The sequence below is a fragment of the Streptomyces sp. NPDC050145 genome (genome assembly GCF_044460245.1).
GTDB lineage: Bacteria > Actinomycetota > Actinomycetes > Streptomycetales > Streptomycetaceae > Streptomyces.
Genome location: NZ_JBITJS010000016.1, coordinates 171,414 through 215,157 on the forward strand (window position 1 = coordinate 171,414; position 43,744 = coordinate 215,157).

Genomic DNA, 43,744 nt, shown 5'->3' on the forward strand with positions numbered 1-43,744 from the left:
AGCCACGACGGAGCCGCAGCCGCCCGATCGCAGAACCCCGCAGATGCTACTGCGAGGCCCGCGCCGCCGCCCAATGGCAGGCAACCTGGGTCGCGGCGCCGCCGGAGAGCACCGGCAGATCCTCGGACCGGCACGCCTCGGCGACCCCCGCCTCCTCGGCGGAGCCACGCGCCAGGACCTGGCACCGCACATGGAACCGGCACCCCCCGGGCACCCGCGACGGATCCGGCGGCTCCCCGGTGAGGACCACCGGATCACCGGGCGCCTCCGGGAGCACCGACAACAGGGCCTGTGTGTACGGATGCTGAGGAGCCGTCAGGACGTCCTCCACCGGCCCCGTCTCCACGATCCGGCCCAGATACATCACGGCGACCCGGTCCGCGATGTTCCAGGCCAGCCCCAGATCGTGCGTGACGACCAGCGCCGAGAGCCCGAGTTCGTCGCGGAGCCGGAGCAGCAGGGCCAGGATCTCGCCCCGTACGGACGCGTCCAGCGAAGCCACCGGCTCGTCCGCCACGATGAGTTCGGGTTCGAGGACGAGCGCGCCCGCGATGACGACGCGCTGGCGCTGGCCGCCGGACAGCTCGTGCGGGTAGCGCAGGAAGAACCGCTCCGGAGGCCGCAGCCCCGCCCGGGACAGCGCGTCCGACACCGCCGCCCGCTCGTCCCCCGCGTACCCGCGGATCCGCAGGCCCTCGGCGACCGCGTCGTACACCGTGTGCCGAGGATTGAGCGAGCCGCTCGGGTCCTGGAGGACCAGCTGCACCCGCTTGCGGTACGCCTTCAGCGCGCGGGACGCGTAGTCGAGCGGCTTCCCGGCGAAGGTGACTGCCCCGGCCGTCGGCTTCTCCAGGCCCAGCAGCGTGCGCGCGAGGCTCGTCTTGCCGCAGCCGGACTCGCCGACCAGGGCGACGATCTCGCCGGGGGCGATGTCCAGGTCGACCCCGTCCACGGCCCGCGCCGGCGGCGCCCCACGGCGCCCCGGGAACGTCAGCCGCAGCTGCTCCGCGCTCAGCAGGGGCCGCGTGCCCGCCATGACCTGGTCCTTCATGCCGTGGTGCTCCTTGCCTCGACCGACTCGCCCGAACCGGAACCCGAACCGGCACCGGCTTCCGTCGGGGTGCCGACATGTACACACGCCGCCCGCCGGCCGGACCCCGCCTCCCGCAACTCCTGGTCCCGCGTCGCGCACACCTCCAGCGCCACCGGGCAGCGCGGGTGGAACGTGCAGCCGGGCGGCAGCGCCGACGGGTCCGGCGGGTCGCCGGGCAGCCCCCGCGGCGCGAACCGGGACGCCGGGTCGCCGATCGTCGGGAACGCCGCCGACAGGGCCTTGCCGTAGGGGTGCACCGCGTTCTCGTACACCTGGTCCGCCGGGCCCTCCTCGACGACGCGGCCCGCGTACATCACGGCGAGCCGGTCGCAGGTGTCGGAGAGGACCGCGAGGTCGTGGCTGATCATGACGAGGCCCAGGTCCTGCTCGGCGACCAACTGCTCGATCAGGCGCAGGATCTGGGCCTGGATCATCACGTCCAGAGCGGTCGTCGGCTCGTCGGCGATGATCAGTGCCGGGTCGCAGGCGAGCGCCATGGCGATCATCACGCGCTGGCGCTGACCGCCGGACAGCTCGTGCGGGTAGGCGTCGGCGCGCGTCGCCGGGAGCCCCACGTGTTCGAGCAGCTCGGCGACCTTCTTCCGGGCGCCCGCCTGCGTCGCCTTCTTGTGCAGCAGGATCGGCTCGGCGATCTGGTCGCCGATGCGGTGCACGGCGTTCAGCGAGTGCATCGCGCCCTGGAACACGATCGAGGCGCCCGCCCAGCGCACGGCGCGGACCTGGCCCCACTTCATGGCGAGGACGTCCTCGCCGTCGAGCAGGATCTCGCCCGACACCTTCGTGCCCGCCGGCAGCAGCCGCAGCAGCGCGAGCGCGAGCGTCGACTTCCCGCAGCCGGACTCGCCCGCGATGCCGAGCTTCTGGCCGGCCTCCACGGACAGGCTCACCCCGCGCACGGCCTGGGCGCCGCCCGCGTACGTCACCGCGAGGTCCTTCACCTGAAGCAGTGTCATGACCGCACCCCCAGCTTCGGGTTGAGGACGGACTCGACCGCGCGGCCGCACAGCGTGAAGGACAGCGCGACGACGGCGATGGCGATACCGGGCGGGGCCAGGTACCACCAGTCGCCCGCACTGACCGCACCGGCCTCGCGGGCGTCCTGCAGCATGCCGCCCCAGGACGTGACCGTCGGGTCGGACAGGCCGAGGAACGCGAGGGTCGCCTCGGTGAGGATCGCCGAGGAGATGATCATCGTGGTCTGGGCGAGGACGAGCGGCATCACGTTCGGCAGCACGTGCCGGGTCATGACGTGCCCGTGACCGCCGCCCAGCGCCCGGGCCCGCTCGATGTACGGACGGGACTCCACCGCCAGCGTCTGCGCGCGCACGAGCCGGGCCGTGGTCGGCCAGGTCGTCACGCCGATCGCGATGATCACCGTCCACATCGAGCGGTCCATCACCGTCGCCAGCGCGATCGCGAGGACCAGCGTCGGCATCACCAGGAACCAGTCGGTGATCCGCATCAGGACCGTCGCGTACCAGCCGCGGAAGTGCCCGGCGACGATCCCGATGAGGGTGCCGATCGCCACGCACAGGAACGCCGCGAGCAGGCCCACGGTCAGCGAGACCCGCGCCCCGTACACCAGGAGCGCGAGCACACTGCGGCCGAACTGGTCGGTGCCGAGCGGGAACTCACCGCTCGGGCCCTCCAGCGGGCCGCCCGGCGCGTTCGTCACGCTCTGCGCGTCCGCGCCGACCAGTGCGGGCGCGAACACGGCGATCAGCGCGATCAGCACCAGCAGCCCCAGGCCCCACAGGCCGCCCTTGTGGGAGCGGTACGAGCGCCAGAAGCGGGCCAGCGACTGACGCTTGCGGGCGCGCGCGAGCGAGCGCGCGCTCGTGGTCTTCTGCACGCCTTCGGCGGGCGCGGTCTCGGTCGTCATCGGCCCACCCTCGGGTCGAGCAGCGGATAGAGGATGTCGGCCAGCGTGTTCGCGAGGATCACCGCGGTGGCGAAGACGAAGAACAGGCCCTGGACCAGCGGGAGATCGGGCACCGACAGGGCCGAGTAGAACAGCCCGCCCAGGCCCGGCCAGGAGAACACCGTCTCGACCAGGATCTGCCCGGCGACCACGTGCCCCAGGTTCACGAACATCAGCGTGAACGTCGGCAGCAGCGCGTTCGGCACGGCGTGCCTGCGGCGCACCATGTCGTCGCGCAGCCCCTTGGCGCGTGCCGTCGTCAGATAGTCGCTGCCCATCTCGTCCAGCAGCGAGGAGCGCATCACGAGCAGCGTCTGCGCGTAGCCGACCGCGACCAGCGTGATCACCGGGAGGACCAGATGGTGCGCGACGTCGACGACGTACGCGAAGCCGCTCTCGCCGCCCGATTCGAGGCCGCCCGTCGGGAACAGGCCGGGGATCGGCCCGATGCCGACGGAGAAGACGATGATGAGGAGCAGGCCCAGCCAGAACGCCGGGACCGAGTAGAGGGTCAGCGCGAACGCCGTGTTGAAGCGGTCGCTGCGCGAGCCGTTGCGCCACGCCGTGCGCGTGCCCAGCCAGATGCCGAGCGCCGAGTACAGGACGTACGCCGTGCCTGTCAGCAGCAGCGTCGCCGGCAGCGCAGCGGTGATCTTGTCGATGACCGGGACGTGGTACTGGAACGAGGTGCCGAAGTCGCCGGTGAGCGCGTCTCCGATGTACGAGGTGAACTGCTTCCACATCGGCTGGTCGAGGCCGAACTGGTGGCGCAGGTTCTCCAGTTGCTCCGCCGAGACCTTGCGGCCGCCGGTCATCTGCTTGACCGGGTCGCTCGGGATGAGGCGGAAGAGGAAGAAGCTGGTGACGAGGACGGCGAAGAGGGAGACGGCGGCGCCGAGGACCTTCGTCGCCGCGTACCGCAGATACGCCTTGGTGTCGCGGGCCCGCGGGCCGCGGGCGGCCGACGACGCCCCCACCGGTGCGGTGGGGTCGTCGCCGGGGCCGCCCGCGCCCTGCACGAGCGCCGGAGTGCTGTCAGCTGTCATGGTTCATGCGAACTCTCGTTGGTCGTGCGGGCGTCGGCCGCGCGGGGTTGCGGGTTGCGGGGCCCCGGGCGGTACTACTCCCGATCGTCCGCCGTGGACCGGCGCCGCATCGCGAAGAACACGCCGCCGCCGATGACGAGGAGCGCGGCGATCACGATCCCGATCACGACCCCGGTCGAGCTCGACGAACCCGAGTCCGAGCTGTCGGAGGCGGTCGCCGGCTCCGCCGACCACCAGCTCCAGTACCCGTCCTGGCCGTAGATGTTGCCCGCGGCCGTCGGCATCGTCGTGATCGACTTGATCTGGTCCGTGCGGTACGCCTCCACCGCGTTCGGGTACGCCATGACGTTCATGTACCCGGAGTCGTACAGCCAGGACTGCATGTTCTTGACGACGTCCGCGCGCTTCGCCGTGTCGTACTCGGCGAGCTGCTGCCCGTACAGGCCGTCGAACTTCTTGTCGCAGATGAAGTTGTCGGTGGCCGCGCTCTCCTTGGCCTTCTCGGGGAGCGCCGCACACGTGTGGATGCCGAGCACGAAGTCCGGGTCCGGGTTCACCGACCAGCCGTCGAAGGCGAGGTCGTACTCACCCGCGTACCAGGGCACGGACACGTCGTCGAGGCAGTCGACCTTCAGACCGACGCCGAGCTTGCCCCACCACTCCTTCAGGTACTTGCCGACCGCCTTGTCGTTCGGGTCGGTGGCGTGGCACAGGATGCGGAAGTCCAGCGGCTTGCCGTCCTTGCCGACCCGCTTGCCGTCCTTGAGCGGATAGCCCGCGTCGTCGAGCAGCTTGCCCGCGGCCTCGGGGTCGTAGGACAGCTTCTGACTGTCCGAGGGCTGCCAGAAGTAGTCGTCGAAGCGCGGCGGGATGTAGCCCGCGCCCTGCACGGCGTGGCCCTGGAAGACCTTGTCGACGATCGTCTTGGTGTCGACGGAGCGGAACAGCGCCTGGCGGACCTTCTGGTCGAGCAGCGCCTTGTTGCCGTCGCCGAACTTCTTGCCGTCCTTGGTGCGCGCGCCCGGGTTCACGGCGATCGCGTAGAAGCGGCGGCCGGGCCCCTCGTTCACCTTGATGTTCTTCTCGCCCTTGAGCGAGGCCGCCTGAGCGGGCGTCAGAGCGGGGGAGCCGGCGACGAAGGAGACCTCGCCCTTGCGCAGCGCGGCAACCGCGGCGTCCTGGTCCTTGTACGTCTTGAAGACGATCTCGTCGAACTGGGGCGTCTTCGACTTCCGCCAGAAGTCCTTGTTGACCTTCAGCTTCACGTACTGGTCCGTCTTGTAGTCCGTGAGGACGAACGGGCCGTTGCCGACGATCGGGAACTTCTGGTCGTTGTTGAACTTCGAGTAGTCCTTGACGTCCTTCCACACGTGCTCCGGCACGATCGGGACGTCGAGCGAGGTCATCGTCGCCTGCGGCTTCTTCAGCTCGATGACCAGCTGCGTGTCACTGGGGGCCGTGACCTTCTTGAAGTTGGTGACGAACGAGCCGTTGGCGGTGGCCGCCGCGTCGTCCGTCATCATCTTGTTGAAGGTGAACGCCGCGTCCTTGGCGGTGGCCTGCTCGCCGTCCGACCACTTCGAGTCGTCGCGGATCGTGTACGTCCACGTCAGCTTGTCCGGCGAGGACTCCCACTTGGTGGCGAAGCCCGGGACGACGTGGTTGTCCTTCGGGTCGTAGTTGGTGAGGTACTCGTACATCAGCCGGTGGACGCTGGTGCTCACCAGACGCGTCGCCAGGAACGGGCTGAGCGAGTCGACGCTCTGCGCGAGCGCCACCGTGAGGGTCTTCTTGCCGCCGTCCGCCTTCGCCTGCGCCTCCTGCGGCGCGGGGTTGAGCGGCGTGGCGAGGCCGGCCGTCAGGGTGAACGCCGCGGCACCGGCTGCCAGGAGCACCCGCACACCGCGCCGGGAGGGGCGGGCGATCGTTCTGTCGTGGTGGTCGTGCCGGACTTGCTGAGCCTGTTTGTTCATCGGTCGGTGACCTCGCGCATCGCTCGCACAGCAGGGACTTTCCAGATCGAATGAAGTGTGTGTACCAGCGGCTGTCGAGAAACGTCAACGGCAGGTGAACCCCATGTGGCCTGCGGAAATAACGAGTTGACCAGCATTTTTGGCACATTGGTCGAGACCTCTGATGCGATGCAGGCCAGGGCGTGGCGGTCACTTTCGGCCTCGGCTCCGTCCGGGCACGCGAAAGGCCCGCACCGGCGGGCGGTGCGGGCCTTCTGACGCGTTGTCACTGCTGAGGCGGCTGCGGCTGCTGCCATCCCGGGGGCGGGCCGGGCTGTCCGGACTGAGCCTGCTGCGGGGGCGGCGGGGCACCCCAACCGGGCTGCGGACCGGGCTGTCCCGGCTGTCCCGGCTGCCCGGGTTGCCCCGGATGGGCCATCGGGCCGGGCTGACCCGGCTGGGCCGGATATCCCGGCTGGCCCGGCGGCGGAGCCTGCGGAGGCACACCGCCCTGCTGCGGGTACGGGGCCTGCGGCGGCTGCTGACCGGGGTACGGCTGCTGACCCGGGTAGGGCTGCTGCTGACCCGGCATCGGCGGCGCCATCGTGGGCGGCTGCTGGCCGTCGGCCTGCGTCCACAGGCCCTGGTTCTGCTGGGCCCGTACGAAGTCCTCGGCGACCATCGCCGACAGGTTGAAGTACGCCTCGCGGACCTTGGGCCGCATCATGTCGAGGTCGACCTCGGCGCCGGCCGCCAGATGCTCGTCGAACGGGACGACGACCACACCGCGGCAGCGCGTCTCGAAGTGGCTGACGATGTCCTCCACCTTGATCATCTTGGCGGTCTCGCGGACCCCCGAGACGACCGTGATCGAGCGGGACACCAGGTCCGCGTACCCGTGCGCCGACAGCCAGTCGAGCGTCGTACTGGCGCTGCTCGCACCGTCCACCGACGGGGTCGAGATGATGATGAGCTGGTCGGCGAGGTCGAGCACGCCGCGCATCGCGGAGTACAGCAGGCCGGTGCCCGAGTCGGTCAGGATGATCGGGTACTGCTTGCCCAGCACGTCGATCGCGCGCCGGTAGTCCTCGTCGTTGAACGTCGTCGAGACCGCCGGGTCCACGTCGTTGGCGATGATCTCCAGGCCCGACGGGGCCTGCGAGGTGAACCGCCGGATGTCCATGTACGACTGCAGGTGCGGAATCGCCTGGACCAGGTCACGGATCGTCGCGCCGGTCTCGCGCCGCACGCGGCGGCCGAGGGTGCCCGCGTCCGGGTTGGCGTCGATCGCGAGGATCTTGTCCTGGCGCTCCGTGGCGAGCGTCGAGCCGAGCGCGGTGGTCGTCGTCGTCTTGCCGACGCCGCCCTTGAGGCTGATGACCGCGATCCGGTAGCAGGAGAGCACCGGAGTGCGGATCAGGTCCAGCTTCCGCTGCCGCTCGGCCTCCTCCTTCTTGCCGCCCAGCTTGAAGCGCGAGTTGCCGCCGCCGGGGCGGGTGCTCTTCGCCTTCTGCCGCTTGTTGTTGAGCAGCCGGTCGGCGGACAGCTCGACCGCCGCCGTGTAACCGAGCGGGGCGCCGCCGACGTTCGTGGGCTGACGCTGGTCGTGCTGCACGGGCTGCGGCCAGGCGGCACCCGTGCGGGGGTCCGTGCCGGCGGGGGGCTGCGGCTGGCCGGGCTGGCCGGGCTGACCCTGCTGGCCCGGCTGCGGCTGGCCCGGGTAGGGCTGGGCCGGCGGCTGCGGCTGGGCGGCCTGCGGGGGTACGGGCGCCTGCGGCGGCACGGGGCCCTGCGGCTGGGGGAAGCCGTAGCCCGCGCCCTGCTGCTGCGGCGGGACCGGTGCGCCCTGCTGCTGCGGGGGCAGGGGCTGGCCGGGCTGCGGGTGAGGCTGCTGCTGGGGGAAGCCGTAACCGCCCTGCGGGGCAGGGGGGTTGGGCATGCCGGGCTGGGGCTGCGCGGGCGACTGGGGCTGCGCCTGCGCCTGGGGCTGCGGCGGGGCCGGGGGCTGGGGGAAGCCGTAACCACCCTGCGGGGCGGGGTAGTTGGCGTCCGGCAGCGGGGCGGACGCCGGGGGCTGCCCCTGAGCGGGCGCCGGCGGCTGCGGGAAGCCGTAGCCACCCTGCGGCTGGGCCGGCGGCTGGGGCTGGGCCGGAGCCGTGGGGGCCGGGGGCTGCTGGGCCGGCCAGCCCTGGGGCGCGGCCGGCGGCTGCGGAGTCTGCGGGGGCTGAGGTGCCTGAGGTGCCTGCGGGGCCTGTGCCGGGTCGGCCCACTGCTGGGCCGGGGCCGGGGCCGGGGCGCTCGGCTCGGCCGGCTGGAACGTGGGCGGCAGCGGAGGCACGCCACCTTCCGGAGCGGGCGGCGGAGTCCAGGCGGCGGGAGCGGGCTGCTCGGCGGCGTCGCCGTCCGCCTGGGCGGGGGCCGCTTCCGGGGCGGCGGGCGCGGGGGCGACCTCGGGCGTCTCGGGTGCCTCGGGCTGCTCGGGAGCGGCCGCCGTCACGTCGCCGGACGCGGAGTCGCCGGGCTCCGTGTCGTCGCCCGCGGTGGCCTCGCCGACGACGGAGCTGCCGGCAGCGGCGGCGAGCGGGAAGTCCCCGTCGTCGGAGGAGCCGGAGGAGTCGGAGGAGCTGGAGGAGTCAGGGGAGTCGGAGAGGGACGCGTCGGGCCCATCGGACTCGGACACGGACACGGACACGGACTCGGACTCGGACACGGGCTCAGCCTCGGGCGCCACCGAACCGACGGCCCCCTCCGCACCCCCGAAGGAGCCGGAGCCGGAGCCGGCGCCGAAGTCGGATGCACCGGTACCCGGCGAACCGGCCGGATCAGCCGCACCGCCCATGCCGTCGACCCGGTGCACATCGGCCCACGAGCGCGGCGACTCGGCGGCGGCCGCCCCCTCGGACGCGCCCTCGGACGCACCGGCGGCAGGCGCGGCGGCCGCACCGGCGCCGGACCTGTCCTCGCCGAGCGCGGCCAGCTCCTCGAACTCCCTCTTCAGCGCGGCGGCGGAGAAGCGCATCGTGGCGCCGCTCTCCAGATCCCCGTTCCCCGTGCCGGACTCGGCGGCCTCCGGGGCCAGGGGCGCGGGGGCCGGGGGCGGGGTCGGAGCGGGTGCCGGGGGCGGCACCGGCGCCGCGGGCGCGACGGGCTCGGGCGTGCCCGCACCCGACGCGTTCTGCGTGTACCAGGCCGGAGGGGCGTAGTCGATGGTGAACTCGCCCGTCATCTCGACACTGGACTCCGCGTCGGACTGATCATCGACGGGCGAATCCCAGCCCCCGCGGTAATCGTCCCGATCGCTGTTCACAATGCCTCCTGGTGTGGTCGAGCACCCTCGTGTTCGTGCATAGGGGAGACCGATGTTTCTCGCCGATCCGCCGGGTTCACCCCTGGGTCCCAGCCCCCTGACGTACCCGCACCCCGCACAAGGGCGTACGCGGACGTCCGGTCCCAGCCTAATCACGAATGGCGGGTGCACGGCAGGCCCGCCCCACCCGTCGGGGCCGTGCGCCCGGTCACGTGACGGCCGCGCCCCGCGGGAACGCCCGCGCAGGCGCGGCAAATCGCCACGAACGGGACGGACTCAGTCCATCCGGCGTGCGGTTCCCAACAATCCGGTCTCGGCGTCGGTCGCCTGCGTCATCACGTACTGCCGGTCCCGGTCCGTGCACCACAGCGTCACCCCGTCGGCGAGCGTCGGCAGCGACTCGTACTCGCCGCGCGGCAGCCCCATCACCCGGCCGATCTCCGACGCCTCGTCCGGCGACACCCGCTGCACGCCCACGAGCCGCGCCTGCCGCATGAGACGCGGCGCGACCGGGCTCAGGTACGGCAGCAGCGTCAGGACGGACTGCCAGGGCGCCGAGGCGACCCGGCCGCGCGGCGGACGCATGCCGCAGTCGCGGATCACCAGCACGGGCCCGCCGGCCGACGCGCCCTGCGGAGGGACCCGGCCCACCTCGTGCACGGTCATGCCGGACTGGCCGCCGCCGACCGCCTGGACGAGCTGCGCCCAGTGCGCGGCGCGGCCCGTCTCCACGGCCACCCGCGCGCCGGTCGCGGCGGCCCGCAGCGCGAGCACCTGCGCCGTCCACAGACCGCCGATGAGCACGATGTCGTACGGCGTCGGGCGGTTGATGCCCATGACGGCCGGCTGGCCCTCGGCGTCCACGCCGACGACCACGCCGTCGTCGCCGATGGGCAGCGACAGGGTGTCGAGGTGCTCCGGCGGCAGCGAGTGCCGCTGGTGGCGCGGACCGAGCAGACCGAAGCCGGTGCGCAGTCGCTCGCCGAGGTCGGAGGTGTGGCTGGTCAGGGCCATCAGCGGGCACCTCCGAGCGGCAGAGTGGCGAGAACGCCGGGCAGTTGCTCGCGGTCCAGACGGACCAGGCTGGCGCGCACGCTGCGCGCGGCCACCTCCAAGTCCCGGCGCGCGGTGGTCAGTTCGCTGTCGCTGCGGCCGGTGATCCGCAGATGCCCGGTGAGGGTCACGTCCTGCTGGTCGCCGGGGGCGAGCGTCAGGCTGAACGTCGTCGCCAGCGCGGGCACCGTGGTCAGCTGGGCCACGAGCTGGGGCAACGTCGTGCCCCCGCCGCCCAGTTGGGGCCAGCGGCGGACCCAGTACGTCGTGTGCCGGCGGTTGTCGCACCGCCAGCTGCGGCCGGACTCCTCGGTGCGGCGCTGCGGGGCCTCGCTCCGGCCGGCCTGCGCGGTCACCATCGGGTTGGCGCACGCGGACGTGGCGACCGCGGCGACCAGCTCCTCCTCGGTGAGCACCCCGGCCCGGAACCCGGCACCCGTGAGCCGGCTCGACAGGTGCTCCGCCACGCGCGCGAGAGCCTTCTGCGCGCCGACCACGCCGCCCCCGCGGGCCGCGACGGCCTCCGGGCACAGCTCGGGGTCGAGCTTCAGCGCGATCCAGGTGATGCGCACCGCCGGCGAACCCGTCTGGGCCTGCAGCGGCGCGTAGTTGCTCACCGCGACCGACTGCTGCGGCAGGTGCAGCGCGGGCGCCGGCTGGGTGTGCAGCACGATCTGCGCCGACTCCAGACGGATGCCGTCGACCTCCAGCGCGTCCCGCACCAGGGCGACCGGCAGCGGGCGCCGGCTGCGCTCGGCGCGCAGCGCGGTGGCGTCCGACTCGACCTGGAGCACCGCGGTCAGGAAGCCGCCGTCGCCGACCATGCCGACGGGGCGCTGGTCCCGGTCGTCGCCCCGGTTGTAGCTGTACGTGCGCAGGCTCGGGTCGCACTCCACGGCGGGTGCGAGGCCCGGCTCGGTGCCCGGCGGCACCGGCTCGCCCGCCGCGCGCCGCTTACGGGCGCGCAGGGCGAGGATCGTGCCCAGCCAGTCCGGCAGGGAGCGCCCCCGGCGGCGTACGAGCGCCAGCAGCAGGAGCAGGGCGGCGACCGCGCCCGTCGCGATCAGCGCGACCGTGCCGATCACCCAGCCGCACACGACCAGCGCGGCGGCCAGCTCGATCATCACGAGCCGCTGCATGCCGAACGAGCCGCCGCGGCCGGAACGCGACTTCAGATGAGGGGAGACGGCGCCTCGGTACGGAGCTCCGCCGGACCGCCCACCCCGTGCCGGAATGTGTGGTGCCTGTGAAGGAGTGGGGGACCCCTGTGGGGAACCCTGCCGAGAACGGTCACCCGATCGTGACCTCGATTGCGACCGCGATCGAGCCCGCGTTGCGGAAGCCATCACTCCAAACCCCCCGAACTCTCCCGAAATCCCATGCGCAAAGGCCCCCCGAAGGTTCCACAGTCCGTGCCAGAAGGCCTCAGCACCCTACCCGTGCCACACGCGCACCGGCGCAACAGGCATAGTAGGGGCCGGGTCTGACCGCCGCGGCACGTACCGCAGGCGTTCACGTCGACCGAAGACGGGGAAGGCCGGGGGAACTCGCCCCCACGGCTCCGCACGGGGAGAGAGCGGACACAGATGGCATCACGGCGGGACGAACTCAACGCCTACACCTTCGCGAAGCGGCGCACGCTCGCGTCCTTCCTGCAGCCCTCTCCGACGGGCTCCGAGGAAGGCGCCCCGCGCCCGCTGCGCGCGGTGCTGCCCGGCACCATCGTCGGTGTCGTGGTCCTCGCGGTCTTCGGCGGCATCGGGATGTTCAGCCCCGCGGCCCCCAAGGGGTGGGACGCCACCCAGAAGAACGTGATCGTGGCGAGCGACTCGACGACGCGCTACGTGGTCCTCAAGACCGACGGCCAGAAGCAGCTGCACCCCGTCCTGAACACGGCGTCGGCGAAGCTGCTGCTCAAGGACTACACGGACGACGTCGTGACCGTCGACGAGAAGGTCCTCGACAGCGGCAAGCCCCCGCACGGCGCCACGCTCGGCATCCCGTACGCCCCCGACCGTCTGCCCTCCAGCTCCGAGGCCGAGGCCGGCAAGCGATGGATGGTGTGCGAGCGCCCCAGCGACGGCGGCCGCGCCATCCAGAAGGCGGCGTTCGTCCTCGCGAAGAAGGAGTGGGGCAAGTCGGAGGGCCGCGACAAGCTCTCCGGCGGCCAGCTGATGTACGTGACCGACGCGGTCACCAAGTCGCAGTACGTCGTCGACGCCCGCGGCACCTCGTACAAGATCGCCGACCCGGCGCAGGAGGGCCTGCTCAAGGCGCTCGACACCCAGCAGCGCGCCCCGCAGCGCGTCTCCGCCGAGTGGCTGCGCACGACGCACCAGGGCTCGCCGATCGCCATCCCGACCGTCCCGGGCGCCGTCGGCCAGACCGCGAACGCCGTCGCCGGCAGTGGCAACGCCCAGTACGACAAGATCGGCACGGTCCTCAAGGCCCTGGACGGCACGCGGATGCAGTACTACGTGGTGCTGCAGGGCAAGGTGGCCAGCATCTCCGAGTTCACCGCCCAACTCCTGCTCAACAGCGATGACTTGATCGACGCCAACACGACGGGCAAGGCCGTGCAGGTGAACCCGGCCGCTGTCGCCGGCAGCGTGCCCTTCGAGGGTGAGGGCGCCAAGTGGCCCACGCAGGGCGCCAAGACGGTCAACGACGGCGCGAGCGCCACGAGCGGCCGCAACACGGTGTGCAACACGCTGCGTTCGGTCAAGGGCGGCAACACCAGCCTGTCGACCTGGGCCGGCACGGACTTCCCCGCCGACCTGCCCACCGGCTCCTCCAGCGCGTACGTCACGCCCGGCTCCGGCCAGATCTTCCGCCAGTTCCAGGGCACCGAGACCAAGGCGGGCGGCGTCTTCCTGGTCACCGACACCGGGCTGCGCTACGCCCTCCAGTCGAACGCGGACAGCGCGACCGACGACAAGGGCATCGGCACGACAGAGAAGCAGCGCAAGGCGGAGCAGCAGGAGGCGGAGATCGCGCGCAAGCTCCTCGGGTACGACAACGTGGACCCGGCCCCGATCCCCTCCACCTGGTCGTCCTTCCTGCCCACCGGACCGCGCCTGTCGCAGGCGGCCGCGCGGCAGCCGCAGGGCTCGTAGCGGACCGGCGGACGAGAGCAGGAGGGGAAGCCCGAATCATGGCGATCACCAGCAACTGGGCCCGTCGCACCGCGCGGCCGGCCGCCGTGTCCGCGGCCACCGCGCTGACCGCGTCGATGGCCGTGCTCGCCCTGCCGGCGGCCCCGGCCGCGGCGGACAGCGGGCAGTGCACGTTCGGCGGCAAGAAGTACGCGGGCCGGCCGTGGGCGCTGCAGCGCGTCAACCTCGACGACCTGTGGCAGAGCGCCACCGGCAAGGGGGTGCGCGTCGCGGTCATCGACACGGGTGTGGACGTCAAGAACCCGCAGCTGAAGAGCGCTGTCGAGGAGTCCGCGGGAGGAAACTACCTGCCGCCGAAGGACGACAAGGGCAAGAAGATCGAGGGCCGCGGCAACGCGAAGGGCACGACCGACACCGTCGGTCACGGCACGCGCGTCGCCGGCATCATCGCGGCGCGCAAGGCGAGCGGCACGGGCTTCGTGGGCCTCGCCCCGGAAGCGACGATCATCCCGATCAAGCAGAACGACGCGGAGGGCCACGGCAACTCCGACGACCTGGCGCTGGCGATCAACCACGCGATCCGTCAGCGCGCCGACGTCATCAACATCTCCCAGGACACGGAGAAGGCCCTGGCCCCCGGCTCCAAGCTGGAGACCGCGGTCAACGCCGCCCTGCAGAAGAACATCGTGGTCGTCGCCTCCGCGGGCAACGACGGCCTCGGCGGCAACGTCAAGAAGACCTACCCGGCCTCGTACAAGGGCGTCCTCGCCGTCGCCGCCTCGGACCGCAACAACGAGCGCGCGGCCTTCTCGCAGTCGAACGACGACGTCGGCGTGGCCGCGCCGGGCGTCGACATGATCTCCACGGTCCCGCTGGGCGGCCACTGCTCCGACAACGGAACGAGTTTCTCGGCGCCGTACGTCGCCGGGGTCGCGGCCCTGATCAAGCAGCACCACAAGGACTGGACGGCCCAGGAGGTCGTCGCGCAGATCGAGCAGACCGCGGAGCGTTCCATCAACGGCCGTGACCGGCTGGTCGGTTGGGGAGTCGTCGACCCGGTCCGCGCGGTCACCGAGATCGCGGACCCGAAGAACCCGATCCAGGCCCCGCACGCGGACCCGGACGCCATCGAGGCGAAGCCGCCGGAGATGCTCCCGGTCCCCCTCACGGAGACCGCGGACGAGCGCAACGCGCGCCTGGCCACGTACGTCCTGGTCGGCGGTCTGATCGCGGTGGCGGGCCTGGGCGGCACGGCGGTGGCGGTACGGGACGCGCGGCGCCGCAGGGCACGGACGAGCGGGACGGGTACGGGTACCGGTACGGGAACGGGTACCAGCACGGGCTGAGCCCGGCCGCTCACATCTGGGCGAGGTACCCCGGCAGGCCGCACGCGAGAACGCCGGTGAGGAACACGGCGGCGGCTAGCCTCAGCCGCCCGCGCCGGCTCAGTTCCACAGCGGCGAGACACACGAGGCAGGCGGCGCCCGCGAGCGCCGCCTCCAGCCCGTCGCCCTTTCGCGCCTGCTGCACGGCGGCGGCGAGCATCCCTACGGCCATGAGGGCCCCCATGAACAGGTAGCCCTGGCGGCGCCGCTCCTGCTCGGAGCCGTCATCGGAGCCGTCAGGGGAGGGCCTGCCGTCGCTTCGGCGGAACTCCACCGTCCTCAGAGCCGGCCGGCCACGGCGACGGCCACCAGACCGGCGAGGCAGACGCCGAGCGCGGTCGCGAGCGGCGGCCAGCGACGGTCCCGGCGCGCGCGGACGAGCAGCCACGCGGTGACCGCGACGACGACGAGCACCGCGACGGACGCCACGACGACCGGCGTGGGGTACCCGGACCCGACACCCGCCACGGTCAGACCGACGACCAGCAGCGCGCGGACGGCGACCAGCACGGCGATCGTGGCGGTCAGCAGAAACGTGATGCGCCAATTGCGATCGTCAACCTGAGCCAGCGATTCCGTCGACCCGGGCGCGGCCGGATCGCCCGGCAGTCGCGTGCCGGCCCGGCTGAAACCCTTGTTCCCGTGCTTGTCGTTCATCACGACCGGCACCCTACCCAGTCCCCGCGGGGCCGTGTAGGGCCCCGCAAGATCACATAACGGAACGGCCACACCGGCCGTGCCCCAACCCGGCCGAAAACACCCCACAGCGCCCGGCTCGAAAAGCTCTGCGCGCAAGTCTGTGAAGCTTATGTGCTCGCTCACTTCCGCAAACTGGGGATTCCCCAGGGGCTGGGGTAGCGTGCCTCCCCACATGGCGGCACCCCGGTGGGGGACGAGGATGAGGTGCACATGAACCTGAAGGTCACACCTTCGGATCTCGAGGGCTACGCGCGCCAGCTCGGCCGCGCGGCGGAGGACGCGGTGGCGTTCAAGAACCACTGCAACCAGCACACCACCGTCGGTGTCTCGAACGAGGGCCTCATCAACCTCGTCCTGACGACGCACACGGCCACCGTCCAGCAGGTGAACTCGGCCTTCAACAAGCTGCAGAGCATCCTCAAGGCGGCCGACGGCGAGCTGGGCAGGTCCGCGAAGTACTACATCAAGACGGACCGGGCGGTCGCCGCGAAGGCCGACGCCACGTACCCGCTGGTGAAGCGCCCCAAGTAGTCCGGGCCCACGGGCAAGCCGTAGCGAAAGCCGTAGAGAAAACCGAGGGGGGAAGCTCTCCATGTCTGATTTCACGGACGTCAAGGAACCGACGTCGCTGCTGCACGCACCGAAGGCGCCGGAGGAGTTCTCCCAGGGCCCGATCCTCGACACCTTCAACGACTGCGCCGACCTCATGAGCCCCACGTACTGGGTGACCGAGGCGTACAACGCGGTGTTCGGCTACAACCCGCTGGACGAGGTCGTGCAGTGGTTCGCGGGCGACTGGGAGTCGTTCGCCAAGTGCGGTGACGTCTGGGACCAGTTCGGCAAGGCCGTCGCCGCGGTCTCCGACAACGTCGAGGCGGGCAACAAGACGCTCGACATCACCTGGGACGGCCGGGCCGGCGACGCCGCCTACAAGTACTTCTTCGAACTCGCGGGCAAACTCGACGAGGTCAAGGACCAGTTCGACAAGCTCAAGACCGAGTACGACCACCTGTCGCACGCCGCGTACTCCACCGCGGAGGCCATCAAGGGCTTTCTCGGCGGCATCATCGACGGCCTGCTCATCACGGCGATCGAGATCTCGGCGGGCACGCTGCTGTCGTGGACGGGCATCGGCGCGGCGGTCGGCTACGGCCTCGCCGCCCTCGAGGTCGCCAACATGCTGCGCCTGTGGGCCAAGGCCACGGAGGCCTTCGGCAACGCGCAGGCCATCGTCAACGGAGCCGTCGGCATCATCGAGACGATCGCCGCCACCCTCTACGGCTCCCTCTCCACCTTCCCGGAGGTCGGCACGTACGACCACCCGGACCCCTCGATCTGACGCACGTTCCCCAGGAGTAACACCGTGGCCACAGACGACCGCGAGGAGCGCCGGATCGGCGACGCGGACCTCATGGACATCACCCGCGGCGACCAGGCCCGAGCCCGCTCGCTGCGCAAGTCCCTGCAGAAGCTCTCCGAGGGCCTGGCCCCCGGCGACCCCCTGCGCGAAATGGCCCGCGAGGTCCTCAGCGGCCGCATCGGCCTGCGCGAAGCCGCGCGCGTCCCCGCCTACTCCGAAGCCCTCGGCGAACGCACGGCCCAGGGCTTCCGCGACTACGAACGCCTCTCCCCCCAGGAACGCCGCGAACAGGAGGCGGCGGCGCGGGCGTATCTGGCGGAGCAGAAGGCAGAGATCGCGGAGGAGCGGCGGAATCGCGGGCGCTGAGCCCCGTCGCGGCGCCCCTCAGGCGGCGCCGAGCAGCCGGCTCAGCCCGATGAGCGTGCCCGTACAGGCGAAGCACAGCGCGAAGGCGCACACCAGGTGGCGCCAGCGCCGGGTGCGGCGGGCGAGCACGAGGAGCCGCGCGACGGCCCCCGCGAACGCGAAGGCGAGCGCGGACGAGCCCAGCATCCACGTGACGCCCCCGCCGGGACGGACGGCGACCAGGAGAACGAGCTCGACGGCCCCGAGAAGCCCGATCACGACGCCGAGCGCGGCCGTGAGGTGGAAGAGCCGGGGCCAGACGTAGGCGGAGGTGTCCTCGAAGGACTCCTCGACGTCGCGCGGCTGGGCCATCGCGCCCTTGTTGAACTCCCGCAGAGCCCTTCTGCTGATCATGTTGGCGACCTTAACCACGGCGTCGCGTCGGCGCGGCTCCCCATTCCCTCGTTCGGGGGATGATCTTGCCCGGACTCACCCCAACTGGCCTGAAGAGAAAGCTCACTTCAGTCATCAGTCCGTATCCGTGGCACGGCACCGACGCCCTCATGATGACCTCCTTGCCCGCCATGGAGGGAGATCTGACGATGACCTTGAAAGTGGTCCCGGGGGACCTGAAGGGCTACGCGAAGCAGGTGGGGCGTGCGGCGGACGACGCCCACGAGTTCCGCAGGCACTGCGACCGCTACACCGGTGTCGACCTGGAGGAGACGGGCCTGATCGGTCTGGTCGCGGCCTCGCACCACACCACCGTCCCCCAGGTCGAAGCCGCCCTCACCCGGATCCGGCAGGTACTGGACGCGGCGAGCGTCGAACTGACCCGCAGCGCCCGCTACTACGAGGCGACAGACCGACGGGTCGCGTCGCGCCTGGATGCCGCGTATCCGGTGGTCGAGCGTCCAGCGGCGACGTGCAGTTGAGCACGGCGGGAGAGAACAGAGGAATCAACACATGGCCGAGTTTCCCGACGTCGTGGCCGCGACGTCCTTCCTGCACCCGCCGAGCGGCAAGGCCGAGTACTCCCTGGGCCCCGCCCTGGACCTGGCGAACGAATGCCTCGACCTCGCCAGTCCGAGTTACTGGGTGACCGAGGCCTGCAACCTGGTGTTCGGCTTCAACCCGCTCGACGAGGCGATGAAATGGCTCGCCGGGGACTGGGAGGCCTACTCGCGGTGCGGCCAGGTCTGGGGGCAGGTCGGCAAGGCCACAGGGGCGATTTCCGAGAACATCACCGCGGGCAACACGACGCTGGACCGCACCTGGGACGGCCATGCCGCCGATGCCGCCTTCACCTACTTCCATGACCTGTCGACCAGGCTGGACGCGATCGAGACGGAGTTCGACACGCTCCGGGGTGCCTACGAGAAGGCCGCCGAAGCCGCGTACTTCGCGGCCAAGGCGGTGAAGGACTGTCTCTCGGCGCTCTCCGACGAGCTGCTGATCCTCTCCCTGGAGATGGCCGCAGGAGCCGCACTCTCTGTGACCGGCGTGGGCGCCGTGATCGGGTACGGCCTGGCAGGCCTCCAGATCGCGTCCCTGCTCAAGCAGTGGGCGAGGGCGACGGAGGTCCTGGGCAAGGCCCAGGGGATCGTGCTGGCCGCGGCAGCCGTCCTGGATACATCCGCTGCGGCCATCGCCAAGATCACGACCGAGTTCGTTCAGGTCAACGCATACGACCACCCGGCCCCCGGCGTCTGACCGCCAGCCGATCACGAGGAGGACCCCATGCCGGAGGACGTGCACATCGGCGACCCGGATCTCATGACCGTCACCGCGGGCGACCGCGCCAGAGCCCGCGCCCTGCGGAAATCCCTTCAGCGCCTGGCCGATGAACGAGAGGCCGACGATCCGCTGCGTGAGATGGCCCGGGAGGTTCTCGGCGGAAGAGTCGGCCTGCGGGAAGCCGCACGCATCCCTGCCTACGCGGAGGCGCTCGGGGAGCGCGTGGCGTGTGGCTTCCGTGAGTACGAGCGCCGCGCGTCCGGTGAACGCTCCGCCCAGGAGGCCGCGGCCCGGAGATTTCTGGACGATCAGCAGGACGAGATCGACCGCGAGCGGGAGGGGTGCGGGTGTTAGGGGCGCCGGGTCGGGACCGCGAGGAGGCGAGGCCAGCGGGTGCGTGCGGCGGTGCGCATGCGGCCGCAGAGTTCGGCCACTTGCTTCAACTCATCCTGCGTCGAGGCGTATTCGGCCACCACCCCGAGGCGGTGGGTCAGCCGCTGGCGCGCCGTCACGGTCCCCCAGTCCCAGTCCTCGTCCAACACCCGAGCCAACTGGTCGCTCACCCCCCGCTCCGCCCGCTGCACGAGCGCGTCCCCCCGCAACACCCACCCCGCACACGCGTCGACCAACGCCCCCTCGACGTCCTCGGCCGGTTCGCTCCCGGTGGCGTCGCGCCAGGCCGCCAGATACGCCGCCTCCGCCCGCGCCAGCAGCGCATCCGACGCCCGCGTCACGCACCAGCACGTCGGAAACCCGATCCGCAGATAGGCAAGTTCCATCAACCCGCTTCCCAGCGAGGCCTGTTCGAAGTCGATGAACCGGACGCCCTCGGTCGTGTGCAGGTCGTTGCCGGGGCAGGGGTCGCCGTGAAGGAGGGCGGTCCCCGGCGCACGGTCGAGCCGCTCGACGAGAGCGCGGAGCTCACCGGCGACCTCGTCCCCGGCCGGGACCTCGAGCGCCTCGGCCAGGCGCAGAAAGGCGGCGATGTCGGACTCCCTGGGGGCCGACCAGCGCGGGAGGGGACCGTCCGCGTCCGAGGGGCGGGCGGTGGCATGAAGCTCGGCCAGGGACTCCGCGTACCCGACGATCCAGTCCTCGGCGGGCGGCCGATGCTCAAGATGCTCCAGCACGACAAGCAACTGCTCGGCCTCCACACCCAACACCCTCGGCACAACCGGGACTTGAGCCCGCCCGGCAATCCGCAGCGCGGCCACCTCGCGCGCGTACCGGTCCGCCGCCTCCGCCCCGGCGACGAGCTGCTTGACCACGACCGGCACCCCCGACCCGAGCTCGACCCGCCACACCCGTGACCGCGGACTGCTCTCCAGCACCACACTCCCCACGGGCGCCCCCAGTTTTGCCCGCAGCGCTTCACTGATCGGCGGCAGGTCAGGCGTCACGGTGCCTCCAGGGCATAGGAACGGCGCCCGTCAGCGCCGGCCCGCAGCGTACGCACAGACCCCCACCCCGCCCGAGCGAATTAGGCCGGTGTTTGCACCTGCCGCGTGTGAACGGACCGCCTCGATTGCATTTGTGGACGCTTCGTGAAGAGTCCGGGGCGAGTTCTGTCGCGTGTCTGAATTCATACGTACGAGACCGGCCACATTCACACCGGTACGCCGCCAGGGTTCAAGCCGCCCACACGTGAAAGGCCCCGGATCTGCGCACCTGCCCGGACCCGGCGGTGATGCACGCGAGCGGAGTTGTCCGAATTGGCCCGGAAAGTAGGCGGTCTTGATGCCGTCTCGTGACGGAGTTATCGCAGAAGCTCGGTTGGAGTGGATGTGCCGGGTGACTACAGTGGTCAAGGCGTTGTATGGCGTGACCAACTTTGCCATCGCGCGGTGAGGCAGTCCGGGTGGACGGCCCGTCTCGACTGGAGACGGACCTACGGGGAAACGGGGAGGAAGACGTCGTGCTTCCAGCAGACATGGTGGGAGGGCCCTCGGCGACGAGGGCGGCGAACCTTGAGGTCACGAGCGAAGCGCTGACGACGTTCCAGAAGCGCGTCAACACGGTGCTCAGTGACCTGGATGAGTCCGCCGGAAACCCGAACAAGGTGGGCGCGCAGACGATCAACAAGTCGTCGCTGCACAACGAGGGCGCGCTCGCATTCCCCGAGGCCGAGAACCTGTTCACGCAGTACCACGCGGTGCACAGCGAACTTGTCACGCTCTCCAAGACGCTCAACCTGCAGATCGAGGCGATCGGTATCGCCGTGCAGGGCGCTCACCGGGGCTTCGACAACCTGGAAGAGGACCAGCGGCGGCGCTTCTGGGCGATCCAGACCGAGGTCGACCAGCTCCAGCGGACCCAGGAAGAGCAGCGAGAGGGCACGAAGCGCACCAACGACGCGACGAAGGGCGGTGGGTTCTGACCATGACGGACCACAAGCACGACGCAGACCGCGAGCGGGTCTCTCAGCAGAACACCTTCACCGACTTCGCCCACGACGTCGAGGACAACAACAAGGGCGGCCACTGGATCAACGGGATCTTCCGCTCCGTCATCGACGTGACGCCCGTCGGGCAGGCGCTCGACGGCCGGAAGTCCAACTTCGAGCGCTCCGACATCACGCTGAACCAGATGCTCGACATGGTCGACGCGACCAACCCGGAGGACCTCGAGACCTCCGGATCGGCACTGTGGGACGCACGCGACGCGATCAAGAAGGCCGCATCCGAGCTCGACGGCCACATCACCAAGGTCCACTGGGTCGGTGAGTCCGGCGACAGCTTCCGCAAGTGGGGCGCGAAGCTCGTCACGTACGCCGAGGACCTCGGCAAGTACGCGGGCACCGCGGGCGACCAGCTCTCGGCCGCCTCGATGGGCCTGTCCTCCGTCCGCGGCGCCATGCCGCCCCGCGACGAACGCCCGGCGGACGAGCAGAAGATGAAGCCGTCCGACTACCCGGCGGCCAAGCAGGTGGACAGCAACGACAAGTACGCGGCGGCGGTCAAGGTCGAGAAGCACCGCCAAGAGGCGATCAACCAGATGAATCGCCTGTCCTCGTACTACGCGGTGTCGACGGAGCAGCTCCAGACGCTGCAGGAGTCGCCGCCGAAGCTCGAGGCCATGCCGAACGTGGGGGTGCCGAAGCCGCAGCCGACCATCGGTCGTCGCTGGAGCGACGACGGCGGCGGCAGGACCGGCGACTCCGGTTCCGTCGGCGACCAGACCGGTGGGACGCGTCGGGTGCCGGACGACCTGACGGCGACGCCTCCTCGGAGCGACGGGACCACCAAGCCGACCGTGCCTCCGGGTGACGTGGACGGCGGCATCACCGTTCCGGACCGTCCGGTGGGCACGGAGATCGACAGCGTCGACACGCTGCCGAGGCCGACCACCAACACGCCTCCTCCGACGACGACCGGTCCCACGAACGTTCCCAACATGCCCGGGCCGACCGGCCCTTCGGGTCCCGGCTACGTCCCGCAGTTCCCGCCCACCGCGACCGGCCGCAACACCGGTCCGGGCGGTATGCGTAACCCCCTCACGAGCCAGGGCCCGGGCCAGAACCGGACGGGCCAGGGCCGTACCACCGGCCCCTCGGGCACGTCCCAGCAGCCGCGCTCCACGGGGCGTGGCGGCGGTAGTACCGAGATGGGTCGCTCGACCTCGACGGGTCGTGCCGCGGGTAACCCGGGCAAGGGGTCGCAGAACGGCCGCGCCATCACCGGCGGGACCCAGCGTCCCACCACCAAGCCGAGCGCGCCGCGTGCCGGCGGTGCCAAGGAAGTGGGTCGCTCCACCGGTGTCGTCGGCGGTCGCCAGACTCCGACGGGACGTGCGGGCACGACGAGCCAGGGCGGTTCGCGTATTCCGCGTGGTTCGGTGATGGGCACGGAGGGCGCCGGTGCCAACGGCCGCTCGACGGCCAGCCGTGTCGGGCAGCGGGGCGTCTTCGGCGCTCAGGGTTCGACGACCGGCGGCCCCGCGCGCGGCGGTGCCGGTCGTAACGCGGCGGGGACTCGTGGCGGCGCGGGCCTGGTCGGCGGTGCCGGCAAGAACCGCAAGCCGAAGGAAGAAGAGACCGAGACGTCCGAGCGTCCCGACTACGTGGTCGAGGACCCGAACACCCACCTGCCCGCGGACCGGCGCGATGTGCCGCCGGTCGTCAACTGACGCCGAGCGACGAGGACAGCCAGCAGCATGAAGTCAGGGATCAGCCGACGAGCCGACCGTTCCCCGATGGGCCGGGCGCGCGGGGCAAGACGTGTGCGCTCGGTCGGGGCGGTCGTCGGAGCGCTGGCTGTCATGGGCGTGGGGTTCGCTCCCAACGCATCGGCATTCGACGCCCAGGCCGAGCAGTGGTACCTGGACGCGATGCAGGCCGACCAGATGTGGAAGGTCAGCACCGGCAAGGGCGTCAAGGTCGCGGTCATCGACTCGGGTGTGAACTCGCAGACCTCGTCCCTCAAGGGACAGGTACTGGCCGGCGAGGTCGCCAAGTCGGTCTCGTACCACACGACTCAGGACTTCAGCGGCCACGGCACCTCGATGGCTGAGCTCATCGCCGGCACGGGTGCCGGCGGCGGCGTGAAGGGTCTCGCGCCCGACGCGAAGATCCTCCCGTACCGGATCCAGATGAAGGACCTCAAGGACAAGGCCGAACTGGCCAAGACGGCGGAGCCGGCCGTGGCGATCCGTGCCGCTGCGGACTCCGACGCCAAGATCCTCAACATGTCCATCGGCTCGGAATTTATCGACCCTGACATTAAGGAGGCGCTCAAGTACGCGGCCTCCAAGGGCAAGTTGATGATGGTGGCCGTCGGTAACGAGGGTGTGCGGTCGGGGCACATCGACTACCCGGCCGCGTACCCGTACGCGGTCGGTGTGGGCTCCGTCGACCAGAGCGGCACGGTCTCGAAGACTTCCTCGTACGGCAATTACGTGGACCTGGCCGCTCCGGGTATCAGCGTCCCGGGCTGGTGTGACCAGTCGTTCAAGGCGTACTGCATGCGTGACGGCGGCACCAGTTCGGCGACGGCCGTCGCCTCCGGCGCAGCGGCCCTGATCTGGTCCGCCCACCCCGACTGGACGGCGAACCAGGTCCTGCGTTCGCTGATCGACACCGCCGGCCGCAAGTGGAAGAAGAGCGACCCGAGCAGGTACCTGGGCTACGGCATCATCCGCCCGCGGGTGGTTCTGGAGAACCCCGACTACAACCCCGGCCCGGCCGACGCGGACCCGTTGTCCAAGGAGAACGGCGGCCCCGCGAAGACCACCGAGAAGTCGAACGGCGCCAAGCCCTCCGCTTCTGCATCAGGCTCGTCACAGCCCACGCAGAAGGCTTCAGAAGTCCCGGCGGAGGCGGCAGGATCGGAAGCGGAATCCTCAAGCGGCAACAACACGTTGTGGATTGTGCTCGGTGCGGTCGCGGCAGTCATCGTGATCGGCGGCGGAGGTTTCGCCGCCCTCCGGGCGCGACGCGGTCAATAGGACTTTCAACCGTGGGGTCCCTGCGTTTCTTGGGTGGACCACGGGGGAGCGGCTCGGCCTGAAGAAGGCTGAGTCACAGCAATAGCAAGTAGCGGCAAACCAAGAAGGGCAGGAGCGGGCATGGCCAACCAGCAGAAGCTCGAAGACCAGCAAGTAATCTCGCTGCAGAAGCAGATGTCGGAGAAGTACGAAGGCATCCGCAAGCGCGTCCACAACCTGCAGGGCGTCATCGACAGCCTTGAGGGGCAGTGGAAGGGCATCGGTAAGAGCGCCTTCGACAAGAAGCAGTTCGAGATCAACGAGTCGCTGCAGAACATCGGAAAGATCCTTGCCGATGTCATCGACGCGATGACCAAGACGCGCAACCTCAAGGACACGACGGAAGACGACGTCCGCTCTTCGGTGGACAAGATCTCCGTCACGGACGGCGCATCCTCGCTCAGCAGCTACTGAGCTGCAGAGCACGCGGCATCGCACAACGTCGAAACAGCATCACGAGCGAGACGAGGTAGAAGGACATGGCCGGTAACGGTGACGGGCTGCTCGTAACTTACGACGGACTCGACCAGGCTGCGACGCAGCTCGGTAACGAGGCGAAGGCCCTCGAGGCTGACCTGGCGGAGCTGCGGCAGCTCGTGGTGAAGAGCCACGAGTACTGGGCCGGCGACGCTCAGGGCACCTTCGGTACCAAGCTGCAGAAGTGGGACAAGGAAGCCGGTGACATCCACACGGCGCTGACCCAGATCGGTCACGTCGTCGGCACCTCCGGCGGTACCTACATGGACGGCGACAAGAAGGCCGCCAGCTACTTCGAGTAAGTAGCGGGAGTGCCTCAGCAGTTGATTTTGCAGGGTGGACGCGCGCGGGAAGCGTCCACCCTGCACTGCGTTTGTGACACGTCCCGAGACGTGGTCGCGAAGCGTCCGGCGACTCCACGAAGGTGGAGCCTGAAAGGTGAAGAAGATGACGTTCGGGCCGCCGCCCTCGCCGTTCACGCAATCACGGCAGGTCGCTGACGCGCGTGCGCGACGGAAGACGTTCTACGCCAGTGCTTCGATCTTGGTGGCTGTCGTCGTGCTGGGCTTGATCGCATGGAGCCTGTGGCCGAGTCAGGGGCGGAGCGAGCCCCCTGTCGCAAGCCAGGGAGCCAAATCCACTGCGCCGGACGACATCCGGGAGACAGTGGAGAAGCTGCCCAATTCCACGAGCGCAGGGCACGTCGAAGGTGCCGTTATGGAGAAGGGGCTTGCCCCGGGGAAGATCCTGACCGCGCCTGGGATGTGGGCGACGGACAAGATTCTGGTGAAGGGCAATGCTTCGACCCTGGTCGCGGTAGAGATCGCCGACGGATCGGATGCGTGGAAGAAGCAGCTCGACGGTGATATCTGCGCGATCTCCCCGGACGTGACCAATGACGGCCGCACGGTCGTGGCGTTCAAAGACCCGGAAGGCGATCACCCCTGTAATCAAGTGCTGATGTTCAGGGTTGCCACCGGCGAAAAGGTCTGGCAAGCCGAGATTCCGGTCACTCAGGGTGTTTTCAAAGAGCCTACGACGATGACGATGACCCGCGGTGTCGTCGTCACCTCCTGGTCTCGAGGCTCGGTGGCACTAGACATGGAGAACGGCAAAACTCTATGGAAGCGCCAACAGACTGAGAAATGCCGCGACGGAGGTTTCTCCGGCGGTCGGGCGCTCCTCCTGCGGCAGGACTGCTATGAAAAGAAGGAGCGGCAGGACCACTTCCTGGTGCACAAGGTTGACCCCCGGACCGGCAAGTTCGAGTGGACCTACAAAGTCGCTCCGGGTGTGAAGTTCGCTTATTTCTTGTCCAGCGACCCAGCTGTCGTTGCGGTGGAGGCCGGGGACTTCGCTGTGACAAACCTCCTCTCCTTGGACGATCGAGGGTCCCTGCGGGCGAATATTCGCATGGAGGGAGATCACTACAACGTGGAGTGCAACCCCGACCGTGTAGACCGGTGTGATGGAGCCGTGGTCTCGAAAAGCCAAGTATTCGTGAGAAGCGGAGAAGCGAGCGAAGAGCTCGGGAACACGACTAACTGGGTGGTCGCGTTCGACCTGAAGAGCGGACGCACTGGGGCGAAGTTCGACGCGGGCTCCGACCAACAGCTGCTCCCTCTTCGGATGAGCGGTGATCGCTTGCTCGCCTTGAAGAGCGGAACGGACACGTTTGCTCCGAACTCGCTGGTCAGCCTCGACCCGGGAACAGGTAAGCAGAGCACATATTTCTATTTCGGCATTCCATCAGACGTCAGGGGCGACGGCTCCGAGATTGTTGTTGAGCGTGGACGCATCTTCTTCGGGCACCAGGAATTTCGTGGGAGCGGCAAGAAGGAGCTCCCCGATGTGCAGTGGCTGGCTTTTGCCATCAGTGCGGCTCGATGAGGCGATGATGTCTCGTCATACAGGCGATCGGTCGTGGCAGGTCCGCTGCTGATGTACTCCGCTGAGCGCTCTAATGGCGTATGGGTAAGGGCGGCAGCTGAGGCTCAGTGACGATGGGGTTCCCCTCCCGATACCCGTTGGGGAGTTGGGTGCTGGTGGCTGGCGAGTTGGCCGGGTCGGGGCAAGGGGCCTGCCTGCGCGTACGTGCCCGTGCTGCCGCTGCCCACCGCCCTGGGCGTCTCCCTGAACGCACCGTCCGCGCGCTCGCCGTCGCTGAGACGCTCTCCGTGGTCCACGGGCAGAGCCTGACTCACGCCGGGTATCGCCGGCCGCCGTACTACTCACCCACGACGGCCCCCGCCTCACTGGATTCGGCACCGTACGGGCTGCCGCTCCGGGCGGGCCCGAGCGGCGCGGCCTGACGGGGCTCGACGCGAGCGTATCGGCGCCGGAGTAAGTGGCCTCACCGCTGGGCCCGGGCTAGCTGCAGGCGTTCTGACCGACCCCGGGCCCTCGGACCCCAGCACGGTCCGCCGTCCGCTCACTCAGCGGCAGCGGCACCGTCCGCACCTGCCCCCGGCGCCGCCTCCAGATCAAACTCCCCGTCCCGCGCCCCCAGCACGAACGCCGTCCACTCCGCCTCCGTGTACCGCAGCACCGTCCCCGGCTCCAGAGAAGACCGCATCGCCACCGCCCCGCCCGGCAGGTACGCGATCTCCACGCGCTCCTCGTGCTGCTCCGTGCCGGGCGCGCTGTGCCACTCGGCGCCGGAGATGTCGAGGGCGTACAGCTCGTCCTTCTCGCGCTCCTTGCGGGCCTTGATCTGCTCCGGCGTCTCGGGCTGCCGAGAGTCCCGCGCCGCCTGCTGGTCCTGTGCCTCCGCCATGGTGAGCGGCCCCTTCCGGACGTCCGAACCACCGCGGCTCGCCGTGAACCGCAGCTGTGGCCAGCCTACTTGCGGCGGGTACGGCGAAGGGGCCGCAGAGAGATCTACGAAGATCTCCCTGCGGCCCCTCCACGTGACGTGCTACAGAGGGCTCAGAGCCGGCCTCAGTCGTCCAGGCCGATCTGGACCAGCGGCTTGCCCCGCTTGCGCGACACGAACGTGCCCCGGCCCGCCGGCATCGGCCGCGGCCGCAGACCGCCGAGCAGATCGCCCTCGGCCGGGTCACCGGCCAGGAGCACGCCCTGCGCGCCCAGCTCCTTGATGCGCTGCATGAACGCCTCGTAGCCGGCCCGCCCCGCGCCCGCCGTCGAGCGGGCGATGATGAAGCGGACGCCCACGTCACGCGCGAACGGCAGCAGCTCGGTAAGGCCCGCCAGCGGGTTGCCGCTCGACGTCGACACCAGGTCGTAGTCGTCGATGACCACGTAGACCGTCGGACCGCTCCACCAGCTGCGGTCGCGCAGCTGCTGCGCCGTCACGTCCGCGGTCGGCGTGCGCCGCTGCATGAGGTCGGCCAGGGCGTCCATGTGGTGCGCCATCTGGTTCGACATCGGGATGTACTCGGCCAGGTGCGACTTCGGCGTGACATCGAGCAGCGAGCGCCGGTTGTCGACGACGAACAGCTTGCAGGCGTCGCCGCTGTAGCGCTGCGTCAGCTGCCGGATGAGCAGCTTCAGCAGGTTCGACTTGCCGGACTCGCTCTCACCGAAGACCAGGAAGAACGGGTCCTGCTCGAAGTCCACGAACACCGGCTCGAGGTTGTCCTCGTCCAGCGCGAACGCGATGCCGCGCTCCGGGAACCGGTCGCCCGGCGGCAGCTGACGCGCCGGGAACTCGCGCGGCAGCAGCCGCACCGCGGGCGCGCCCGGTGCCGTCCAGTGCCGGGTCACCTCGGCGGAGAGAGCGGTCGTCGCCTCCGCCAGGTCCGTGTCCGACGACAGGCCGTCGATACGCGGCACCGCCGCCATGAAGTGCTGCTTCTGCGGCGTCTGGCCACGACCGGGAACACCCGTCGGCACGTTGGCCGCGACCTTGCGGTCGAACTCGGAGTCCATCGTGTCGCCGAGCCGCAGCTCCAGGCGGTTCATGAGGTGGTCCTTCATGTTCGCCCGGACCTCCATGGACCGCGACGCCGTCACGACCACATGGATGCCGTAACCGAGACCGCGCGCCGCCATGTCCAGGACCAGCGGCTCCAACGCCTCGTAGTCCGAGCGGAAGTTGCCCCAGCCGTCGATCAGCAGGAACACGTCGCCCCACGGCTGGTCGGTCATCGAGATGTCGCCCCGCGCGCGGCGCGCGCGGAAGTCGGCGATCGACGCGATGCCCGCCGTGCGGAAGTACTCCTCCCGGCGCGTCAGCACGCCGTACACCTCGGCCGCCGTACGGCGCACCTTCTCGGGGTCCAGACGCGAGGCCACGCCACCCACGTGCGGCAGCCCCTCGACGGCCGCGAGACCGCCACCACCGAAGTCGAGCCCGTAGAACTGGACTTCCTGCGGTGTGTGCGTCAGCGCGAACGACGCCACGATCGAGCGCAGCAGCGTCGACTTGCCGGACTGCGGACCACCCAGGATCTGCATGTGACCGGCCGCGCCGCCGAAGTCCACCCACAGCGGGTCGCGCCGCTGCTCGTACGGCTTGTCGACGAGACCGACGGGGATGATCAGGCGGCCGGCGCCCTCGTACCCGGGCTGGGTGAGACCGCGGCCCTGCACGGGCGCGAGGCCGGGCAGCAGCGAGTCGAGCGACGGCGGGCTGTCCAGCGGCGGCAGCCACACCTGGTGCGCGGCCGGACCCTGCGCCTCGAGCCGGCGCACGATCACGTCGAGCACGGTGTCGGCGAGCGCGTCGTCCTTCTCGTCCCGCGGGGCCTGGACCTCCTCCTCGCGCTGCTGCGGCACCGGCATGTACTGCACCGGCACCTGCGCGGCGGTGAACAGCACCGGGCGCCGATCCACGGGAAGCGGCCCGCCGGGCGTGGCGACCCGCGCGGCACCCGTGCGGTACACCCCGGAGACGTACGCCGCCTTGAAGCGCACCATCTCGTCCGTGCCGAACTTCAGGAAGCCGGAACCCGGCACGTTCGGCAGCTCGTACGCGTCCGGGACACCCAGCGCGGCACGGGACTCGGCCGCCGAGAACGTCCGCAGACCGATGCGGTACGACAGGTACGTCTCCAGGCCGCGCAGCCGGCCCTCCTCCAGGCGCTGCGAGGCGAGCAGCAGGTGCACGCCCAGCGAACGGCCGATGCGGCCGATCTGGACGAACATCTCGATGAAGTCCGGCTTCGCCGTCAGCAGCTCGGAGAACTCGTCGATCACCAGGACGAGCGAGGGGATCGGCTGCAGCGGGGCACCGGCCGCGCGCGCCTTCTCGTAGTCGTGGATGTTCGCGTAGTTGCCCGCGTCGCGGAGCATCTCCTGGCGGCGGTTGAGCTCACCGCGGATCGAGTCGCCCATACGGTCGACGAGGGTCAGGTCGTCCGCCAGGTTCGTGATGACGGCCGCGACGTGCGGCATCTGGGCCATGCCGGCGAACGTGGCACCACCCTTGAAGTCCGCGAGGACGAAGTTCAGCGTCTCGGAGGAGTGGGTGACGGCGAGACCGAGCACCAGGGTGCGCAGCAGCTCCGACTTGCCGGAACCGGTGGCGCCGACGCACAGACCGTGCGGGCCCATGCCCTCCTGCGCCGCCTCCTTGAGGTCGAGCATCACGGGCCGGCCGTCGTCGCCGACACCGATCGGCACGCGCAGGCGCTCGGCCTGCGAGCGCGGGCGCCAGGTGCGCTTGGTGTCGACGGTCGCGGCGTCGCCCAGGTTCATCAGATCGGTGAAGTCCAGGTTGGCCAGCAGCGGCTCGTCGTCGCTGTCGCCGCCGGTCGCCATGCGCAGCGGCGCGAGCTGGCGGGCGAGCGCCTCGGCGCCCGCGTACGACAGCACGTCGGGCGTGCCCTCGTAGACCATGCCGTGCGCCGACTCCAGGCGCAGCATCTTCGGGTGCACGACGATCGACAGGTCGCCGCGCCCGGCGCTGAGGTCACCGGGGACGACCTCGAGGACCGTGACGCCCTGCAGGCCCTCGGGGGAGGCCAGGATCGAGGTGGGCGGCAGGGAGACGCCGTCCAGGACGACCACCAGGTGCGGCTGCTCGGGGACCGGGGCGCCACCGGGGTGGAAGCGCGGGCGGCCCTCCAGACGCGCGGTGAGCAGCTCCTCCAGCTCCACCGGGTCGGTGGTGATCAGCCGGCGGCTGCCCGCACCGTCCGCCTGGCCCGGCACCTGGGAGTGCGGCAGCCACTTGGCCCACTCCCACTCGCCGACCGTCTCGCGCCCCGCGGCGACCGCGACGACGAGGTCCTCGGGGGAGTGCAGCGAGGCCAGGGAGGCGGCCATGGCGCGCGCGGTGCCGCGCACGGTGGCCGGCTCGCCGCTCACGGACACGTGGTAGAAGGCGCGCAGCGAGACCGCCATCGGCAGGTCCTCGAGCGTGCTGTGCGTCGCCAGGAAGCGCTGCATGGCGCCGGCGGTCAGCGGCTCCAGCTCGTCGACCGGGGCGGTCTGCGGCGGCACCAGGGGAGTGGCCAGGCCCTGTGCGCCGAGCCCGACGCGCACCTGCCCGAAGTCCTCGTCACCGGTGCGGCGCTCCCAGACCCGGCTGCCCTCGGCGACCAGTGCCCACAGTTGCTCCGGCGAAGGGTGCAGGTAGTACTGCGCGTCGCGCTGCTTCCGGGCGGTGCCGAGGGCGTCACGGCGCGTCTGCGACAGGTAGCGCAGGTAGTCGCGGCGCATGTCCGCCATCTGTCCCTGGTTGCCCTTGCGGTAGCGGGCCAGCATCGCGACGCCCATCGCGATGGTCGACGCCACCATCACCATGCCCATGATGCGCATGAACGGCGGTGAGTTGGGGTTGAAGAAGAACACCACCGAGCCGCCCATGCCCAGCATGGGCAGGATCTGCATCAGGGCGCCCTCCTGCTGCCCCCGCGGAAGCTCCGGCGGAGGCTGCAGCACCACCTCTTCCGTGGGCACCTCGGACGGCAGTGCCCGAGGTGGGCGCTTGACGACGATGTGGCTCACTTAGCACCAATTCCCTTGCCGGACCGAGCGTTTCCGTCCGCCGCCCCGTGTCAGGCGGACGTCGATCGCGGTTCGCGATCCTACTGACAACCACTGACAACGGCGGGCGGTAGGGTGCCGGAGGTACGTGTGAGCAGTTGCGAATGAGCCCAGGAAAATCGGGCATTGCACGCGGTTCGGAACGTGTGGTTCCCACTCGGCCCGGGCGGAACGGCCCGTCTGACCGGCCCTGCGCCGCAGCACAGGCCAACGTACACAGGATCTTTACAGAGGTCTTCGCGAACAAGGGGGAACAGCAGGTGAGCATGACGGCCTCCGCGCCGACCGGCCGGACCGGCGCAGCGGGTCCCGGAGCTCCCGCGTCTGCGGGTACGGGCCTCGGTTTCTGCCGCGTCACGATCGTGGCGCCCGACAGCCGCATCGACGTGGCACTGCCCGACGACGTGCCGGTCGCCGACCTGTACCCCGAGATCCTGCGGCTCTCCCAGCAGAGCCCGGCCGAGGGGGCGCCCGTCGGCTACCACCTCGTACGCCGCGACGGCACGGTCCTCGACAGCGCCCGCTCCTTCGCGTCGCAGCGCATCCTGGACGGCGAGCTCCTCACGCTGCGCCCGTTCTCCGAGTCGCTGCCGCCCGCGGTCTACGACGACGTGTCCGAGGCCGTCGCCTCCGCCGTCACCAAGGACCGCACCCTGTGGAGCGGCGACCTCACCCGCGCGGCGGGCCTCGTGGCCGGCGGCATCCTGCCCGCCCTCATGGCCTTCGTCGCGTGGAACTCCGAGATCCGCCACGACATGAACAGCCTCCAGGGCATCCTGGCCGCCGTCGTCGGCGTCCTGCTGATCACCCTGGCCTGCGTGCGGGGCCGGGTCTACGACGACCGCGGCTCGGCCGTCGCCCTCGGTCTCGGCGCCCTGCCGAACATCGCGGTCGCGGGCTCGGGACTGCTCCCGCTCTCCGAGGGCCAGGGCATCGGCCGGCTCCAGTTCCTGCTCGCCTGCGCGGCGGTCCTGGTCGCCTCCGTGGTGCTCACTCTGGTCTCGCCCGGCGGCGACGGACCCTTCGTAGCGTTCGTCTTCGCCTCGCTGATCGGCCTGATCACCACCTTCATCGCGATCCTCACGCACCTGAAGCCGATCGAGACGGCCGCCATCGGCGCGCCGCTCTCCGTGAGCGCCCTCGCGTTCCTGCCCGGCCTCTCCATGCGCTTCGCCCGGCTGCCCATCGGCTTCGAGCCGCCGAACCCGGGCCGCGCCGGCTACGACACGACCGCCGACCCGTCGGGTGTCCACGAGGCCGTCGACGCCGAGCGCGTCGCCGCCCAGGCCCGTCGCGGCCACGAGCTCCTCGTCGGCCTCGTCGGCGGGTGCGCGCTCGTCTCCGTGGGCGCGTCGATCGTCCTCGGCTTCTCCAGCAACGTATGGGGGCAGCTGCTCGCCCTCGCCACGGGTGTCGCCATGCTGATGCGCGCGCACCTCTTCCGCTACACCGCACAGGTGGGCGCCACGCTCGCAGCCGGTCTCGCCGCGCTCGTCTTCCTGGGACTCGGCCTCGCGCTGCACCCGCCGGTCGACTACCTGCGCGACGCGATCTTCAAGAACGACACCACGGCCCTCGACATCCGCACCGTGTGGATCATCGCGGCGATCGGCGCGGCCACCGCCCTGGTGACCTCGATCGGCCTCATCACCCCGCGTCGCGGAGTCACCCCCTTCTGGGGCCGCTTCCTGGAGATCGCCGAGACGTTCGTCCTGCTCACGCTGATCCCGCTGGCCCTGGCCGTCTTCGACGTATACGCCTCGGCGCGGGCCATGACCAGCTAGTGAGGACCCCGGTCGGGGGCGCTCCCGGTGGCTGGTACGCTGTGTGACGGCCGCTTGTGTACGCGCCCCCGGCATCAGCTGGGAGCAGCGCCCAGCGGATCCCCGCCTTCCGAGTTACGGAAGCTCCCCTGAGATGCAGACCAGGGGCACTCGGCGGCAAAAAAGACTCTACGAGGAGTACGCGTGGCTCTCGACACCGCTACGAAGAAGCAGATCATCGCCGAGTTCGGCCAGAAGGAGGGCGACACGGGCTCTCCCGAGGTTCAGGTGGCCATGCTCTCCCGCCGCATCTCGGACCTGACCGAGCACCTCAAGACGCACAAGCACGACCACCACTCGCGTCGTGGTCTGCTGATCCTGGTCGGCCAGCGTCGCCGCCTCCTGCAGTACCTGGCCAAGAAGGACATCGCGCGCTTCCGTGTCCTGGTCGAGCGCCTCGGCATCCGCCGCGGTGCGGCCGGCGCCCGATAAGGCGCTGAAAGGGGAGCGGTTCCCGGTTGAGGGGGCCGCTCCCTTTTGCTGTACGTGCGCACTGTCACACAGGCTTTGTAGTCTGGTGACGTACGAGTACGCGTGACGCGTGCTCGAGACGAGGAACAGCGCAGCCCTCGCCGCCGCCGGTCCTCGGTAGTGGCCCCCGGAGACGCAAGAGGATCCCCGGGTGCTTCGATCGAAGACCGGCCCGCTCCAAGGCGCGCTGCTCCGTTCGTCCCCCTGCCACACGGGCAGTACGGGACAAAAGACGAATACAGACGAAAGCAACGGAGAAAACGCTAGTGGAGAACGAGACCCACTACGCCGAGGCCGTCATTGACAACGGCTCCTTCGGCACCCGCACCATCCGCTTCGAGACGGGCCGTCTGGCCCGCCAGGCCGCCGGCTCCGCCGTCGCCTACCTCGACGACGACACGATGGTCCTCTCGGCCACCTCGGCCTCGAAGAACCCCAAGGACCAGCTCGACTTCTTCCCCCTGACGGTGGACGTCGAGGAGCGGATGTACGCCGCCGGCAAGATCCCCGGCAGCTTCTTCCGTCGTGAGGGCCGGCCCTCCGAGGACGCCGTCCTCACCTGCCGCCTCATCGACCGCCCCCTGCGCCCGTCCTTCAAGAAGGGCCTGCGCAACGAGATCCAGGTCGTCGCGACGATCATGGCGCTCAACCCCGACCACCTGTACGACGTCGTCGCGATCAACGCCGCGTCCGCGTCCACCCAGCTGGCCGGTCTGCCCTTCTCCGGCCCGGTCGGCGGCGTCCGCGTCGCGCTGATCAACGGCCAGTGGGTCGCGTTCCCGACGCACACCGAGCTCGAGGACGCCGTCTTCGACATGGTGGTCGCCGGTCGCGTCCTCGAGGACGGCGACGTCGCGATCATGATGGTCGAGGCCGAGGCCACCGACAAGACCATCCAGCTGGTCAAGGGCGGCGCCGAGGCGCCGACCGAGGAGGTCGTCGCCGCCGGTCTCGAGGCCGCCAAGCCCTTCATCAAGGTGCTGTGCAAGGCCCAGGCCGACCTCGCCGCCAAGGCCGCGAAGCCGACCGCCGACTTCCCGATCTTCCTGGACTTCCAGGACGACGTGCTCGAGGCCCTCACCGCCGCCGTGAAGCCCGAGCTCTCCGCCGCGCTCACCATCGCCGGCAAGCAGGACCGCGAGGCCGAGCTGGACCGCGTCAAGGTCCTCGCCGCCGAGAAGCTCCTCCCGGAGTTCGAGGGCCGCGAGAAGGAGATCTCCGCCGCGTACCGCGCGCTGACCAAGTCCCTGGTGCGCGAGCGCGTCATCAAGGAGAAGAAGCGCATCGACGGCCGCGGTGTCACCGACATCCGCACCCTGGCCGCCGAGGTCGAGGCCATCCCGCGCGTGCACGGCTCCGCCCTGTTCGAGCGCGGCGAGACCCAGATCCTGGGTGTCACCACGCTGAACATGCTGCGCATGGAGCAGCAGCTGGACACCCTCTCCCCGGTGACCCGCAAGCGCTACATGCACAACTACAACTTCCCGCCGTACTCCGTCGGTGAGACGGGCCGCGTCGGCTCCCCGAAGCGCCGCGAGATCGGCCACGGCGCCCTCGCCGAGCGCGCCCTGGTGCCGGTGCTCCCGACGCGCGAGGAGTTCCCCTACGCGATCCGTCAGGTGTCCGAGGCCCTCGGCTCCAACGGCTCGACGTCCATGGGCTCCGTCTGCGCCTCCACCATGTCGATGCTGAACGCCGGTGTGCCGCTGAAGGCCCCCGTCGCCGGTATCGCCATGGGTCTGATCTCCCAGGAGATCGACGGCAAGACGCACTACGTCACCCTCACCGACATCCTCGGTGCGGAGGACGCCTTCGGCGACATGGACTTCAAGGTCGCCGGCACCAAGGAGTTCGTGACCGCGCTCCAGCTGGACACGAAGCTCGACGGCATCCCGGCCTCCGTCCTGGCCGCCGCCCTCAAGCAGGCCAAGGACGCCCGCCTCCACATCCTCGACGTGATGATGGAAGCGATCGACGTCCCGGACGAGATGTCCCCGAACGCGCCGCGGATCATCACGGTCAAGATCCCGGTCGACAAGATCGGTGAGGTCATCGGCCCCAAGGGCAAGATGATCAACCAGATCCAGGAGGACACCGGCGCCGACATCACGATCGAGGACGACGGCACCATCTACATCGGTGCCGCCCAGGGCTCGCAGGCCGAGGCCGCCCGCGCCACGATCAACGGCATCGCCAACCCGACCATGCCGGAGGTCGGCGAGCGCTACCTGGGCACCGTCGTGAAGACGACGACCTTCGGTGCGTTCGTCTCGCTCATGCCGGGCAAGGACGGTCTGCTGCACATCTCGCAGATCCGCAAGCTCGCCGGCGGCAAGCGCGTGGAGAACGTCGAGGACGTCGTCGGCGTGGGCCAGAAGGTCCAGGTCGAGATCGCCGAGATCGACTCCCGCGGCAAGCTCTCCCTCATCCCCGTCATCGAGGGCGAAGAGGGCGACGACGCGAAGGACGACACCGACAAGTGACGTCCCGTAGCACCAAGGCGACGGCCCGCACCTCCTCGGAGGCGCGGGCCGTCGCCCGTACCCAAACCCTGATCAAGGGCGAGAACGGCATCGGTACGGTCCGCAGGACCACGCTCCCCAACGGCCTGCGCATCGTCACCGAGACCCTGCCCTCCGTCCGCTCGGCGACCTTCGGCATCTGGGCCCACGTGGGCTCCCGTGACGAGACGCCAACTCTGAACGGCGCGACGCACTACCTGGAGCACCTCCTCTTCAAGGGCACGCGCAAGCGCAGCGCCCTCGACATCTCCGCCGCGATCGACGCGGTCGGCGGCGAGATGAACGCCTTCACGGCGAAGGAGTACACGTGCTACTACGCGCGCGTGCTCGACACCGACCTGCCGCTCGCCATAGACGTCGTCTGCGACATGCTGACCGGCTCCCTCATCGAGGAGGCCGACGTCGACGCCGAGCGCGGCGTCATCCTCGAAGAGATCGCGATGACCGAGGACGACCCGGGCGACTGCGTGCACGACCTGTTCGCGCACACGATGCTCGGCGACACCCCGCTGGGCCGCCCGGTCCTCGGCACGGTCGACACGATCAACGCGCTCGGGCGCGGCCAGATCAGCCGCTTCTACAAGAAGCACTACGACCCGACGCACCTCGTCGTCGCGGCGGCGGGCAACGTCGACCACAACAAGGTGGTCCGACAGGTCCGCGCCGCCTTCGACAAGGCGGGCGCCCTCGGCGCCGCGACCGCGCTCCCCGTCGGCCCCCGCACCGGCACCAAGAACCTGCGCGCCGCCGGCCGCGTCGACGTCATCGGCCGCAAGACCGAGCAGGCCCACGTCATCCTCGGCATGCCGGGCCTCGCCCGCACCGACGACCGCCGCTGGGCCATGGGCGTGCTCAACACGGCGCTGGGCGGCGGCATGTCCTCCCGCCTCTTCCAGGAGGTCCGCGAGAAGCGCGGCCTGGCCTACAGCGTGTACTCGTACACCTCGGCCTTCGCCGACTGCGGCCTGTTCGGCGTGTACGCGGGCTGCCGCCCGAACCAGGTGGACGACGTCCTGAAGATCTGCCGCGACGAGCTCGACCTGGTCGCGCGGGAAGGCCTGAGCGACGACGAGATCAGCCGCGCCGTCGGCCAGCTCTCCGGCTCCACGGTCCTCGGCCTGGAGGACACGGGCGCGCTCATGAACCGCATCGGCAAGAGCGAGCTGTGCTGGGGCGAGCAGATGTCCGTCTCCGACATGCTGGAGCGGATCGCCGCCGTGACCCCCGACGAGGTGCGTGAGGTGGCCCGGGAGATCCTGGGACAGCGTCCGTCCCTGTCGGTCATCGGCCCGCTCAAGGACAAGCAGACCGCCCGTCTGCACGAAGCGGTCGCGTAACACCCGCACTGACAGAAGGAACTGGGAGAACATGAGCAAGCTGCGCGTGGCGGTCCTCGGGGCCAACGGCCGCATCGGCTCCGAGGCGGTCCGTGCCGTCGAGGCCGCCGAGGACATGGAGCTCGTGGCCGCCCTCGGCCGCGGCGACAAGCTGGAGACCCTCACGGAGTCCGGCGCCCAGGTCGCGGTCGAACTGACGACGCCCGACTCGGTCATGCGGAACCTGGAGTTCTGCGTGCGCCACGGGATCCACGGTGTCGTCGGCACGACGGGCTGGACCGAGGACCGCCTCGCGCAGCTGAACGGGTGGCTCGCGGACTCCCCGTCCACCGGTGTGCTCATCGCGCCGAACTTCTCCATCGGCGCCGTGCTCACCATGAAGTTCGCCGAGGCCGCCGCTCCGTACTTCGAGTCCGTCGAGGTCATCGAGCTGCACCACCCGAAGAAGGTCGACGCCCCCTCGGGCACGGCCGCCCGTACGGCGCAGCTCATCGCCGCCGCCCGCGAGAAGGCCGGCAGCGCGCCGCAGCCCGACGCGACGGCCACGGCGCTCGACGGAGCGCGCGGCGCGGACGTGGACGGCATCCCGGTCCACTCGGTCCGTCTGCGCGGCCTCCTGGCCCACCAGGAGGTCCTCCTGGGCGCCGAGGGGGAGACGCTGACCATCCGCCACGACTCGCTGCACCACAGCAGCTTCATGCCGGGCATCCTGCTGGGTGCGCGCAAGGTCGTGACGACCCCGGGCCTCACCTTCGGCCTGGAACACTTCCTCGACCTGAACGGCTGACCCACGGCGATGCGCGCGAAGATCACCTATGCCGTCACGGCCGCCGTTCTGGTCGTCTACTTCGTCCTGGCCGGCGACCGCGGCGTCATGCTCATCCGCCAGGGCACCGCGCTGACGATCACCTTCGGCGTCGCGGTGCTGATCCTCCCGGTGATCGGCCTGTGGTTCCTGTGGGCGAACACCCGGTTCGTCCAGAAGGCCAACCATCTGGCCGAACTCCTCGAGGCCGAGGGCGGACTGCCCGTCGACGAGCTGCGGCGCGACCAGTACGGCCGCATCGACCGCGACTCCGCCGACGAGGTCTTCGCCCGCCGCAAGGCCGAGACGGAGGACACGCCCGGCGACTGGCGCTGCTGGTTCCGCCTGGCCGTCGCCTACAAGGACGCGCGGGACACCCCGCGCGCCCGTAAGGCGATGCAGCGCGCGATCGCCCTCCAGGAAGGACGCACGGTCGAGGCCTGACCGGGCAGACACATGCGAGAGGGGCCGCACCGATCCGGTGCGGCCCCTCTCTCATGTCTGCGCGTGCGGTCAGCGCTGCGGCCCGTACTCCGCGGCCCACACCTCGACACTGTCGGCGGCGCGCTCGAACGCGGTGGAGCGCCCCAGGAAGTCACCGTTGTGACTCGTCAGCAGCGTGGCCTGCTCCCCCTGCCGATCCCGCCGTACGAGGGTCAGCGCCTGCCCCTGGACGGTGCGGGGCAGTCCGAGCCAGCGCACGGGCTGCTGCACCGTACGGACGGCCACCACCGCGTTCCACGGGGCCGTCCGGGTCTGCAGGAACGCGACGTGGCGCACGCCGCGCGCACTCACCCAGGTGCCCATGCGCAGCAGCCGCAGCGCAGCCGCGATGATCAGCACGGCGAGCGCGCCGCAGAGCGAGGCCGCCATGACGTCCCCGGCCGCGGCGATGATCACCGCGGCGACCAGCACGTACGAGGCGAGCAGCAGCAACAGGGCGGAGGCGGCCACCCGGTAGGGCCCCGGTCGGTAGGGGCGACGCCACTGGTCCCGGTCGTCGAAGGGCAGCGCGGTGTCCGCCGCGGCCTCCTCGAAAGCACGGTCGGCCGTCAGAAAGGGCAGGGGCACGACTGGTCCTCACTCGCTCCACGCTGGATGGGCTCTGTGCCCGGTGAGGCTACCTACGCGTGCTCCGGCCTTCCACCTCAGGGGGCCGTACGAGCGTCGGCGTCAGCGCCCGTCCGACGCCTCCGAGGTCTGCGTGTGCCCGGGGGCCTGGTCCTGCGACAGGGCCGGCATGCCGAACATCAGCGAGGCGACGAGCCCGCCGACGACGGTCAGCCCCACCAGGGCGCGCCCTGCGAACTGACCGAAGGTGAGGCGCTCACGCGCGGGCGGCGTGACATTGCTGCGGAACCTGTCGGCCTCAGCGACGAAGGCGAACGGTACGGGCTCGCGCCGACGAAACATGGGCGGTGCTTCTCCTCAGAAGGTCGAACGAACGGAGTCGAACGAACGGTGTGCACCTACACAGACGCTCGAACGCCCCGAAAGGTGCCCTGTTTCCCCGATTTCTCTGAAGTTCGCTCTTCTTCGCCGGGGATCAGCAGGGATCGCCAGGGATCGCCGCAGATGGGCCGGTGGAGGCTCCCACTCCGCGCCGTGAGTCCCGAGCGGTACAGATGTGCGGATCATCCGCGCGAAGTGTCCGTATTGCGGCATTTCGTAAAGTTCATCTAGCCTGATCAAACGGACCCGGTACTGCCTGAACCCCCGAGCAGGCAGTGCCGGGATCCCACTTTGTCGTGAGTTGTCGCCGCCCCCGAGGGGGGACCCGGTGCTGAGCAGCGAGTAGCGTGTTACCCATGGCTCCGACCTCGACTCCGCAGACCCCCTTCGGGAGGGTCCTCACCGCCATGGTCACGCCCTTCGCGGCGGACGGCGCACTCGACCTCGACGGCGCGCAGCGGCTCGCCGCCCACCTGGTGGACGCAGGCAACGACGGCCTGATCGTCAACGGCACCACCGGCGAGTCCCCGACCACCAGCGACGCGGAGAAATCGGATCTCGTACGAGCCGTGGTCGAGGCGGTCGGTGACCGGGCCCACGTCGTCGCCGGCGTCGGCACGAACGACACGCACCACAGCATCGAGCTCGCCCGCGCCGCCCAGAAGGTCGGCGCCCACGGTCTCCTCACGGTCACGCCGTACTACAACAAGCCCCCGCAGGAGGGCCTGTACCGCCACTTCACGGCGATCGCCGACGCGACCGACCTGCCCGTGATGCTGTACGACATCCCGGGCCGCAGCGGCGTGCCGATCAACACGGACACGATCGTCCGGCTCGCCGAGCACCCGCGCATCGTCGCCAACAAGGACGCCAAGGGCGACCTCGGCCGCGCCAGCTGGGCCATCGCCCGCTCCGGCCTCGCCTGGTACTCCGGCGACGACATGCTCAACCTGCCGCTGCTGTCCGTCGGCGCCTGTGGCTTCGTCTCCGTCGTCGGCCACCTCGTCGCCCCCGACCTGCGCGCCATGCTCGACGCGTACCTGTCGGGTGACGTACACAAGGCGACGGAGATCCACCAGAAGCTGCTCCCCGTCTTCACCGGCATGTTCCGCACCCAGGGCGTCATCACCACGAAGGCCGCCCTCGACCTTCAGGGCCTGCCCGCCGGACCGCTGCGGCTTCCCCTCGTCGAGCTGACCGCCGAGGAGACCGCCCAGCTCAAGATCGATCTTGCCGCCGGCGGGGTACAGCTCTGACAACAGACTTGGCAAAGCTTCACAACTGAACAACACAAGAAGAGCAAGACCGAAGAATTACCAAGACAACTGCTAACTGCACGAACGTCACGCGCGCCACGTGCCCAATAGGTACGTGGCGTGCGTGGTGAGGAGAGTCTTTTGAGTCATCCGCATCCTGAACTCGGCGCCCCGCCGAAGCTCCCGAAGGGCGGCCTGCGCGTCACCCCGCTCGGCGGCCTCGGCGAGATCGGCCGCAACATGACCGTCTTCGAGTTCGACGGCCGTCTGCTGATCGTCGACTGCGGAGTGCTCTTCCCCGAGGAGGAGCAGCCCGGAATCGACCTGATCCTGCCGGACTTCACGTCCATCAGGGACCGCCTCGACGACATCGAGGGCATCGTCCTCACGCACGGGCACGAGGACCACATCGGTGCTGTCCCGTACCTGCTGCGCGAGAAGCCGGACATCCCGCTGATCGGCTCCAAGCTGACCCTCGCCCTGATCGAGGCGAAGCTCCAGGAGCACCGGATCCGCCCGTACACGCTGGAGGTCTCCGAGGGAGACCGCGAGCGTCTCGGCCCGTTCGACTGCGAGTTCATCGCGGTCAACCACTCGATCCCGGACGCGCTGGCCGTCGCCATCCGCACGCCCGCCGGCATGGTGGTGCACACGGGTGACTTCAAGATGGACCAGCTCCCGCTGGACCGTCGCCTGACCGACCTGCCGACGTTCGCGCGGCTCGGCGAGGAGGGCATCGACCTGCTCCTCACCGACTCGACGAACGCCGAGGTCCCGGGCTTCGTCCCGCCCGAGCGCGACATCTCGAACGTGATCCGCGGCGTCTTCGCCTCGGCCCGCAAGCGCATCATCGTCGCCTCGTTCGCCAGCCATGTGCACCGCATCCAGCAGGTCCTGGACGCGGCGCACGAGTACGGCCGCCGCGTCGCGTTCGTCGGCCGCTCGATGGTCCGCAACATGGGCATCGCCCGCGACCTCGGCTACCTGAAGGTCCCCGCCGGGCTCGTCGTCGACGTGAAGACGCTCGACGACCTCCCGGACGACGAGGTCGTCCTCGTCTGCACGGGTTCCCAGGGCGAGCCGATGGCCGCGCTCTCGCGCATGGCCAACCGCGACCACCAGATCCGCATCGTCTCCGGCGACACGGTGATCCTGGCGTCCTCGCTCATCCCCGGTAACGAGAACGCGGTCTACCGCGTGATCAACGGCCTGACCCGCTGGGGCGCGAACGTCGTCCACAAGGGCAACGCCAAGGTCCACGTCTCGGGCCACGCCTCGGCCGGCGAGCTGCTGTACTTCTACAACATCTGCAAGCCGAAGAACCTGATGCCGGTCCACGGCGAATGGCGCCACCTGCGCGCCAACGCCGAGCTCGGCGCCCTCACCGGCGTCCCGCACGACCGCATCGTCATCGCCGAGGACGGTGTCGTCGTCGACCTCGTCGGCGGCAAGGCCAAGATCGTCGGCAAGGTCCAGGCCGGATACGTCTACGTGGACGGCCTCTCCGTCGGTGATGTCGGCGAGCCGGCGCTGAAGGACCGCAAGATCCTCGGCGACGAGGGCATCATCTCGGTCTTCGTGGTCGTCGACTCCAGCACCGGCAAGATCACCAGTGGTCCCACGGTGCAGGCACGCGGTTCCGGCATCGAGGACTCGGCGTTCACCGCCGTCATCCCCCGGATCCAGGAAGTCCTGGACAAGTCGGCCCAGGACGGCGTCGTCGAACCCCACCAGCTGCAGCAGCTCATCCGCCGCACGCTGGGCAAGTGGGTCTCCGACACCTACCGCCGTCGCCCGATGATCCTCCCGGTCGTCGTCGAGGTCTGACGGACCGTCTGGAGCGGGGCCCCTCGATTTGCATCGGGGCGCCCCGCTCCAGTACGTTTACGGCTCCGCCTGAGGGGAACCGGGCGCACTTCGGTGCCCGATCCGGTTCTCCGAGCGGGTGGAAAGACCGCCTCAGAATCTCTGATAAAGTCGGTCGAGCCGAAAGGGAAAGCGCGAAAGCGAATCCCGGAAGGCAAAAGCAGGAAAACTTCCGAGGAAATCGGCCGGTGAAACGGTCTGATAGAGTCGGAAACGCAAGACCGAAGGGAAGCGCCCGGAGGAAAGCCCGAGAGGGTGAGTACAA

General features: G+C 70.1%; 38 protein-coding genes. 22 read left to right on the forward strand and 16 right to left on the reverse strand.

Features of this window, described 5'->3' with window-relative positions; translation table 11 throughout:
• Window positions 1-46 precede the first annotated feature (46 nt).
• From ACIBTU_RS29555 to eccE, 8 genes are all read right to left on the reverse strand, one after another.
• On the reverse strand, window positions 47-1,051 hold the full coding sequence (locus ACIBTU_RS29555; protein WP_399129576.1) for an oligopeptide/dipeptide ABC transporter ATP-binding protein: 1,005 nt from the start codon (window positions 1,049-1,051) through the stop codon (window positions 47-49).
• The gene (locus ACIBTU_RS29560; RefSeq protein WP_399129577.1) at window positions 1,048-2,067 is read right to left on the reverse strand and encodes an ABC transporter ATP-binding protein; all 1,020 of its coding nucleotides are present in this window, start codon (window positions 2,065-2,067) and stop codon (window positions 1,048-1,050) included. The genes ACIBTU_RS29555 and ACIBTU_RS29560 overlap by 4 nt, the downstream gene beginning before the upstream one ends.
• Entirely contained in the window at window positions 2,064-2,996 is a 933-nt protein-coding gene (locus ACIBTU_RS29565) for an ABC transporter permease (protein WP_399129578.1), read from the reverse strand. Before ACIBTU_RS29565 ends, ACIBTU_RS29560 begins: the two co-directional genes overlap by 4 nt.
• Complete coding sequence (locus tag ACIBTU_RS29570) at window positions 2,993-4,081, reverse strand: ABC transporter permease (RefSeq protein WP_399129579.1); 1,089 nt, start codon at window positions 4,079-4,081, stop codon at window positions 2,993-2,995. The genes ACIBTU_RS29565 and ACIBTU_RS29570 overlap by 4 nt, the downstream gene beginning before the upstream one ends.
• A gap of 74 nt (window positions 4,082-4,155) precedes the next feature.
• Window positions 4,156-6,054 carry an ABC transporter substrate-binding protein gene (locus ACIBTU_RS29575; RefSeq protein ID WP_399129580.1) on the reverse strand — a complete coding sequence of 633 codons (1,899 nt, stop codon included), beginning with the start codon at window positions 6,052-6,054 and terminating at the stop codon, window positions 4,156-4,158.
• 265 nt (window positions 6,055-6,319) lie between these two features.
• Window positions 6,320-9,340, reverse strand: coding sequence for an SCO5717 family growth-regulating ATPase (locus ACIBTU_RS29580; RefSeq protein WP_399129581.1), 3,021 nt, complete (start codon window positions 9,338-9,340; stop codon window positions 6,320-6,322).
• 276 nt (window positions 9,341-9,616) lie between these two features.
• Entirely contained in the window at window positions 9,617-10,354 is a 738-nt protein-coding gene (locus tag ACIBTU_RS29585; protein ID WP_399129582.1) for a hypothetical protein, read from the reverse strand.
• The gene (eccE, locus tag ACIBTU_RS29590) at window positions 10,354-11,532 is read right to left on the reverse strand and encodes a type VII secretion protein EccE (RefSeq protein ID WP_399129583.1); all 1,179 of its coding nucleotides are present in this window, start codon (window positions 11,530-11,532) and stop codon (window positions 10,354-10,356) included. The genes ACIBTU_RS29585 and eccE overlap by 1 nt, the downstream gene beginning before the upstream one ends.
• Before the next feature lie 447 nt (window positions 11,533-11,979).
• Between eccE and eccB the strand changes: the two genes are divergently transcribed.
• Window positions 11,980-13,509, forward strand: coding sequence for a type VII secretion protein EccB (eccB, locus tag ACIBTU_RS29595; RefSeq protein ID WP_399129584.1), 1,530 nt, complete (start codon window positions 11,980-11,982; stop codon window positions 13,507-13,509).
• A 38-nt stretch (window positions 13,510-13,547) separates the two neighbouring features.
• The gene (gene mycP / locus ACIBTU_RS29600) at window positions 13,548-14,855 is read left to right on the forward strand and encodes a type VII secretion-associated serine protease mycosin (protein ID WP_399129585.1); all 1,308 of its coding nucleotides are present in this window, start codon (window positions 13,548-13,550) and stop codon (window positions 14,853-14,855) included.
• A gap of 10 nt (window positions 14,856-14,865) precedes the next feature.
• On the opposite strand, the gene ACIBTU_RS29605 is transcribed toward mycP, so the two are convergent.
• Both ACIBTU_RS29605 and ACIBTU_RS29610 read right to left on the reverse strand, forming a co-directional pair.
• On the reverse strand, window positions 14,866-15,168 hold the full coding sequence (locus tag ACIBTU_RS29605; RefSeq protein WP_399129586.1) for a hypothetical protein: 303 nt from the start codon (window positions 15,166-15,168) through the stop codon (window positions 14,866-14,868).
• 5 nt (window positions 15,169-15,173) lie between these two features.
• Window positions 15,174-15,554 carry a hypothetical protein gene (locus ACIBTU_RS29610; protein WP_399129587.1) on the reverse strand — a complete coding sequence of 127 codons (381 nt, stop codon included), beginning with the start codon at window positions 15,552-15,554 and terminating at the stop codon, window positions 15,174-15,176.
• A 249-nt stretch (window positions 15,555-15,803) separates the two neighbouring features.
• Here ACIBTU_RS29610 and ACIBTU_RS29615 point away from each other — a divergent pair, with 249 nt between their 5' ends.
• From ACIBTU_RS29615 to ACIBTU_RS29625, 3 genes are all read left to right on the forward strand, one after another.
• Window positions 15,804-16,124: a hypothetical protein gene (locus ACIBTU_RS29615; RefSeq protein ID WP_399129588.1), complete on the forward strand. Its 321-nt coding sequence runs from the start codon at window positions 15,804-15,806 to the stop codon at window positions 16,122-16,124.
• Window positions 16,125-16,185: 61 nt separating this feature from the next.
• Entirely contained in the window at window positions 16,186-16,932 is a 747-nt protein-coding gene (locus ACIBTU_RS29620; RefSeq protein ID WP_399129589.1) for a hypothetical protein, read from the forward strand.
• Between the two features lie 24 nt (window positions 16,933-16,956).
• Entirely contained in the window at window positions 16,957-17,319 is a 363-nt protein-coding gene (locus tag ACIBTU_RS29625; protein WP_399129590.1) for a hypothetical protein, read from the forward strand.
• An 18-nt stretch (window positions 17,320-17,337) separates the two neighbouring features.
• Here ACIBTU_RS29625 and ACIBTU_RS29630 read toward each other — a convergent pair whose 3' ends face one another.
• Window positions 17,338-17,712 carry a hypothetical protein gene (locus tag ACIBTU_RS29630; protein ID WP_399129591.1) on the reverse strand — a complete coding sequence of 125 codons (375 nt, stop codon included), beginning with the start codon at window positions 17,710-17,712 and terminating at the stop codon, window positions 17,338-17,340.
• A gap of 188 nt (window positions 17,713-17,900) precedes the next feature.
• On the opposite strand from ACIBTU_RS29630, the gene ACIBTU_RS29635 reads away from it, so the two are divergent.
• From ACIBTU_RS29635 to ACIBTU_RS29645, 3 genes are read left to right on the forward strand one after another with little or no spacing between them, the layout of a single operon-like run.
• Entirely contained in the window at window positions 17,901-18,233 is a 333-nt protein-coding gene (locus ACIBTU_RS29635; protein WP_399129593.1) for a type VII secretion target, read from the forward strand.
• Between the two features lie 31 nt (window positions 18,234-18,264).
• Window positions 18,265-19,011 carry a hypothetical protein gene (locus ACIBTU_RS29640; RefSeq protein WP_399129594.1) on the forward strand — a complete coding sequence of 249 codons (747 nt, stop codon included), beginning with the start codon at window positions 18,265-18,267 and terminating at the stop codon, window positions 19,009-19,011.
• Between the two features lie 27 nt (window positions 19,012-19,038).
• On the forward strand, window positions 19,039-19,389 hold the full coding sequence (locus ACIBTU_RS29645; RefSeq protein ID WP_399129595.1) for a hypothetical protein: 351 nt from the start codon (window positions 19,039-19,041) through the stop codon (window positions 19,387-19,389).
• Here ACIBTU_RS29645 and ACIBTU_RS29650 read toward each other — a convergent pair.
• Complete coding sequence (locus ACIBTU_RS29650) at window positions 19,386-20,435, reverse strand: phosphotransferase (RefSeq protein WP_399129596.1); 1,050 nt, start codon at window positions 20,433-20,435, stop codon at window positions 19,386-19,388. The two genes, ACIBTU_RS29645 and ACIBTU_RS29650, sit on opposite strands and share 4 nt — an antisense overlap.
• A 515-nt stretch (window positions 20,436-20,950) precedes the next feature.
• On the opposite strand from ACIBTU_RS29650, the gene ACIBTU_RS29655 reads away from it, so the two are divergent.
• From ACIBTU_RS29655 to ACIBTU_RS29680, 6 genes are all read left to right on the forward strand, one after another.
• Complete coding sequence (locus tag ACIBTU_RS29655) at window positions 20,951-21,412, forward strand: hypothetical protein (RefSeq protein ID WP_399129597.1); 462 nt, start codon at window positions 20,951-20,953, stop codon at window positions 21,410-21,412.
• Window positions 21,413-21,414: 2 nt separating this feature from the next.
• Window positions 21,415-23,160 (forward strand): hypothetical protein, encoded by a 1,746-nt coding sequence (locus tag ACIBTU_RS29660; protein WP_399129598.1) that lies wholly within the window; start codon window positions 21,415-21,417, stop codon window positions 23,158-23,160.
• A 93-nt stretch (window positions 23,161-23,253) separates the two neighbouring features.
• Complete coding sequence (locus ACIBTU_RS29665; protein WP_399129623.1) at window positions 23,254-24,477, forward strand: S8 family serine peptidase; 1,224 nt, start codon at window positions 23,254-23,256, stop codon at window positions 24,475-24,477.
• Window positions 24,478-24,597: 120 nt separating this feature from the next.
• Window positions 24,598-24,930, forward strand: a complete 333-nt coding sequence (locus ACIBTU_RS29670; protein WP_399129599.1) for a WXG100 family type VII secretion target — start codon at window positions 24,598-24,600, stop codon at window positions 24,928-24,930.
• A gap of 65 nt (window positions 24,931-24,995) precedes the next feature.
• On the forward strand, window positions 24,996-25,295 hold the full coding sequence (locus ACIBTU_RS29675; RefSeq protein WP_399129600.1) for a WXG100 family type VII secretion target: 300 nt from the start codon (window positions 24,996-24,998) through the stop codon (window positions 25,293-25,295).
• 145 nt (window positions 25,296-25,440) lie between these two features.
• Complete coding sequence (locus ACIBTU_RS29680; RefSeq protein ID WP_399129624.1) at window positions 25,441-26,883, forward strand: PQQ-binding-like beta-propeller repeat protein; 1,443 nt, start codon at window positions 25,441-25,443, stop codon at window positions 26,881-26,883.
• Between the two features lie 541 nt (window positions 26,884-27,424).
• Here the strand turns inward: ACIBTU_RS29680 and ACIBTU_RS29685 are convergent.
• Window positions 27,425-27,769, reverse strand: coding sequence for a DUF397 domain-containing protein (locus ACIBTU_RS29685; protein WP_399129602.1), 345 nt, complete (start codon window positions 27,767-27,769; stop codon window positions 27,425-27,427).
• Between the two features lie 164 nt (window positions 27,770-27,933).
• Window positions 27,934-31,908, reverse strand: coding sequence for a type VII secretion protein EccCa (gene eccCa, locus ACIBTU_RS29690; RefSeq protein WP_399129603.1), 3,975 nt, complete (start codon window positions 31,906-31,908; stop codon window positions 27,934-27,936).
• Window positions 31,909-32,213: 305 nt separating this feature from the next.
• Here eccCa and eccD point away from each other — a divergent pair, with 305 nt between their 5' ends.
• The 6 genes from eccD (at window position 32,214) to ACIBTU_RS29720 (ending at window position 39,349) form a co-directional block, all read left to right on the forward strand.
• The gene (gene eccD, locus ACIBTU_RS29695; RefSeq protein ID WP_399129625.1) at window positions 32,214-33,731 is read left to right on the forward strand and encodes a type VII secretion integral membrane protein EccD; all 1,518 of its coding nucleotides are present in this window, start codon (window positions 32,214-32,216) and stop codon (window positions 33,729-33,731) included.
• A gap of 183 nt (window positions 33,732-33,914) precedes the next feature.
• Window positions 33,915-34,202 carry a 30S ribosomal protein S15 gene (gene rpsO, locus ACIBTU_RS29700; RefSeq protein ID WP_399129604.1) on the forward strand — a complete coding sequence of 96 codons (288 nt, stop codon included), beginning with the start codon at window positions 33,915-33,917 and terminating at the stop codon, window positions 34,200-34,202.
• A 305-nt stretch (window positions 34,203-34,507) separates the two neighbouring features.
• On the forward strand, window positions 34,508-36,724 hold the full coding sequence (locus ACIBTU_RS29705; RefSeq protein WP_399129605.1) for a polyribonucleotide nucleotidyltransferase: 2,217 nt from the start codon (window positions 34,508-34,510) through the stop codon (window positions 36,722-36,724).
• The gene (locus ACIBTU_RS29710) at window positions 36,721-38,100 is read left to right on the forward strand and encodes a M16 family metallopeptidase (RefSeq protein WP_399129606.1); all 1,380 of its coding nucleotides are present in this window, start codon (window positions 36,721-36,723) and stop codon (window positions 38,098-38,100) included. The genes ACIBTU_RS29705 and ACIBTU_RS29710 overlap by 4 nt, the downstream gene beginning before the upstream one ends.
• A gap of 31 nt (window positions 38,101-38,131) precedes the next feature.
• Window positions 38,132-38,887, forward strand: a complete 756-nt coding sequence (gene dapB, locus ACIBTU_RS29715) for a 4-hydroxy-tetrahydrodipicolinate reductase (RefSeq protein WP_399129607.1) — start codon at window positions 38,132-38,134, stop codon at window positions 38,885-38,887.
• 9 nt (window positions 38,888-38,896) lie between these two features.
• Complete coding sequence (locus ACIBTU_RS29720; protein WP_399129608.1) at window positions 38,897-39,349, forward strand: hypothetical protein; 453 nt, start codon at window positions 38,897-38,899, stop codon at window positions 39,347-39,349.
• 69 nt (window positions 39,350-39,418) lie between these two features.
• Here the strand turns inward: ACIBTU_RS29720 and ACIBTU_RS29725 are convergent, their stop codons facing one another.
• Window positions 39,419-39,976 carry a hypothetical protein gene (locus ACIBTU_RS29725; protein ID WP_399129609.1) on the reverse strand — a complete coding sequence of 186 codons (558 nt, stop codon included), beginning with the start codon at window positions 39,974-39,976 and terminating at the stop codon, window positions 39,419-39,421.
• A 102-nt stretch (window positions 39,977-40,078) separates the two neighbouring features.
• Window positions 40,079-40,318: a hypothetical protein gene (locus ACIBTU_RS29730; protein ID WP_399129610.1), complete on the reverse strand. Its 240-nt coding sequence runs from the start codon at window positions 40,316-40,318 to the stop codon at window positions 40,079-40,081.
• Between the two features lie 395 nt (window positions 40,319-40,713).
• On the opposite strand from ACIBTU_RS29730, the gene dapA reads away from it, so the two are divergent.
• Together dapA and ACIBTU_RS29740 are read left to right on the forward strand one after the other, a co-directional pair.
• The gene (gene dapA, locus ACIBTU_RS29735) at window positions 40,714-41,613 is read left to right on the forward strand and encodes a 4-hydroxy-tetrahydrodipicolinate synthase (RefSeq protein ID WP_399129611.1); all 900 of its coding nucleotides are present in this window, start codon (window positions 40,714-40,716) and stop codon (window positions 41,611-41,613) included.
• A gap of 141 nt (window positions 41,614-41,754) precedes the next feature.
• The gene (locus ACIBTU_RS29740; protein ID WP_399129612.1) at window positions 41,755-43,440 is read left to right on the forward strand and encodes a ribonuclease J; all 1,686 of its coding nucleotides are present in this window, start codon (window positions 41,755-41,757) and stop codon (window positions 43,438-43,440) included.
• Window positions 43,441-43,744: the final 304 nt, after the last annotated feature.

What these genes read in the sequence shown, in the direction of transcription:
- ACIBTU_RS29555 (WP_399129576.1), bottom strand. Translation starts at nt 1,051, where the DNA reads ATGAAGGACCAGGTCATGGCGGGCACGCGGCCCCTGCTGAGCGCGGAG.
- ACIBTU_RS29560 (WP_399129577.1), bottom strand. Translation starts at nt 2,067, where the DNA reads ATGACACTGCTTCAGGTGAAGGACCTCGCGGTGACGTACGCGGGCGGC.
- ACIBTU_RS29565 (WP_399129578.1), bottom strand. Translation starts at nt 2,996, where the DNA reads ATGACGACCGAGACCGCGCCCGCCGAAGGCGTGCAGAAGACCACGAGC.
- ACIBTU_RS29570 (WP_399129579.1), bottom strand. Translation starts at nt 4,081, where the DNA reads ATGACAGCTGACAGCACTCCGGCGCTCGTGCAGGGCGCGGGCGGCCCC.
- ACIBTU_RS29575 (WP_399129580.1), bottom strand. Translation starts at nt 6,054, where the DNA reads ATGAACAAACAGGCTCAGCAAGTCCGGCACGACCACCACGACAGAACG.
- ACIBTU_RS29585 (WP_399129582.1), bottom strand. Translation starts at nt 10,354, where the DNA reads ATGGCCCTGACCAGCCACACCTCCGACCTCGGCGAGCGACTGCGCACC.
- eccE (WP_399129583.1), bottom strand. Translation starts at nt 11,532, where the DNA reads ATGCAGCGGCTCGTGATGATCGAGCTGGCCGCCGCGCTGGTCGTGTGC.
- eccB (WP_399129584.1), top strand. Translation starts at nt 11,980, where the DNA reads ATGGCATCACGGCGGGACGAACTCAACGCCTACACCTTCGCGAAGCGG.
- mycP (WP_399129585.1), top strand. Translation starts at nt 13,548, where the DNA reads ATGGCGATCACCAGCAACTGGGCCCGTCGCACCGCGCGGCCGGCCGCC.
- ACIBTU_RS29615 (WP_399129588.1), top strand. Translation starts at nt 15,804, where the DNA reads ATGAACCTGAAGGTCACACCTTCGGATCTCGAGGGCTACGCGCGCCAG.
- ACIBTU_RS29620 (WP_399129589.1), top strand. Translation starts at nt 16,186, where the DNA reads ATGTCTGATTTCACGGACGTCAAGGAACCGACGTCGCTGCTGCACGCA.
- ACIBTU_RS29630 (WP_399129591.1), bottom strand. Translation starts at nt 17,712, where the DNA reads ATGATCAGCAGAAGGGCTCTGCGGGAGTTCAACAAGGGCGCGATGGCC.
- ACIBTU_RS29635 (WP_399129593.1), top strand. Translation starts at nt 17,901, where the DNA reads ATGACCTTGAAAGTGGTCCCGGGGGACCTGAAGGGCTACGCGAAGCAG.
- ACIBTU_RS29640 (WP_399129594.1), top strand. Translation starts at nt 18,265, where the DNA reads ATGGCCGAGTTTCCCGACGTCGTGGCCGCGACGTCCTTCCTGCACCCG.
- ACIBTU_RS29645 (WP_399129595.1), top strand. Translation starts at nt 19,039, where the DNA reads ATGCCGGAGGACGTGCACATCGGCGACCCGGATCTCATGACCGTCACC.
- ACIBTU_RS29660 (WP_399129598.1), top strand. Translation starts at nt 21,415, where the DNA reads ATGACGGACCACAAGCACGACGCAGACCGCGAGCGGGTCTCTCAGCAG.
- ACIBTU_RS29670 (WP_399129599.1), top strand. Translation starts at nt 24,598, where the DNA reads ATGGCCAACCAGCAGAAGCTCGAAGACCAGCAAGTAATCTCGCTGCAG.
- ACIBTU_RS29675 (WP_399129600.1), top strand. Translation starts at nt 24,996, where the DNA reads ATGGCCGGTAACGGTGACGGGCTGCTCGTAACTTACGACGGACTCGAC.
- ACIBTU_RS29680 (WP_399129624.1), top strand. Translation starts at nt 25,441, where the DNA reads ATGACGTTCGGGCCGCCGCCCTCGCCGTTCACGCAATCACGGCAGGTC.
- ACIBTU_RS29685 (WP_399129602.1), bottom strand. Translation starts at nt 27,769, where the DNA reads ATGGCGGAGGCACAGGACCAGCAGGCGGCGCGGGACTCTCGGCAGCCC.
- eccD (WP_399129625.1), top strand. Translation starts at nt 32,214, where the DNA reads ATGACGGCCTCCGCGCCGACCGGCCGGACCGGCGCAGCGGGTCCCGGA.
- dapB (WP_399129607.1), top strand. Translation starts at nt 38,132, where the DNA reads ATGAGCAAGCTGCGCGTGGCGGTCCTCGGGGCCAACGGCCGCATCGGC.
- ACIBTU_RS29720 (WP_399129608.1), top strand. Translation starts at nt 38,897, where the DNA reads ATGCGCGCGAAGATCACCTATGCCGTCACGGCCGCCGTTCTGGTCGTC.
- ACIBTU_RS29730 (WP_399129610.1), bottom strand. Translation starts at nt 40,318, where the DNA reads ATGTTTCGTCGGCGCGAGCCCGTACCGTTCGCCTTCGTCGCTGAGGCC.
- dapA (WP_399129611.1), top strand. Translation starts at nt 40,714, where the DNA reads ATGGCTCCGACCTCGACTCCGCAGACCCCCTTCGGGAGGGTCCTCACC.